At 74.4% G+C, this 53,751-nt stretch carries 48 protein-coding genes and 1 riboswitch (1 of these 49 cut by a window edge); of the genes, 12 read left to right on the plus strand and 36 right to left on the minus strand.

Translation table 11 applies throughout. The features are described from left to right. From pdxT to D459_RS0121960, 9 genes are all read right to left on the minus strand, one after another. Nucleotides 1-68 carry the start of a pyridoxal 5'-phosphate synthase glutaminase subunit PdxT gene (gene pdxT, locus D459_RS0121920; RefSeq protein WP_026120643.1) on the minus strand. It extends 544 nt beyond the left edge of the window, so the window shows 68 of its 612 coding nt (coding positions 1-68); the start codon lies at nt 66-68; its stop codon lies off the left edge, out of view. A gap of 87 nt (nt 69-155) precedes the next feature. Beyond that, entirely contained in the window at nt 156-1,082 is a 927-nt protein-coding gene (gene pdxS / locus D459_RS0121925; RefSeq protein WP_017595157.1) for a pyridoxal 5'-phosphate synthase lyase subunit PdxS, read from the minus strand. Nucleotides 1,083-1,312: 230 nt separating this feature from the next. Further along, nucleotides 1,313-1,870, minus strand: a complete 558-nt coding sequence (locus D459_RS0121930) for a LemA family protein (RefSeq protein ID WP_017595158.1) — start codon at nt 1,868-1,870, stop codon at nt 1,313-1,315. 3 nt (nt 1,871-1,873) lie between these two features. Beyond that, nucleotides 1,874-3,019 carry a glycosyltransferase gene (locus tag D459_RS0121935; protein ID WP_017595159.1) on the minus strand — a complete coding sequence of 382 codons (1,146 nt, stop codon included), beginning with the start codon at nt 3,017-3,019 and terminating at the stop codon, nt 1,874-1,876. Between the two features lie 227 nt (nt 3,020-3,246). Beyond that, nucleotides 3,247-4,254 (minus strand): phosphatidylinositol mannoside acyltransferase, encoded by a 1,008-nt coding sequence (locus tag D459_RS0121940; RefSeq protein ID WP_017595160.1) that lies wholly within the window; start codon nt 4,252-4,254, stop codon nt 3,247-3,249. Further along, nucleotides 4,254-4,880 carry a phosphatidylinositol phosphate synthase gene (pgsA, locus tag D459_RS0121945; RefSeq protein ID WP_017595161.1) on the minus strand — a complete coding sequence of 209 codons (627 nt, stop codon included), beginning with the start codon at nt 4,878-4,880 and terminating at the stop codon, nt 4,254-4,256. Before pgsA ends, D459_RS0121940 begins: the two co-directional genes overlap by 1 nt. A 51-nt stretch (nt 4,881-4,931) precedes the next feature. Continuing rightward, a complete protein-coding gene (locus tag D459_RS0121950; protein WP_017595162.1) occupies nt 4,932-5,327 on the minus strand; it encodes a thiol-disulfide oxidoreductase DCC family protein in 396 nt (131 codons plus the stop codon). A gap of 37 nt (nt 5,328-5,364) precedes the next feature. Then, nucleotides 5,365-5,922 (minus strand): HIT family protein, encoded by a 558-nt coding sequence (locus D459_RS0121955; RefSeq protein ID WP_017595163.1) that lies wholly within the window; start codon nt 5,920-5,922, stop codon nt 5,365-5,367. A gap of 127 nt (nt 5,923-6,049) precedes the next feature. Next, a complete protein-coding gene (locus tag D459_RS0121960) occupies nt 6,050-6,850 on the minus strand; it encodes a TerC family protein (protein WP_017595164.1) in 801 nt (266 codons plus the stop codon). Nucleotides 6,851-7,060: 210 nt separating this feature from the next. Between D459_RS0121960 and D459_RS32385 the strand changes: the two genes are divergently transcribed. From D459_RS32385 to D459_RS0121975, 3 genes are read left to right on the plus strand one after another with little or no spacing between them, the layout of a single operon-like run. Next, nucleotides 7,061-7,801: an IclR family transcriptional regulator gene (locus tag D459_RS32385; protein WP_017595165.1), complete on the plus strand. Its 741-nt coding sequence runs from the start codon at nt 7,061-7,063 to the stop codon at nt 7,799-7,801. A gap of 5 nt (nt 7,802-7,806) precedes the next feature. Beyond that, on the plus strand, nt 7,807-8,742 hold the full coding sequence (hutG, locus tag D459_RS0121970) for a formimidoylglutamase (protein WP_241485096.1): 936 nt from the start codon (nt 7,807-7,809) through the stop codon (nt 8,740-8,742). Continuing rightward, a complete protein-coding gene (locus tag D459_RS0121975) occupies nt 8,739-10,007 on the plus strand; it encodes a sodium/glutamate symporter (protein ID WP_040710792.1) in 1,269 nt (422 codons plus the stop codon). The genes hutG and D459_RS0121975 overlap by 4 nt, the downstream gene beginning before the upstream one ends. 208 nt (nt 10,008-10,215) lie before the next feature. Here the strand turns inward: D459_RS0121975 and D459_RS0121980 are convergent, their stop codons facing one another. Beyond that, nucleotides 10,216-11,889 carry a DUF885 domain-containing protein gene (locus D459_RS0121980; RefSeq protein ID WP_017595168.1) on the minus strand — a complete coding sequence of 558 codons (1,674 nt, stop codon included), beginning with the start codon at nt 11,887-11,889 and terminating at the stop codon, nt 10,216-10,218. A 184-nt stretch (nt 11,890-12,073) separates the two neighbouring features. Here D459_RS0121980 and D459_RS0121985 point away from each other — a divergent pair, with 184 nt between their 5' ends. Next, complete coding sequence (locus D459_RS0121985; protein WP_017595169.1) at nt 12,074-12,748, plus strand: cyclase family protein; 675 nt, start codon at nt 12,074-12,076, stop codon at nt 12,746-12,748. 37 nt (nt 12,749-12,785) lie between these two features. On the opposite strand, the gene D459_RS0121990 is transcribed toward D459_RS0121985, so the two are convergent. The 4 genes from D459_RS0121990 to D459_RS0122005 all read right to left on the minus strand — a co-directional run bounded on the left by D459_RS0121990 (nt 12,786) and on the right by D459_RS0122005 (nt 17,991). After that, nucleotides 12,786-13,376 carry a GTP-binding protein gene (locus D459_RS0121990; RefSeq protein ID WP_017595170.1) on the minus strand — a complete coding sequence of 197 codons (591 nt, stop codon included), beginning with the start codon at nt 13,374-13,376 and terminating at the stop codon, nt 12,786-12,788. 34 nt (nt 13,377-13,410) lie between these two features. Further along, a complete protein-coding gene (locus D459_RS37585; RefSeq protein ID WP_017595171.1) occupies nt 13,411-13,905 on the minus strand; it encodes a DUF742 domain-containing protein in 495 nt (164 codons plus the stop codon). Nucleotides 13,906-13,943: 38 nt separating this feature from the next. Then, on the minus strand, nt 13,944-14,345 hold the full coding sequence (locus tag D459_RS0122000) for a roadblock/LC7 domain-containing protein (protein WP_026120647.1): 402 nt from the start codon (nt 14,343-14,345) through the stop codon (nt 13,944-13,946). A 193-nt stretch (nt 14,346-14,538) separates the two neighbouring features. Beyond that, on the minus strand, nt 14,539-17,991 hold the full coding sequence (locus D459_RS0122005; RefSeq protein ID WP_026120648.1) for a sensor histidine kinase: 3,453 nt from the start codon (nt 17,989-17,991) through the stop codon (nt 14,539-14,541). Between the two features lie 460 nt (nt 17,992-18,451). Between D459_RS0122005 and D459_RS37055 the strand changes: the two genes are divergently transcribed. Next, nucleotides 18,452-19,954 carry a M15 family metallopeptidase gene (locus tag D459_RS37055; protein WP_241485098.1) on the plus strand — a complete coding sequence of 501 codons (1,503 nt, stop codon included), beginning with the start codon at nt 18,452-18,454 and terminating at the stop codon, nt 19,952-19,954. 68 nt (nt 19,955-20,022) lie between these two features. On the opposite strand, the gene D459_RS0122015 is transcribed toward D459_RS37055, so the two are convergent. From D459_RS0122015 to D459_RS0122065, 11 genes are all read right to left on the minus strand, one after another. After that, nucleotides 20,023-20,397 (minus strand): VOC family protein, encoded by a 375-nt coding sequence (locus D459_RS0122015; RefSeq protein WP_040710780.1) that lies wholly within the window; start codon nt 20,395-20,397, stop codon nt 20,023-20,025. Nucleotides 20,398-22,036: 1,639 nt separating this feature from the next. Next, nucleotides 22,037-22,711: a hypothetical protein gene (locus D459_RS0122020; protein ID WP_017595175.1), complete on the minus strand. Its 675-nt coding sequence runs from the start codon at nt 22,709-22,711 to the stop codon at nt 22,037-22,039. Between the two features lie 107 nt (nt 22,712-22,818). After that, complete coding sequence (locus D459_RS0122025) at nt 22,819-23,103, minus strand: hypothetical protein (protein ID WP_026120650.1); 285 nt, start codon at nt 23,101-23,103, stop codon at nt 22,819-22,821. Nucleotides 23,104-23,243: 140 nt separating this feature from the next. Next, nucleotides 23,244-24,263, minus strand: coding sequence for a LacI family DNA-binding transcriptional regulator (locus D459_RS0122030; RefSeq protein WP_017595177.1), 1,020 nt, complete (start codon nt 24,261-24,263; stop codon nt 23,244-23,246). Nucleotides 24,264-24,279: 16 nt separating this feature from the next. Beyond that, nucleotides 24,280-25,683 carry a GH1 family beta-glucosidase gene (locus D459_RS0122035; RefSeq protein WP_026120651.1) on the minus strand — a complete coding sequence of 468 codons (1,404 nt, stop codon included), beginning with the start codon at nt 25,681-25,683 and terminating at the stop codon, nt 24,280-24,282. Nucleotides 25,684-25,763: 80 nt separating this feature from the next. Then, nucleotides 25,764-26,672 carry a carbohydrate ABC transporter permease gene (locus D459_RS0122040; RefSeq protein ID WP_017595179.1) on the minus strand — a complete coding sequence of 303 codons (909 nt, stop codon included), beginning with the start codon at nt 26,670-26,672 and terminating at the stop codon, nt 25,764-25,766. Continuing rightward, on the minus strand, nt 26,669-27,622 hold the full coding sequence (locus tag D459_RS0122045) for a carbohydrate ABC transporter permease (RefSeq protein WP_017595180.1): 954 nt from the start codon (nt 27,620-27,622) through the stop codon (nt 26,669-26,671). The genes D459_RS0122040 and D459_RS0122045 overlap by 4 nt, the downstream gene beginning before the upstream one ends. Further along, on the minus strand, nt 27,619-28,908 hold the full coding sequence (locus tag D459_RS0122050; RefSeq protein ID WP_017595181.1) for an extracellular solute-binding protein: 1,290 nt from the start codon (nt 28,906-28,908) through the stop codon (nt 27,619-27,621). Before D459_RS0122050 ends, D459_RS0122045 begins: the two co-directional genes overlap by 4 nt. A gap of 206 nt (nt 28,909-29,114) precedes the next feature. Then, a complete protein-coding gene (locus D459_RS0122055) occupies nt 29,115-29,960 on the minus strand; it encodes a MetQ/NlpA family ABC transporter substrate-binding protein (protein WP_017595182.1) in 846 nt (281 codons plus the stop codon). 36 nt (nt 29,961-29,996) lie between these two features. Next, nucleotides 29,997-30,677 (minus strand): methionine ABC transporter permease, encoded by a 681-nt coding sequence (locus tag D459_RS0122060; protein ID WP_017595183.1) that lies wholly within the window; start codon nt 30,675-30,677, stop codon nt 29,997-29,999. Beyond that, entirely contained in the window at nt 30,674-31,630 is a 957-nt protein-coding gene (locus tag D459_RS0122065) for a methionine ABC transporter ATP-binding protein (protein ID WP_017595184.1), read from the minus strand. The genes D459_RS0122060 and D459_RS0122065 overlap by 4 nt, the downstream gene beginning before the upstream one ends. Nucleotides 31,631-32,316: 686 nt before the next feature. On the opposite strand from D459_RS0122065, the gene D459_RS0122070 reads away from it, so the two are divergent. After that, entirely contained in the window at nt 32,317-33,321 is a 1,005-nt protein-coding gene (locus D459_RS0122070; protein ID WP_026120652.1) for a coiled-coil domain-containing protein, read from the plus strand. A gap of 55 nt (nt 33,322-33,376) precedes the next feature. On the opposite strand, the gene D459_RS36195 is transcribed toward D459_RS0122070, so the two are convergent. Further along, complete coding sequence (locus D459_RS36195; protein ID WP_017595186.1) at nt 33,377-33,526, minus strand: hypothetical protein; 150 nt, start codon at nt 33,524-33,526, stop codon at nt 33,377-33,379. A 671-nt stretch (nt 33,527-34,197) separates the two neighbouring features. Here D459_RS36195 and D459_RS0122080 point away from each other — a divergent pair. Then, on the plus strand, nt 34,198-34,914 hold the full coding sequence (locus tag D459_RS0122080) for a hypothetical protein (protein ID WP_017595187.1): 717 nt from the start codon (nt 34,198-34,200) through the stop codon (nt 34,912-34,914). 144 nt (nt 34,915-35,058) lie between these two features. On the opposite strand, the gene metE is transcribed toward D459_RS0122080, so the two are convergent. After that, nucleotides 35,059-37,350 carry a 5-methyltetrahydropteroyltriglutamate--homocysteine S-methyltransferase gene (gene metE, locus D459_RS0122085; RefSeq protein WP_017595188.1) on the minus strand — a complete coding sequence of 764 codons (2,292 nt, stop codon included), beginning with the start codon at nt 37,348-37,350 and terminating at the stop codon, nt 35,059-35,061. A 188-nt stretch (nt 37,351-37,538) separates the two neighbouring features. Continuing rightward, nucleotides 37,539-37,758: riboswitch (cobalamin riboswitch) on the minus strand. 186 nt (nt 37,759-37,944) lie between these two features. On the opposite strand from metE, the gene D459_RS0122090 reads away from it, so the two are divergent. Together D459_RS0122090 and D459_RS0122095 are read left to right on the plus strand one after the other, a co-directional pair. Continuing rightward, nucleotides 37,945-39,453: a polysaccharide deacetylase family protein gene (locus D459_RS0122090; RefSeq protein WP_017595189.1), complete on the plus strand. Its 1,509-nt coding sequence runs from the start codon at nt 37,945-37,947 to the stop codon at nt 39,451-39,453. A 348-nt stretch (nt 39,454-39,801) separates the two neighbouring features. Beyond that, entirely contained in the window at nt 39,802-40,425 is a 624-nt protein-coding gene (locus D459_RS0122095; protein WP_017595190.1) for a DUF6461 domain-containing protein, read from the plus strand. Between the two features lie 150 nt (nt 40,426-40,575). Here D459_RS0122095 and D459_RS0122100 read toward each other — a convergent pair whose 3' ends face one another. The 9 genes from D459_RS0122100 to D459_RS0122140 form a co-directional block, all read right to left on the minus strand. Beyond that, nucleotides 40,576-41,706 carry a quinone-dependent dihydroorotate dehydrogenase gene (locus tag D459_RS0122100; RefSeq protein WP_017595191.1) on the minus strand — a complete coding sequence of 377 codons (1,131 nt, stop codon included), beginning with the start codon at nt 41,704-41,706 and terminating at the stop codon, nt 40,576-40,578. Between the two features lie 119 nt (nt 41,707-41,825). Beyond that, a complete protein-coding gene (locus D459_RS0122105; RefSeq protein WP_017595192.1) occupies nt 41,826-42,746 on the minus strand; it encodes a proteasome assembly chaperone family protein in 921 nt (306 codons plus the stop codon). A 120-nt stretch (nt 42,747-42,866) separates the two neighbouring features. Next, nucleotides 42,867-44,639: an ABC-ATPase domain-containing protein gene (locus tag D459_RS0122110; protein ID WP_017595193.1), complete on the minus strand. Its 1,773-nt coding sequence runs from the start codon at nt 44,637-44,639 to the stop codon at nt 42,867-42,869. A 51-nt stretch (nt 44,640-44,690) separates the two neighbouring features. Further along, nucleotides 44,691-45,164, minus strand: a complete 474-nt coding sequence (locus tag D459_RS0122115; RefSeq protein ID WP_017595194.1) for a hypothetical protein — start codon at nt 45,162-45,164, stop codon at nt 44,691-44,693. Nucleotides 45,165-45,324: 160 nt separating this feature from the next. Continuing rightward, nucleotides 45,325-46,338: an amino acid ABC transporter permease gene (locus D459_RS0122120; protein ID WP_017595195.1), complete on the minus strand. Its 1,014-nt coding sequence runs from the start codon at nt 46,336-46,338 to the stop codon at nt 45,325-45,327. Continuing rightward, nucleotides 46,335-47,009 (minus strand): amino acid ABC transporter permease, encoded by a 675-nt coding sequence (locus D459_RS0122125; protein WP_017595196.1) that lies wholly within the window; start codon nt 47,007-47,009, stop codon nt 46,335-46,337. The genes D459_RS0122120 and D459_RS0122125 overlap by 4 nt, the downstream gene beginning before the upstream one ends. A 72-nt stretch (nt 47,010-47,081) precedes the next feature. Next, complete coding sequence (locus tag D459_RS0122130; RefSeq protein ID WP_017595197.1) at nt 47,082-47,924, minus strand: glutamate ABC transporter substrate-binding protein; 843 nt, start codon at nt 47,922-47,924, stop codon at nt 47,082-47,084. Nucleotides 47,925-47,985: 61 nt separating this feature from the next. Continuing rightward, nucleotides 47,986-48,729: an amino acid ABC transporter ATP-binding protein gene (locus D459_RS0122135; protein ID WP_017595198.1), complete on the minus strand. Its 744-nt coding sequence runs from the start codon at nt 48,727-48,729 to the stop codon at nt 47,986-47,988. A 213-nt stretch (nt 48,730-48,942) separates the two neighbouring features. Beyond that, the gene (locus tag D459_RS0122140) at nt 48,943-49,404 is read right to left on the minus strand and encodes an Lrp/AsnC family transcriptional regulator (protein ID WP_017595199.1); all 462 of its coding nucleotides are present in this window, start codon (nt 49,402-49,404) and stop codon (nt 48,943-48,945) included. Nucleotides 49,405-49,537: 133 nt separating this feature from the next. Here D459_RS0122140 and pdhA point away from each other — a divergent pair, with 133 nt between their 5' ends. From pdhA to D459_RS0122155, 3 genes are read left to right on the plus strand one after another with little or no spacing between them, the layout of a single operon-like run. Next, nucleotides 49,538-50,641 (plus strand): pyruvate dehydrogenase (acetyl-transferring) E1 component subunit alpha, encoded by a 1,104-nt coding sequence (gene pdhA / locus D459_RS0122145; RefSeq protein WP_017595200.1) that lies wholly within the window; start codon nt 49,538-49,540, stop codon nt 50,639-50,641. A 2-nt stretch (nt 50,642-50,643) separates the two neighbouring features. Continuing rightward, entirely contained in the window at nt 50,644-51,660 is a 1,017-nt protein-coding gene (locus D459_RS0122150; RefSeq protein WP_017595201.1) for an alpha-ketoacid dehydrogenase subunit beta, read from the plus strand. Next, nucleotides 51,657-53,078, plus strand: a complete 1,422-nt coding sequence (locus tag D459_RS0122155) for a dihydrolipoamide acetyltransferase family protein (RefSeq protein WP_017595202.1) — start codon at nt 51,657-51,659, stop codon at nt 53,076-53,078. The genes D459_RS0122150 and D459_RS0122155 overlap by 4 nt, the downstream gene beginning before the upstream one ends. Nucleotides 53,079-53,751 lie beyond the last annotated feature (673 nt).

Consider the following 53,751-nt stretch of genomic DNA (forward strand, 5'->3'; position numbering starts at 1 on the left):
AGGGCGCGCAGGTGCTCCTCGGTGTCGCCCTGCAGGGCGAGCACTCCGATGACGGGTTGTGCGGACAAGCGGCGACCTCACTGCTATCGGCTGCTCAGGGAACGGGCCGACCGCGGCCGGCGCCGGCCGCGGTCGGCGGGGAACGGCGGGCGGGGCTACCAGCCGCGCCCGGCGTAGCGCTGGGACTCGTCCAGCTCGTCCAGGTTGATGCCGACCATCGCCTCGCCCAGGCCGCGGGAGACCTTGGCGATCACGCCCGGGTCCTGGTAGTGCAGGGTGGCCTGGACGATCGCGTCGGCGCGCTTGGCCGGGTCGCCGGACTTGAAGATGCCCGAGCCGACGAAGACGCTCTCCGCGCCGAGCTGGCGCATCAGGGCCGCGTCGGCCGGGGTGGCCACGCCGCCGGCGGAGAACAGCGGCACCGGGAGCTTGCCCAGCTCGGCGACCTCCTTGACGACCTCGTAGGGCGCGCGCATCTCCTTGGCGGCGCCGAACAGCTCGGCCTCGTCCAGGGTGCCCAGCCGCTTGATCTCGGAGCGGATCGAGCGCATGTGCCGGGTGGCCTCGACGACGTTGCCGGTGCCGGCCTCGCCCTTGGAGCGGATCATCGCCGCGCCCTCGGCGATGCGGCGCAGCGCCTCGCCGATGTTGGTGGCGCCGCAGACGAACGGGACGGTGAACGCCCACTTGTCGATGTGGTGGGCCTCGTCTGCCGGGGTGAGGACCTCCGACTCGTCGATGAAGTCGACCCCGAGCGACTGCAGGACCTGGGCCTCGACGAAGTGGCCGATCCGGGCCTTGGCCATGACGGGGATGGAGACGGCCTCGATGATGCCGTCGATCATGTCGGGGTCGGACATGCGCGCGACCCCGCCGTCCTTGCGGATGTCGGCGGGCACCCGCTCCAGGGCCATGACCGCGACGGCGCCGGCGTCCTCGGCGATCCTGGCCTGCTCCGGGGTGACCACGTCCATGATCACGCCGTTCTTGAGCTGCTCTGCCATCCCGCGCTTCACGCGGGTGGTGCCGACCGTCTTCTCGGCGGTGTTCTCAGCGGTGTTGGCCACGGTGGCGGACTCCATGTTCGAAAGCGCAGGCGGTGTCGGCGCCGTGCGCGGAGGATGCGTGTGCTGGCGGACGCTCGGCGGCGACGCGACGCGCCGTCCGCCTCGGTCCCGGTCACCATGCTAGTTCACGGCAAGAAGCGCGCTTCAGGACATATCGGCACGATCTGCGGCGCTGTTGTGCCACTCTGTCAGGCACGTCACTCCGGCCCCGGAGCGGGGGCGGCCCGGCCCGGGGCCGGGCCGGCTCAGCCCGGGGGGAGCGCCGGGGGCTCGTCGTCCATCTCGAAGAACTCGGGCAGTTCGGCCCGGCCGGCCAGGCGGAACAGCCGGACCAGGCGACCGGAGCGGGCCTGGCGGGTCTGGGCGACCGCGTCGTTGTAGAACCGGCGGGCCAGCAGCACCCGCTTGGCCGCCGCGTCCACCTCCCCGCGCACCCCCGGCTCCAGGTCGGTCCGCTCGACCACCGCGCGCAGCGCCCGGGACAGGTCGCTCTCGGCCAGCTCCCGCTCGGCCCGGATCCGCGCGGACGCACCCCCGGGGCCGGCCGCGCCGTCGGCCCAGGCCCGGTGCGCGGTGCCGGCCGCCTCGGCGAGCAGCACCGCGGAGGCCGGCTCCAGGCCTCCGACCGCGGCCAGCTCGACCACCACCGCCGAGCGCCGGTTCAGCGCGGCCTGCAGCGCGGCGTGCGCGGTCTCCACCCGGGTGTGCAGCCGGTCCAGCCGGCCCGCCCGCCAGGACACGTAGAAGGAGACCATGACCAGCACCGCCAGCAGCGTGCTGGCCGCGGAGACCCATTCCGCCATGGCCTAGTGCGCCCCCTCGCCGCCGACCGTGACCGGCCCGGCCGCCGCCCCCGGCGGCAGCACCGTCTCATAGACCCGGGCCACGTCCTCGGCGACGGTGGACCAGTCGTAGGCGCGCACCGCGCGGCCGGCCGCCGCGGACAGCCCGGACCGCCGCCCCGGGTCGTCCAGCAGGGCCGCGGCCCGCTCGGCCAGCGCATCGGCCCTGCCGACCGGGAACAGCTCGCCGGCCGCGCCCTCGGCGAGCACGCTGCGGAACGCCGGGATGTCGCTGGCCAGCACCGGCGCCCCGGCCGACATCGCCTCGGTGAGCACGATGCCGAAGCTCTCCCCGCCGAGGTTGGGCGCGCAGAACACGTCCACCGACCGGTAGGCGCGCGCCTTGTCCTGCTCGGAGACCCGGCCCAGCGAGACCACCCGGGGGCGCAGCTCCGCGGGCAGCCGGACGGCGGCCGCCTCGGCGTCGCCCGGCCCGGCGAGCAGCAGCCGCAGGCCGGGGCGGTCCGGGGCGAGCCGCGCGAACGCGTCCATCAGCACGGCCAGCCCCTTGCGGGGCTCGTCCAGGCGGCCGAGGAAGCCGATGGCGCCGCCCTCCCCCGGCCAGCCGGGCAGCGGCTCGGCGCCGGCGTAGCGGTGCACCGCCACCCCGTTGGGGATGAGCACCGCGTCGCCGCCGAGGTGCTCCACCAGGGTCCGGCGGGCCGCCTCGGAGACCGCGATCCGGCCGCTGATCTTCTCCAGCGCGGTGCGCAGCGCGGCCGCGGAGGCGGCCATCGCCCTGGACCGCGGGTTGGAGGTGTGGAAGGTCGCCACGATCGGCCCCTCCGCCACCCAGCAGGCCAGCAGGGACAGGCTGGGCGCGGCCGGCTCGTGCACGTGCAGTACGTCGAAGGCGCCGTCGCGGACCCAGCGGCGGACCCTCGCGGCGGCGCGCACCCCGAAGGAGAGCCGGGCCACCGACCCGTTGTAGGGCACCGGGACCGCGCGGCCGGCGGGCACCAGGAAGTCCGGCAGCCCCTCCGCGCCGGTGTCGCACGGCGCCAGGACGGAGACCTGGTGCCCCAGGGAGAGGAGGGCTTCGGCGAGGTCGCCGACGTGCTGCTGGACGCCTCCGGGGACGTCCCAGGTGTAGGGGCAGACAATGCCCACCCGTCGCCCGCCACCACCCTCAAACGGGGCCCTCCGGGCCACAGCCCCCTCTTCCCGTCGCCCGCCACCACCCTCAAACGGGGCCCTCCGGGCCACAGCCCCCTCTTCCCGTCGCCCGCCACCACCCTCAAACGGGGCCCTCCGGGCCACAGCCCCCTCTTCCCGTCGCCCGCCACCCTCGTCGAACGGAGCCCCCCGGGCCACAGCCCTGCGCATCCGCATGCGGATCACCGCCCCTGGCCGACACCACCGCCCGCAGCGGCGTCCACGCTATCGGCCGGCGGCGCCGCCTCCGGGGCGTACGCGCCGGGCGGCGGGGCGGCGAGGTCGGCGGTGAACACCCGCTGCAGCATGTGCCAGTCCTCCGGGTGCTCGGCGATCCGGTCCTGGAAGACGCCGGCCAGGCCCTGGGTCATCGCCCGCACCCGGTCCCGCCGGTCGGCCAGGTCGGGGACCGGGATCTCGTCGTGCACCTCGATGCGGAGCAGCGGGCCGTCGTACCAGAGCGAGACCGGCATCAGCGCGGCGCCGGTCCGCTCGGCCAGCGCGGCGGGGCCGGCCGGCATCCGCGCGGCCTCGCCGAAGAACTCCACGTCCACGCCGCCCGCGGTGAGGTCCCGGTCGGCCAGCAGGCAGACCAGGCGGCCCTCGCGCAGCCGGCGGGCGAGCCGGCCCGCGATGCCGGCCCCGGAGGCGCCCGCGGCGCCCGCCGCGTCCTCGGCCGGGGTGAGCGGCAGCACCTCCATGCCCAGCCCGGTGCGGAAGTCGACGAAGCGGTCGAACACCTCGGGCGGGCGGAGCCGCTCGGCGACGGTGGTCAGCGGGACCCCGCGCAGCGTGATCCAGGCCCCGGCGTGGTCCCAGTTGCCCATGTGCGGCAGGGCCGCGACCACGCCCCGCCCGGAGCGGACGTGCGCTTCGAGGGCCTCCACCCCGGTGGCGCGGGTGCGCGCGTCCAGGGTCGCCGCGTCGATCGCGGGCAGCCGGAACATCTCGTAGTAGTAGCGCAGGTAGGAGCGCATCCCCGCGCGGGAGAGCGCGCGCAGCTGGGGGGCGGTGACACCGGGTCCGGCGACCCGGCGCAGGTTGGCCTCCAGGCGGAGCACGCCGGGGCCCCGGCGGCGCCAGGCGGTGTCCGCCATCGACCGGAACGCGGCCCGCCCCGGCTTCTCCGGGAGCTCGCGCACCAGCCGCCACCCTGCGGCGTAGGCCGCGGCCGCGGTCCTGTCCCCCATCAGCTGTACTCCCTCGACCGGGAGCCCGGCTCGGTGAGCCGGGCACGGGTCTCCAGCATCCGCTGGACGATGGTGACCGCGCTCAGCACGGCCAGCAGCCACAGCCCGGCGGCCTGGGCGTAGGGCACGTCCAGGCCGGCCAGGCCGGTGGAGACCAGGATGACGATGAGCCGCTCGGTGCGCTCGGCCAGGCCCACGTCGCAGTTGACCCCGAGCCCTTCGGCGCGGGCCTTGATGTAGGACACGCCGAACCCGGCGACCAGGCAGAACAGCGCGAGTCCGCCGAGCAGCGGCTCATCGGCGCCGCTGTAGAACCAGATGACCAGGCCGCCCAGTACGGCGGCGTCGGCGACCCGGTCGAGGGTGGAGTCGAGGAAGGCCCCCCATTTGCTCTCGAAGCCGGCGGCGCGGGCCACCGCCCCGTCGAGCATGTCGAACAGCACGAAGACGGTGATCGCGACCGCTCCCGGGAAGAGCTCGCCGCGGGGCAGGAAGTAGAAGGACGAGGCGACCACCCCGAGGGTCCCGACCAGCGTCACCATGTTCGCGGTGACACCGATCCGGGTCAGTCCTCGGCCGATGGGCCGCGTCATCCGGGAGATCGCGGGGCGCAGGATTCTCAGCATGGCTTCTCAAGATCGTAGGGCGTAGGGAACCCGGCGGCGAGCCGCCCCGCCTCAGGGCGCGGACCCCACCGAGCAGGCCGGCGTCCCGCCCGGCATCCGGTGCCGGTTGCGCGCCACCCAGCGGTAGGCGGCGGCGCCGGCACCGCGCAGCACGGGCGCGCGGAGCAGCAGGCCCAGCGGGCGCAGCGCACGGTGCGGGCCGGTGAGCAGCAGGACCGCCACCGCGTCGGAGCCGCCCCAGACCCTGCGGCCGTCGGGGTGGAGCAGCAGGACCTCCCGCTGCGCCCGGCGCTCGGCGGCCGCGGGCAGGCCGGCCCGCTGCCAGGGCACCGCCCGCACCCCGGTGGCCAGCCGCCGCTCGGCCAGCCGGGCGCTGGAGGTGCAGAAGCCGCAGTCGCCGTCGTAGACGAGGACCGGGCCGCGCGGGGCCGGGTGGGTCTCGGTCATCGTGGTGCAGCCTCCGTAGTGCCTCGGTGTCCGGGCGTCAGGGCTCCGGCCAGTGCGCGGTGAGCGCGGCGCGGCTCTGCTCCAGCATCTCCGGGAGCACCTTGGTCTGCCCGATCACCGGCATGTAGTTGGTGTCCCCGCTCCACCGGGGGACGATGTGCTGGTGCAGGTGGGCGGCGATGCCCGCGCCGGCGGCCGAGCCCAGGTTCATGCCGACGTTGTAGCCCTGCGGCCGGTAGGCGGCGCGCATCGCCTCGATGCCCTGCCGGGTGAGCCGGGCGACCTCCGCGGTCTCGTCCTCGTCGAGGTCGGTGTAGCCGGACACGTGGCGGTAGGGGCAGATCAGCAGGTGGCCGCTGTTGTAGGGGTAGCGGTTGAGCACCGCGTAGGCGAGTTCGCCGCGGTGGACGACCAGGCCCTCCTCGTCGGGCAGGCCGGGGGCGCGGCAGAACGGGCAGCCGTCGTCGGCGGCGGGGCCGGTGGGCCTGTCCTCGCCCTTGATGTAGGCCATCCGGTGCGGGGTCCACAGCCGCTGGACCCCGTCGGGGTCGGTCCCGGCCCCGGCCGGGGCGCCCTGCTGCTCTGCACCGCTCATCGCACGCTCGTTTCCAGTCCGGTCGGGCGCCCGGACCGGGCGCCTTTCCCTGTACGGATTCCGTGCCCCAAGCATAGGAGTCCCCGTGCTCCCGCGGAGCACGGGGACCCGGCGGGGTCGGCCCCGGTCAGTCCTTGCCGGTGCCCTCCGCGGCGGCCGCGCCGGGCTCCTCCGCACCGGCCTGCTCCGTCTCGGCGTACCGGTTGGAGAGCTTGACCGGGGCGGACTTCTTCCGCTTGGCGAGGAGGTTGAGCACCTCCACCAGGAGCGAGAAGCCCATGGCGGTGTAGATGTAGCCCTTGGGCACGTGGAAGCCGAGGCCGTCGGCGACCAGGGTGGTGCCGATCAGCAGCAGGAACGCCAGGGCGAGCATCTTGACGGTGGGGTGGGTCTGCACGAACCGGGCCAGCGGACCGGAGGCGACCAGCATCACCACCACGGCGATCACCACCGCGGCGACCATCACCCAGATGCCGCCGGGCTTGTCGCCGATCATGCCGACCGCGGTGATCACCGAGTCCAGGGAGAAGACCAGGTCGAGGGCGACGATCTGGAGCAGCACGGCGCCGAAGGCGGCCCGGACCTTGGATCCGGCGTGGCCCTCCTCGCCCTCCAGGCTCTCGTGGATCTCGAAGGTGGCCTTGCCGATCAGGAAGAGGCCGCCGATGAGCAGGATCAGCGACTGGCCGGAGAAGTCGTGCCCGAAGAGGGTGAACAGCGGCGTGGTCAGCTTCATGATCCAGGTGATCGAGGCGAGCAGCGCCAGCCGGCTGATCAGCGCCAGCCCGATGCCCATCCGCCGGGCCTTGTCCCGCTGGTGGGCGGGGAGCTTGTCGGCGAGGATCGAGATGAAGACCAGGTTGTCGATCCCGAGGACGATCTCCAGCACGGTCAGGGTGAGGAAGCCGATGATGAGGTCGGTTGCCATTAGGGGGACAGCTCCGGTCATGGATTACGGGCACGGGGCGCGGAGAGGCTAGTGGCCCGCGGATAAGCAGCGGATAAATCCGACCCGCCCGACCTGCGCGGCTACCATTCCCACCAGGCGAGAATTCACCCTTTTCTTGCAGGTCGTCCGGTTCGTAGAGTGACCCGGCCCCGGGCGTCCGGGGCCGAGCGGACCGGGAGGGGAGGGGCCATGGCCGCGACCGCACGCGGCGGGAACGACGGGCGCACCACCGACCGGCTGCTCCGCGTCCTGCTGCTCTTCGCCCGCGAGGAGTCGCTGACCGCCGCGCGGATCAGCGAGGCAGCCGGGATACCGCAGAGCACCGTCTACCGGCTGCTGGACCGGCTCACCGCCTCCGGTTTCGTCCGGCGCCGACCGGACGGCTACGCCGCCGGGCCGGTCGCGGTCCAGTTCGCCGAGCGGTACCGCACCGGCGCGCTGGAGCGCACCGCCATCGGCCCGCGGCTGGCCCGGCTCTCCCGGGAGTCCGGCGAGCTCGCCGCCTTCATGGTCCCGGTCGGCACCGAGGCCCTGTGCGTGGACTCCGTCGAGGGGTCCAGGGTGCTGCGCTGCTGCTACACCCGCGGCGCCACCCAGCCCCTGCTGCGCGGCGCCACCGCCCAGGCGCTCCTGGCGCACCTGCCCGAGGCACGGCGCGAGGCGGTCTACTCCGCCTACGGGCTGCCCCCGGGCCGGGTCCGCGAGCTGGAGGCCGAGCACGCCGAGGTGCGCCGGCAGGCCGTGGCGGTCAGCGAGAGCGCCCTGGACCAGGGCGTGTGGGGCGCCAGCTCGCCGGTCCTGGACGCCGGGGGCGCCCTGGTCGGCACCGTCACGCTGATGGCCCCCGCCGCGCACACCGCGCAGCGCCGCCCGCACTACGTCCGCCTCGTCAGGGAGGCGGCCCGCGACCTCAGTGGAGGAACGATTTGATCAGGGTGGATCCCCCCCAGTGGACCGGCCGCGACGACGGCCCCGGCCCCGAGCACCTGCGCTGGCACGGCGCGGTGCGGCCGCTGGCCGGCGCCGCGGAGCCCGGCACCGCGCTCATCGGCTTCGCCAGCGACGAGGGCGTCCGGCGGAACAAGGGGCGCACCGGCGCCGCCGAGGGCCCGGGCGCGCTGCGCCGCGCCCTGGCCCCGCTGGCCCTGCACTCCCCCGCCCCGCTCTACGACGGCGGCGACGTGCGCGTCGACGACGGCGACCTGGAGGCCGGGCAGCGGGCGCTGGGCGAGGCCGTCGCCGGCGCGATGGCCGGCGGCCACTTCCCCGTCGTGCTCGGCGGCGGCCACGAGGTCGCCTACGCCAGCTACCTCGGGCTCGACTCCGGCCTGGGCCCGGACCGGGAGCGCACCCTGGGCGTGCTCAACCTGGACGCCCACTTCGACCTGCGCGAGGAGCCGGTGCCCACCTCCGGCACCGGGTTCCTGCAGATCGCCCGGGACGAGCGGGCCCGGGGCCGGGACTTCCGCTACGCGGCGGTGGGGATCTCCCGGACCGCCAACACCGGCGCGCTCTTCGACCGCGCCGCGGAGCTGGGCGCGGAGTACCTGACCGACGACGAGTGCTCCCCGCTCGCGCTGGAGAAGGTGCTGGACTTCGTCCGCGCCTTCACCGCGTCGGTGGACGACGTCTACCTCACCCTGGACCTGGACGTGCTGCCCGCCTGGGTGGCCCCGGGGGTGAGCGCCCCGGCCGCCCTCGGCGTGGCCCCCGAGGTGGTCCAGGCGGTCGTCGAGACCGTCGCCGCCTCCGGCCGGCTCGCCCTGTTCGACGTGGCCGAGCTCAACCCGTCCCTGGACGCCGACGGCCGCACCGCCCGCGTCGCGGCCCGGATGATCGACCGCGCGGTCACCGGGCGGTGCCCGGCATGAACCTCGAACTCAGCCTGGACCTGGTGCAGAGCTCGGCCCTGGCCGGGGTCCTGCTGCTGCTCGGCGAGGCCGCCCGGCGCCGGATCGGCTTCCTGGAGCGGTTCAGCATCCCCGGCCCGGTGATCGGCGGCTTCGCCTTCGCCCTGATCCTGCTGGCGCTGCGCGAGACCGGTACCGCGACGGTGGAGTTCGACACCTCGCTGCAGGCGCCCGCGATGATCGCGTTCTTCACCACGGTGGGCCTGTCCGGGAGCCTGTCGCTGCTCCGCAAGGGCGGCCGGCTGCTCGTCGTCTACCTGCTGGCCTGCTGGACGCTGGCGGTCGCGCAGAACGCGGTGGGGATCGGCATGGCCGAGCTGCTCGGGGTGGACCCGCTGCTGGGCGTCATGGCCGGCGCGGTGAGCCTGGAGGGCGGGCACGGCGCCGCCGCCGCGTTCGGGCCCACCGCCGAGGGGATGGGCGCCGCCGGCGCGACCGCGGTCGCCGTCGCCTCGGCCACCTTCGGCCTGGTCGCGGGGAGCCTGCTGGGCGGCCCGCTGGCCGGCTGGCTGGTCAAGCGGTACCGGGTGGCGGTCCCCGCCGCGGCCTCCGCCCCGGTCCCGGTCGGCGCGGACGGCGGGAGCCCCTCCGCGGGCGGCTCCGCCGGTGCGGAGGGCTCCGCCGGCGCGGAGAAGGGCCGCTCCCCCGCCGAGGCCGCCGGGTACGCCCAGCTGCTGCCCACCGCCGCGCTGATCGGCGTGATCATGGTCGCCGGGATCGCGCTGGGCAAGTGGTTCAGCGCCGCGACCGGGTTCGTGCTGCCGGACTACGTCGGCGCGATGGCCGTCGCGGTGGTGGTGCGCAACCTCAACGACCGGTTCCGCCTGGTCCGGCTGGACACCGGCGCGATCGAGGTGGTCTCCTCGCTGACCCTGGGCTTCTTCCTGACCATGGCGATGATGAGCCTGAAGATCTGGGAGCTGTACGCGCTGGCGCTGCCGCTGATCGCCATCCTCGCGGTGCAGGTCCTGGTGATCGTGGTGTTCGTGGTGTTCGTGGTCTTCCGGCTGCTGGGCCGGGGCTACGACGCCGCGACCATGGCGGCCGGCATGATCGGCCACGGCCTGGGCGGCACGCCCAACGCCATGGCCAACATGAACGCCTTCAACCAGCGGTTCGGGGTGCGCTCGGAGAAGGCCTTCCTGGTCGTCCCGCTGGCCGGCGCGGTCCTGATCGACCTGGTCGGGCTGCCGTGGATCGTATGGTGCATGAACGCGGTCGCCTAGCGGGGACCCCGCCCCCGCTCCGCCGCGGGCCGGCCCGCGGCCGCTCCCGGAGCGGCGCGGCGCCCCGGAGGCCTGCGGCACCGGAACGCCCCTGCGGCCCCCGCACTCCGCGGCGCGGAGTGCGGGGGCCCGGTTCTTCCCCGGGCCTCCGCCCCCTCCTCGGGGCGGGCCGGGCCCCGGAGCAGGCGGGCGGCGGTGCGGCCCCGGGCTACAGCCCCAGCAGGGTGCGCAGGTGGCGCGGGGCCGGGCAGCCGTGGGAGAGCAGGGCGTCGCCCAGCCGGACCCGCGGCGTGCCGGGGCGGGCGGCGGCCAGGTCGGCGGCGAGCGCGGCGACCTCGGCGTGGCCCACCTGGTAGGTGGCGAGCTGTCCGCTGGTGAGCAGCGCTCGGCGCCACTTGCCGGCCGCCTCGGCCTCCTCGCAGTGGCCGCGCTCCACCAGCAGCCGCATCGCCTCCCCCTCGGTCATGCCGTGCGCGTGCACCCGGACGTCCAGCACCGCGTTGACCGCGGCGCGCAGCCGCATCTTCAGGTTCATCAGCCGGACCTCCCGCTCCTCGCGCTCCGGCAGGCCCCAGCCCTCCTCGGCGAGCAGGGTCTCGGCGTGCAGCGCCCAGCCCTCCACGAACGGGCCGCTGCGCAGCGCCAGGCGGATCCGGGTGCCGCCGCCGGTGCGGCCGGCGGCGTGCGCCAGCTGCAGGGCGTGGCCGGGCAGCGCCTCGTGCGCCATGAACTCGCGCAGCATCGGGACGCTGTACTCCCGGTGGAAGGAGCGCCTGCGCTCCTCCGGCCAGTCGTCCGGCGGCGGCGCGACCGCGACCACGGTCGCCTCGCCGGTGCGCGGGGCCAGCGGGCCGGGCGGGTCGCAGTAGCCGGCCGCGGCGCCGCGCCGCGACTCGGGCATCGGCGCCACCCGCACCGGCAGCTCCGGGACGGTGGCGATGCCGGCCTCGGGGACCCGGGCGCGCAGGTGCTCCAGCGCCTCCTCGCAGACGGCGCGCACGTCGCGGCCGGTGCCGGGGCCGGTGGCGCGCTCCGCCGCGATCCGGTCCAGCACCTCGCGGGCCTGGCCGGGCCGCCGGGGCCGGCCCTCGTGCTCGGCGGCCAGCTCGGCGATCCGCTCCTCCAGCGCGATCAGGTCGCTCTCCGCGCGGACCAGCAGGGTGTCCGGGGTGATCTCGCAGTCCAGCTCGTACCAGAGGCGGGCGGCGTAGCCGCGCTCGCCCAGCCTCGGGTCGGCGTCGGCCGCCTCGGCCCGGTCCGACAGCCACACCGCGTGCCCGAGCAGCGCGGCGGCGGCCTCGTCGCGCGCCGCCTCGACCCGGCCGCGCAGCGCCGGCTCGCGCTCCAGCGGGGCGCCGGGCGCCTCCTCCAGCCGGGCCAGCATCCCGGCCAGCCCGCGGGCGCGGGCGGCGGCGGTCTCCGCGTGCACCCGGGGCATGCCCGGGCCGGAGCCGAGCCGGGCCCGCGCGGTCTCCAGCCGGCCGGGGAGTTCGGCGCAGCGCCCGGCCAGCGCGGTGAGCCGGTCGGCGGGCGGCGTGCCGTCCCGCTCGATGAGCAGGTCGAAGGCCTCGCCGGGGAGCGAGGCCAGCGGGTCCCAGGTGTGCGGGCGCAGCTCGGTGTCGCGCCACAGGTCGGCGCTGACCCGCAGGCGCAGCGTCTCCAGGTCGACCCGGTCGTCCGGCGGCAGCAGGGTGTCGTCGATCTCGTCGAGGGCGCCCAGTGCGTCGGCGAGCAGTCCGGCGCGGGCGGCGTCGGCCTCTTCGGAGCGGTCGGTGAGCCGGTCGGCGAAGCGGGCGTCGCCCAGCTGCGACGCCCACTCCGGGTCGTCCTCCAGCAGGGCGTCGAGGATGCGCTCGCCGACCCGGCGGAAGCGGTCGGTCATCGCGTTGGCGCCGGGCTCGGCCGGGCGCCCGGGGCCGGGTTCGGGATCAGAAGTCATCGTCTGCCATGGTGCCCCCTGCCGGGCGGCGGCGCATCCCCTCCGGTGCGCGATGATCTTGACATTGCGGGGGTATCAGAGCGCTTTGACACCCCCGCAACACCAAGATCATCGGAGGAGGGGGAGGATGCGGATGGCCGTGGGGCGAATCGTGGACCTGAGCCACCCGATCGGGCCGCAGACCCAGGTCTACCCGGGGGACGAGCCGCCGGAGATCTCGCCGGCGTGCGGTCTGGCCGCGGACGGCTACAACTCGGTGCGGGTCCGGATGGGGTCGCACACCGGGACGCACGCCGACGCCCCGTACCACTTCCTGGCGGACGGCCCGCGCCTGGACGAGCTGCCGCTGGAGCTGTTCACCGGCCCGGCGGTGGTGGTGGACGCGACCGGGCTGGGACCGCGCACCGCGATCGGCCCCGAGGCCCTGGAGCCCTGGGCCGACCTGCTGGTCCCCGGCGCCGCGGTGCTGGTGCGCACCGGCTGGGACCGGTACTACGGCACCGAGCGCTACCACGACCACCCCTACCTGGCCGCGGAGACCGCCCGCGCCCTGGTGGAGCGCGGGGTGCGCACGCTGGGCGTGGACACGCTCAGCCCGGACCAGACGCCCTACGGGGGCGTCGAGGCCGACGACTGGTCCGCGCACCACGCGGTGCTCGGCGCCGGCGGGACGATCATCGAGAACCTGTGCCGGCTGGACCGGATCGACTTCGCCGACCCGTGGTTCTGCGCCTTCCCGATCCGGCTCGCCTCCGGCGACGGCGCGCCGGTGCGCGCGGTGGCGCTGGACCGGCGGGACTGACGCGCGGCGGCCCCCGCTCCCGGGGGCGGGGCCGCCGTCAGCGCCAGGAGCCCTGGCCTCCGGTGGAGGTGGGCTGGCCCGCACCGCCGCGGTCGCCGACGGTGATGGCGTGCTCCACCAGGGTGATCAGGGTCGCCTTGGTGGAGGCCCGGTCGCGCGCGTCGACCTGGACGATCGGGATCTCCGGGCTGAGCGTCAGCGCGTCGCGCACCTCCTCGGCGGCGTGCGGGTAGTAGCCGTCGAACCCGTTGATCCCCACCACGAAGGGCAGCCGGGCCTCTTCGAAGTAGTCGATGGCGGGGAAGCAGTCGGCGAGCCGGCGGGTGTCCACCAGCACGACCGCGCCGATGGCGCCCTTGACCAGGTCGTCCCACATGAACCAGAACCGGTGCTGGCCCGGGGTGCCGAACAGGTACAGGATCAGGTCCGAGTCGAGGGAGACGCGGCCGAAGTCCATCGCGACCGTGGTGGTCTGCTTGTCCGGCGTCTTGGCGAGGTCGTCGACACCGACGCTGGCGCTGGTCATCACCGCTTCGGTGGTCAGCGGCACGATCTCCGACACCGAGCCGACGAACGTCGTCTTGCCGACGCCGAAGCCGCCGGCGACGACGATCTTGACCGACGTCATCGCGCTCGCCGCAGCACCGCCCTCCTCGGCCGGGCTAGAGCTTGCGAAGTCCACTGAGCACCCTTTCAAGCAGGTTGGCGTTGGGGCGGCTGTCGGTGTCGAGCGAGGATCGGATCTGCACCAGCCCCTGCTCGGACATGTCGGCCACGAGGACGCGGGCGACACCGAGCGGAATCCGCAGCAGTGCACTGATCTCGGCCACCGAGCGCCATTCCCGGCACAGGTCGCTGATCGCCTGACACTCCGGGGTCAGGGCCCCCATCTCGTTGCGTGCGGTCGCGGTCGCCGAGATCAGCGCCTCCAGCGGGAGCTGGGCCTTCGGCTTGGTCCGCCCCCGCGTCACGGCGTACGGCCGGACCAGCGAGCTGGGGGAGTTGCTCGCCGGGGGCCGGGTCGGTTGGTCGGCTTGTTGCTGGGCGGGGCGTGGGAGCTCCCCGCCGCTCGGGGGCGGGGGCGCCGCCGGCTGCGGGCCGGCCGGACGCTGCCCGAACCACGAGGCGCTCCCGGCATCTCTGCTGTGAGGTGCCACCACTTTCCTCCTGTCGGTGATGGATCAGGTGTGGTGGATCAGTGCATGTCCGATGTCCGCTTTGCGGGCGTGAGCGCCCTTCCTGCCCGTTCGACCAGGAGGGTCATCTCGTAGGCCACCAGACCCAGATCGCACTCGGCCGCGGCGAGCACCGCCAGGCACGACCCGTCGCTGATGGCCATGATGAGCATCAGGCCGCGCTCCATCTCGACGACGGTCTGCGCGACGGCGCCGCCCTCGAAGACCCGGGCCGCCCCCTGGGTGAGGCTGGACAGCCCCGAGGCGATCGCGGCGAGCTGGTCGGCCCGGTCCGCGGGGAAGCCCTCCGACGAAGCGAGCGGCAGGCCGTCCGAGGAGACCACGATCGCGTGCGCGACATCCGGCACTCGGTTGGCAAAGTCAGTGATCAGCCAGTTCAGCTCGTTCACCGGTTGATTCATCGCCTGCGCTCCTGTTCATCCCGGCCCGCGCCCTGGTCGGGGCGTCCGGCGGGCCGGACCTTCGTCGGTAGTGACTTTATGGTGCTGTATGTCGCTAGAAGTGCGGATGATGCTATTTCATCGCGCTTTCCTGTTGTCCGGCGCCCCTGGCGGTTCACCGGGCGCGGGCGCCGTGCCGACGCGGGCATGAACTCTACCGCTCCTCCGGGTACCGGTCCTCGCCGCCGCCCTCCCGGCTGAAGTCGCCGGTCTGGTTGCGGCCCTCCCGGACGCCCCGCTGGAAGCCGGAGAACCGGTTGCGTACCCGGTCGGCCGAGCGGCTCGGCATCTGCCGGAAGTTCTCCGGCTGCGGTGCGGTGCCCGGAACAAGGTTTGCCTTAGGGACACGTTTTGGCAACCCCGACTCGGTCAGCCCCCCGGCGATCGGCTCGGCCGCGCTGCGCGCCGCCTTCCAGCCGCGGTCGGAATCGGAGCGCCAGCCGTCCTCGCTCCGCCCGTTCCGGGCCTCCCCGTTCTGCTGCGGGGCGGCCGGGGGCTGCGAGGCGCCCTCCTGGGACCGCGGAGCCTCCGCCGGGGCGGCGGGGGCCGCCGGCGGGGCCTGCGGGGCGGCGGGGGCGGGAGCGGGCGCCGGGTCGGTCGGGATCGGCCCGGTCTCCGGGCCCGAGGTGCGCCGCTTGAACCAGTTGGACTCGATCGCGTCGAAGATCGGCAGCGCCTCCGAGCCGGACTCCGGCGACGGCGGGACCACCGTGTTCTGCCCGGGGGCCTGGCCCCGGCCGTAGCGGCGGGACAGGTAGGCCGTCGAGCCGTAGCCCTCGCGGGGCTCGGGCTCCGCAGGCCGCTGCTCGGCGGTCCCGGACGGCTCCTGCCACCACTGGCCGGTCCGGGGGGCCGCCGGCGGCTCCTCGCGCGGGGCCTCCGGCTCGGAGGCCCGCTCCTGCGGCCAGGCTCCGGCCGCGGGGGCCGGGGAGTCGTCCCGGGCGCCGCCGGCGGAGCGGTCCTCTGCACCGGTGCCGTCCGCGCCGAGGAACCCGTTGGCGAAGCCGTTCGACTCGTGGGCGGCGGGACCGTCGGCCCGGTCGGCCGGGCGGAGGGCGTCCGCGTCGCTCCATGCGGAGGAGGCGGAACCGCTCCCGGCGAAGGAACCGGAACCGCTCCCCGCGAAGGGGTCGGCCGCGGGCTCCGGAGCGCTCTCCGGGACCGCCGGGAAGGAGCCGGTCTGCCGCGGCTCGAACAGCGACCCGGCGGAGCGGCTGACCTGCTGGTCCGGGGCGGCCGGGCGGTTCGGCGCGGCCGGCGGCTCGGGGGCCGGGGAGGCCGGGGGCTCCGGGGCGGGCCGCTCGGGGAGCGGGCGGTCGCTCCAGCCCGCGGCCTGCCACAGGTCCTCCCCGCTCGGCGGGTGCTCGGAGCCCCCGCCGCCCTGGTCGGACCGGTGGCTGCCGGGCTGGCGCTTGGGCAGCTGCTCGCCGGGGTAGGCGCCGGCGTCCGCCCCGGGGGAGCCCGCGTCGGCGGCGTAGGAGCCGCGGCCCCAGCCGTCGTCCGGCTCGCTCGGCGCGGGGGAGGCGGCGAAGGCCTCCTGCGCCTGGGCGTAGGTGTCCGGCACGCCCCCCGCCTCCAGGGCGCGGGACGGCTCGACCGGGGTGATCAGCAGGTCGGCCGGGAGGTCGGCGACGGCGGTGACGCCGCCGCCGTTGCGGGCCTCGGCCAGGTGCACCCGGATGCCGTGCCGGGCGGCCAGCCGGCTGACCACGAACAGGCCCATCCGGCGGGAGACCGCGACGTCGATCACGGGCGGCTCGGCGAGGCGGCGGTTGACCGCGTCGATCTCCTCCGGCGGCATGCCGATGCCGGAGTCGGTGACCTCCACCCGGGCGCCGCCGTCGTCGCCGACCCGGGCGGTGACCGACACGTGCGAGTCGTGCGAGGAGAACGCGGTGGCGTTCTCCACCAGCTCGGCGACGAGGTGGATGACGTCGTTGACCGGGCGGCCCAGCACCGACACGTCCGAGGGGGCGCGGACGTTGACCCGCTCGTACTGCTCGACCTCGGAGACCGCGCCGCGCAGCACGTCGACCAGCGGGACCGGCTGGGCCCACTTGCGGGTGTTGTCCTGGCCGGAGAGGACCAGCAGGTTCTCCGCGTTGCGCCGCATGCGGGTGGCCAGGTGGTCGAGCTGGAACAGGTCGGAGAGGCGCTCGGAGTCCTGCTCGCTCTGCTCCAGGCCGTCGATGAGCCGCAGCTGCCGCTCGACCAGGGTCTGGCTGCGCCGGGACAGGTTGACGAACATCGCGTTGACGTTGGAGCGCAGCGCGGCCTCCTCCGAGGCCAGCCGCATCGCGACCCGGTGGACCTGGTCGAAGGAGGTCGCGACCTCGCTGATCTCGTCCCGGGTGCCCACGTCGATCGGGACGACCTCCACCTGGTCGGGCGTGGTGGTGGTGTCCTTCATCCGGCTGATGGAGTCGGGCAGGTCCCGGTCGGCGACGCGGAGCGCGCCCTCGCGCAGGCGGCGCAGCGGGCGCAGCAGCGAGCGGATCACCATGCTGGTGACCACGAAGGTCGCGATGATCACCAGGAGCACCACGACCGAGTCGAGCACCGCGGCCAGCAGGGCGTCCTTGCGCAGCTGGTCGGCCTCGTCGGCGACCATGCCCGCGACCTTGGAGTCGGCCTCGTGCGCCAGCCCCAGCGAGGCCTCGGCGACCTTGGTGTAGCCGGCGGCGGTGTCGATCCCCTTGGCGCCGGCCAGCCGGGTCTCGTTGTCGGCGCGCATCAGCACCCGCTGGCGCACCGTGGTCATCTGGCTGACCTCGAGCCCGGTGAACGTCGACTCGTAGGTCTGCCGCTGCTCGGCGGTGGCGCTCGAGGTGAAGTTCTGCACCTCGTTCTCGTAGCGCGAGCGGGTGTTCTGGATGGCCTCCTGGACACCGCCGGACATCGAGTCGCGGGTCAGCACGTGCATCATCAGCGCCGACTCGAAGGAGAGGTGCTCGCGCGCCTTGTTGAGCGAGCTGAGCGCGCGGACGCTCTCCTGCAGCTCGGCGTTGTCGGTGCCCTCGCCGATGGTCGCGCCGAACTCGTTGAGGGTGTTGACCACCTGGCGGTACTTGGTGGCGGCGGGCAGCACGGTCAGCGCGGTGCCGGTCACCTCGTCACGGATGCCGTCCAGGCCGTCCAGCGAGGAGACCATCCGCTTGCGGCGCTCCTCGGAGGTGCCGCCGCCCAGGTCGCCGAGCTCGGCGAGGCGGTTGTCGACCTCGGACTGCGCGCGCTTGGTGGCCTTGATCTGGTCTTCCAGGCCCACCAGGAGGTCGGGGTCGCGGTCCTCGGGGTTGCGGGCGTCGGCGATGTAGAGCGCCGCCGCCTGGCGCTCCTTGCCGAGCTCATAGGTGAGGTCGACGATGTCCTGGCCCAGGATCGCCATGTTCTGGATGTGGTCGTGGGTGACGGCCTCGCCGATGTTGCTGCCCACCCGCAGGCCGCCCAGCACGAGGGCGGCGACCGTGGGGATGGCGATCAGCGCGAACAGCCGGGAGCGCACCCGCCAGTTCCGCGGTGACCACCGCCGGCGCCGCCCCTGCCCGCTGTCCTCCAGGGGCTCCTTCTGCGGGGCGTCGGCCTTGCTTCTCGCCGCACGTGTCGACACGGACCCTCGCAACCTTTCGTTCACCGCCTCGTGTGAATGGACGCTGCCCTCATGTGTGACGGCCGGCGGCCGCTGGTACGGAGGCGCCGATGGGACCGCGGGCCGATCGGACACGACTGGGCGCGCATGGCGGTACGTGGGGCTGCCGCAGCGGGCCCGCCTCATGAGGGGAAGAGGCGTCGCGCGCCAAAACCTGAAATGGCGCACTTGGAGAGCACAGACTACCAATTCGGCCCCGGACGTCACCTCCCCCGCCTCCGGCACCGCCCCCGCGCGCGCAGGGGATTTCGATTCGGTCCGTCGGACACCCCCATACCGGACATGACGACTTCCCTGGCCACACGGGCGATTCCGGCACGACCGATCCTTCCGATAACTTTTCGAACACACCCGCAGATACCTGTGAACCGGTGACAGGGACGTGACAATGTGTCATCTGAGGCACGTGTTCCCTGGGGGTGTGTCAGTGGTTCCGCGCGAAGTCAGGTCGGATCGTCTCGTCCCGCGCAGGTTCGCCGCCCTACTGGGGCCGGTCCTGGCCGCCGGAGTGTGCGCCGGGGCCGCACCGCCGCACGGCGCCGCCGCGGACCCCGCCTCGGACCCCGCCGCGCTCCAGGTCCGCCTCGCCGAGCTCCGCACCGAGGTCGACGCCCTGTACGAGGAGGGCGAGCAGGCGGTCGCCGACTACTTCGCCGAGGCCGAGCGGCTGGAGGAGGCCGAGGACGCCTACCGGGCGGCGCGGCGCGCCGCCGACCGGGCCGCCGACCGGCACGGCGAGGTCCGCCGGGCCGCCGCCGGCCAGGCCGCCGCGGCCTACATGGGCGTGGACACCGGGCCGATGGTCGCCTGGACCGACGCCCGCGGCCCGCAGGAGGCGCTGGACCGCAGCTCCTTCCTGACCCTGCTCTCCGAGCATCGCCGGGGCGCCCTGGACCGCGCCGAGGCGGCCGCCTCGGCCACCGGCACCCTGAACGGGTACGCCGAGGACGCCCTCACCGAGCAGCAGGACGCGACCGCCGCCGCACGCCGGGCCAAGGAGGACGCCGCGACGGCACTGGACTCCCGGCGCGATGAGCTGTCCGCCCTGATCGCCGAGCAGTCCGAGCTGGACGCCGCAATGCACGGCTCCGGCGGAGGCGCCTCGGGCGGCACGGGTGCGGGCGGCGCGGGCGAAGCCGGAGCAAGCGGCAGCGGTGCGGAGCAGGGCGGCGGATCCGCCGACGGCCCGAAGGACGGCGGCCAGGACGACGCCCCGCACACCCACCCCGAGGGCTCCGGCCCTGAGCAGTCCGAGCCCCCCGTCCCCGGCGGCTCCGGAACCGGGGCCTCCCCCGGCGAGCACCCCCCGACCACGGACGACGGGACCGGCGGGACCAACGAGAGCGGCGAGAGCGGCGGAACCGGAACCCCGGGGGGCGCCGGCGACGGCACCCCCGGCGGGGGCTCTGACGGGGGCTCCGCCGGAGACTCCGGCGCGGACCCCGGGACCCCGTCCGAGCCCCCCGCCGCGACTCCGCCCGTGCCCTGGTCCGGGGACGGCCCCTGCTCCGCCGCCCCGCCCGCCGGGCAGCGGTCCAACGGCCGCATCCCCGCCTCGGAGCTGTGCCCGCTCGCCCAGCCCGGGGAGGCGCTGCGCGCCGACGCCGCCGCCGCGTTCGACCGCCTGGACACCGCCTACCGGGAGCGGTTCGGCCGCCCGATGTGCGTGACCGACTCCTACCGGCCGCTCGACGAGCAGGTCCGGCTCTTCACCGAGATGGAGCCCGGCATGGCCGCCGACCCCGGCACCAGCACCCACGGCCTGGGCCTCGCGGTCGACCTGTGCGGCGGCGTCGAGCGAGAGGACTCCGCCGAGCACCGCTGGATGCTGGCCGCCGCCGGGGAGCACGGCTGGCACAACCCGCCCTGGGCCCGCGACGGCTTCGAGCCCTGGCACTGGGAGTTCCGCCCCGGCAGCGGATGACCACCGCCCCGCGCCGCCCCGGAGCCGGCCTCGGGGCACCCTGGAGCGGACCTGCGCTGCGCCCCCGCTCAGGCGGAGCGCTCGACCACGCAGAAGGGGTGCCCCGCCGGATCGGTGAAGACCCGCCAGGTGTCCCCGCCCGGCTGCCGCTCCGGCTCGGCCGCCCCCAGTTCCAGCAGCAGGGCCCTCGCCTCCTCCAAGTCGTCGACGTCGAAGTCGAAGTGGGCCTGCTGCGGCACGGTCTGCTCCGGCCAGTCCGGCGCCCGGTAGCCCTCGACCCGCTGGAAGCCGATGAAGAGCCCGTCTTCGCGGACCAGGCCGGCGAAGTCCGCGTTCGACCGGGGATGCGGTTCCATCCCGGTGGCGCGCCGGTAGAACTCGGCCAGTGCCTCGGGGTCGGCGCAGTCGAGGGTGATCGCGGACAGCCTCATCCGAGCCGCCATGACGCCTCCATCACAGTCGTACGGCGGCCCCGGCACGGGCGGATCCGGGCGGATCCGCCCCTCCCCCGGGACCGATGCCGCCCTCGGAAGGCGGGCGACCGGACGAGCGTACTCGGCACCGCAGATCCCCCACCGCCCCGGCCCCGGAATCGGAGAGGGCCACTCGAAGCGAAGGCGATCCTCCGAGCGCGGCCCCTCGTGAAGCGGGTGTTCGAACCGGCGGCAACGGCGAAGGTGGAACGTGGCCGGGCGCGGCGCCCCGCAGGGCCGGGGTTCAGGCCGGCGGCGACAGCGGGGAGGGGGCCCGCCGGCCGGTCGGTCGGGCGCGGCACCCCGCAGAGCAAGGGTCAAGACGGGCGGCGACGGCGTAGGCAGGGGCGGGGTGCAGGTGGTCGCCCGGGCGTCGGGCCCCACGGGGCGGGGGTTCAAGCGGGCAGCGAAGGCGGCGGTGGGCACCGGCTGGTCGGTCGGGTGCGGCAGAGCGGGTGGGGGCGGCAGTGGTGGGGCAGGGGGCGGGTTCGCCGTGCCCGCGTCGCCCGGGCGGCGTGGCCGGCCGCCCTTGAAACCACTGCACTTCTCTGACCTGGACGAATACGCAGGGTGATGGTTGGGTGGGGCGCCCTGCGCACCGCGAGAGCACCTCGGTGATTCCCGGGCGCGCATCCCGGGCCGGATCGGCCCCCGGGAGGCCCGAATGGCCCCGGTCAGGCCGGTGATCGGGGGTTCGAGCCGCCCGCAAGGCCGCAAACTAGGGGGCCGGAACCCGGGAAGGGTGGGCGCAGGGGTGAGATGTCGTATTCGTCCCCTCGGTTGGCCACTCTGGGTAACCAGAGAGGGGGCAGTGGGGCCCTCGAGGTTCACTACTCGCTGGTAGATGTAATCGGGGTGCTGCGGAGGTGCGCAGGGCACCCCCGCCCCCACTCAATCCCCGCCGCAAACCGGGCATATAGGGATAAGGCCCCCTGGCGGGCGCGGGCCGGCCCGCGCCGCCGGGGCGCCGCCTCCCCTCGCCGGGAGCACGCGCGCCGGGCCCGGCCGGTGAACGCGGCGCCCGGCCCGCCCCCGCCCTCGCCGCCGGCCTGAACCCCGACCCCGTGGGGCCCGGTACCCGGGCGACCACCTCCGCCCCGCCCCTACCTCCGCCGTCGCCGCCCGTCTTGACCTTCGCCTCGCGGGGTGCCGCGCCGGACCGACCGGCCGGCACGCCCTCCTGCCTTCGCCGCCTGCCTGAACCTCCGCCCCGTGGGGCGCCGCACCGGACCGACCAGCCGGTCCCCACCGCCGCCTTCGCCGCCCGCTTGAACCCCGACCCCGCGAGACGCCGCACTCGGGTGACCGGCTGCGCCCTGCCCTTACCGCTGCCGTCGCCGCCCGCTTGAACCCCCGCCCCGCGAGACGCCGCGCCCGGGCGACCACCCGCACCCCGCCCCTACCCCCGCCGTCGCCGCCCGTCTTGACCTTCGCTCCGCGAGGCGCCGCACCCGGGTGAGGTGCCCGGCACCGGCCCTACCTGCACCGTCGCCGCCCGGCTGAACCGCAGCCCCGTGAGGCACCGCGCCCGACCGAGCGGCCGGTCCCGCTCCTGGCCTTGCGGCCGGTTCGGATCCCGGCCCCGTGGGGTGTCGTGCCTGAGGGCGGGTCAGGCTTCGGCGCCGACGCGGATTTCGAATTCGCCGAGGGGGCCGGCGTCCACGAAGAGTTCTTCGCCGGGTTCCAGTAGGCGGGTGGTGGCCGGGAGTGCGGCGGAGAGGGGCTCGCCGGGGTCCGCCCAGGAGCCGTCCGCGGGGAGTTCGGCGGTGGCCAGTACGGTCCCGTCCGCTTCGGCGGTGACCCGGACCGGGCCGGGTCCCTGCTCGTCCGGGGTGACCACGGCCGGGCCGGTGCTGAGCCGGACGGGGGTGCCGTCCGGGGTGCACCACAGGCAGGCCGCGGTGCGGCCGAGCAGCCGGCCGGAGGCGCCGTGCAGCTCCGCCGCGCCCACCGAGGCGGTCAGCCCCTCGGCTCCGGGCGGCAACGGCGCGCCGTCGTCGGTGCCGTGCACCAGCTCCGGCGCGATCCGCGCCGGGCCGCCGCCCAGGGAGGCGGGCACCGGCCGGTCCGGCCGGACCGGGACGCACAGCCGGGTCTCGAACTCGACGATGATCTCCAGCGGGGCGTCCAGCGCCTCGGCGTGCGCGGCCGCCAGCCCCGCGGCGTCGGCGTCGAGCAGTTCGGCCAGGCCGGTGCCGCCCGGGTGGCCGTAGACGCACCCGTCGTCGATCACCCCGGCCCGCTCGGTGCCCCCGCTCGGCGACAGGTACGTGACCCAGCGCATTCCCGCTCTCCCCCCGGTCGTCGCTCCTCGGCGGCCCGCTGCGGCGGGCCCACCGACGAACCTACAGCTCGTCCGGGCTTACAGCTCGTCCGGGCCTGTGCCCGGGCTTACAGCTCGCCCGGGGAGGACGAGGAGGGGGCCGGGGCCGGGTCCGGGGGATCGGTGAGGGGGGAGTGCTCGCGGCCGGTGCCGGCGCACATCCGGCACTGCTCATCCACTCGGGCCCACTCGATGGCCCCGTTGCCGTCGACGCCGGGGCGCTGCGGGGACCAGCGCCCCGTTCCGGAGCAGAACCGGCAGGGCAGGTCGTCCCGCTCGCACCAGCGGCAGCGGTCGACGGCGCAGTGGGGCCTGAGGCCCTCCCCCGGCGACCCCCCGGGCCCGCTCGGCATAAGCACGTCCCCCCGCAGGAAAGTCCGTCGTCTCGCCGCCCGGCGCGAGGCACGGCGGTGCGGCGCGGGCGGAAGCGTGCCCAGCGTTGCACACGCTGTGACCGGGAGTCCAGAGGTACCGGGGCCGTTTCCGGCCGCCGTCAACCCGACGCGCGGACCACCAGCCGGGTTTCCAGGACGACGCCCTCCGGGGCGGCCCGCGACAGGGCCCGGTCGGCGAGGAGCCGGGCCATCTCCCCGCCCATCCGCTCGGTCGGCTGGTGCACCGTGGTCAGCGGCGGGTCGGCGCCGGCGGCGAGGTCCGCGTCGTCGTAGCCGACCACCGCCACGTCCTCGGGGACCCGCCGCCCCGCCTCGCGCAGCACCCGCAGCGCGGCCAGCGCCATGTCGTCCGAGGCGGCGAAGACCGCGTCCAGGTCGGGGGCGGACTCCAGCAGCCCGCGCATGGCCCGCTCGCCCCCTTCGCGGCTGAAGTCGGCCCGCGCCACCAGCGCCGGGTCGGCCTCCAGGCCCGCCTCCTCCAGCGCCCGCCGGTAGCCCTCCAGCCGGTCCTGGCCGGCGGGCATGTCCGCCGGGCCGGCGACGGTGGCGATCCGCCGCCGCCCGGTCCCGGCCAGCCGGCGCACCGCCAGCTCGGCGCCGCCGACGTTGTCGATGTCGACGTAGTGCACCGCGCCCGCGCCCGGGTGCGCCGGGCGGCCGCCCAGCACGAACGGGATCCCCGCGGCGGTGAGCCGCCCGGGCAGCGGGTCGTCGGCGTGCAGCGAGACCAGCAGCACCCCGTCCACGTGCCCGCCGACCAGGTAGTCGCCGAGCCGCTCGTGGTCGGCCGCGGTGCGCGCGGTGGCCAGCAGCAGCTGCAGGCCGCGCTCGGCGAGCACCCCGGCGACCCCGCGCACGATCCCGGCGAAGAACGGCTGGGCGAACAGCCGCTCCTCCGACTCCGACACCACCAGCGCCACCATGTCGGTGCGCCGGGTGACCAGGGTGCGGGCCGCCCGGTTGGGCACGTAGCCCAGCTCCTCGATGGCGCTCTGCACCGCCTGCCGGGTCCGTTCGCTGACCCGCTCGGAGCCGTTGATCACCCGGGACACCGTGCCCCGGCCGACCCCGGCGTGCCGGGCCACCGCCTCCAGGGTCGGCCTGCGCTCCCCGTCCATGCTCTCTCCTCCGGGGTCACCCCCCGCCGGCGCCGGGCAGCGTCCCGGTGCGCGCGACCGCCGCGTACCAGCGGCCGCTGTCCTTGACCGTGCGGTGCTGCGTCGCGTAGTCGACGTGCACCAGTCCGAACCGCTGGGAGTATCCCCAAGCCCACTCGAAGTTGTCCAGCAGCGACCAGACGAAATAGCCGCGCACCGGTACTCCGGCCCGCACCGCCTGGTGCACGGCGCGCAGGTGCGCCTCCAGGTAGCGGATCCGGTCGGGGTCGCGCACCCTGCCGTCCGCGGAGACCTCGTCGGGGTAGGCGGCGCCGTTCTCCACCACGTACAGCGGCAGCCCGGGCGCCTCGGCGGCCAGCCGGGTGAGCACCCCGTACAGCCCGGACGGGTCGACCTCCCAGCCCATGCCGGTGGTCTCCAGGCCGCGCCGGACCAGCACCTCGGTCTCGCAGCCGACCAGCGCCGCGGTGTCGCCGCCGGACTCCAGCAGGTCCGGGTCGATGCCCTCGGCCGAGGCCGCCACCCGGTGCGGCTGGTAGAAGTTGACGCCGAGCAGGTCCAGCGGGGCGGAGGCGAGCGCCAGGTCGCCGTCGCGGACGAACCCGAAGTCGGTCACCGGGGCGAGGTCCTCGACCAGGTCGGCGGGGTAGCGCCCGTGCAGCAGCGGGTCGGTGAAGACCCGGTTGCGGACCGCGTCGGCCCGGCGGGCCGCGGCCAGGTCGGCCACCTCGGCCCGGTAGGGCAGCAGCTCGGTCTGGTTGTGCACGATGCCGACCCGCGGGGCACCCCGCTCGCGCAGCACCCCGGCGGCCAGCCCGTGGCCGAGCAGCAGGTGGTGGGCGGCGGCCAGGGCCGCGGCCGGCTCGGTCCGGCCGGGCGCGTGCACCCCGGCGGCGTAGCCGAGGAACGCCGCGCACCACGGCTCGTTGATCGTGGTCCAGGCGGCGACCCGGTCCCCCAGGGCGTCGCGGACCAGGCCGGCGTACTCGGCGAAACGCAGCGCGGTGTCCCGCTCCGGCCAGCCGCCGGCCTCCTCGAGCGGCCGGGGCAGGTCCCAGTGGTAGAGGGTGGGCCAGGGTTCGGCGCCGGCCTCCAGCAGGGCGTCCACCAGCCGGTCGTAGAAGTCCAGGCCGGCCCGGTCGGCCGGCCCGGAGCCGGCGGGCTGCACCCGCGGCCAGGCGATGGAGAACCGGTAGGCGCCCAGGCCGAGTTCGCGGACGAGCGCCACGTCCTCGCGCCACCGGCGGTAGTGGTCGGCGGCGGGCTCCCCGGTGTCGCCGCCGAGGATCCGGCCGGGTTCGGCGGTGAAGTCGTCCCAGATGCTGGGGCCGCGGCCGTCCGCGGCGGTCGCGCCCTCGATCTGGAAGGCGGAGGTGGCCGCCCCCCAGAGGAACCCGGGCGGGAACACCGCCGGGGCGATGGCTTCGTCGGTGCTGGTCCGGGCCTCGGCGGCGGGGTGCGCCGGGGAGGCCGGGTGCGTGGGAGGAGTCGGAGAAGAGGTCACGCCTTGACGGCACCTTCCATGATGCGGCCGACGAGCCGTCGGCCGAAGACGGCGAACAGGATGAGCAGGGGCAGGGTGGCGTAGGCCGCGCCGGTGAACATCAGCGAGAAGTCCCGGGCGTAGGCGGATTCGTTGAGCTGGTTGATGGAGAACTGGACGGTGGGGTTGTCCGGGGTCAGCACTGCGACGGCCCAGATGAACTCGTTCCAGGTCTGCATGAAGGTGAGCAGGCCGAGGACGACCATGGCCGGGCGCAGCACCGGCAGCACCACGCTCCAGAAGGTGCGCAGCGTGGAGCAGCCGTCGATCCGGGCGGCCTCCAGCAGCTCGTCCGGGACGCCCTGAGCGGCGTACTGCCGCATCATGAACACCCCGAACCCGCTGACCAGGAACGGCACGATGACGGCCTGCAGCTCGCCGCGCCAGCCCAGCCACTGCATCAGCACGAGCAGCGGGATGATGCCCACCTGGACCGGGACGGCCATGGTGACCACCACCGCGACGGTGAACCCGTTCCGCCCCGGGAACCTCAGCTTGGCCAGGGCGAACCCGGCGAGCGAGCAGAAGAGGACCACGGAGAGCGACACCGTCGCCGAGGCGACGAAGGAGTTCCACAGCCCCAGGGTGAAGTGCGCGCCGGCGTTGCCGAACAGCCGCCCGGTGTTGGCCGCGAACTCGCCGCCGGGCAGCAGCACCGGGGGGAACCGGGCGACGGCGTCGGTGGTGCGGGTGGCGATGACCAGCATCCACCACAGCGGGAAGAGCGAGAGCAGCACGGTGAGCAGCAGCCCCGCGTAGGTGAGCGGCGCCCGCTCGCGCAGCCGGCGCAGTCGGCGGCCCCGGCCCGCCGGGCGGCGCGGCCGGCCCGCGGGCGCCTGTGCCGGGCGGTCGGCGGTGACGGTCATGAGGCCCCCTTGATCCGGCCGGTCAGCAGCACGTTGATCAGTCCGAGCACCACGATGACCAGGAAGAGCACCCAGGAGACCGCGGAGCCGTAGCCGTAGTCGCCGTACCGGAAGGCCTCCTGGAAGACGAGCATCATCACGGTCTGGTACTGGCCCTGGGTGCCGCCGGCCATGGCGCCGCCGGTGTCGAAGACCGCGGGCTCGGTGAAGAGCTGCATCTGGCCGATGGTGGAGATGATGACGGTGAACAGGATGGTGGGCCGCATCATCGGGACGGTGATCCGCCAGAACCGGCGCAGCGCGGAGGCGCCGTCCAGCGCGGCCGCCTCGTAGAGGTCCTTGGGCACGGCCTGCATGGCGGCCAGGTAGATCAGCGTGTTGTAGCCGGTCCAGCGCCAGTCCACCATCACCGCGATCGCGGCCCAGGAGGAGAGGCGGCCGCCGCGCCAGTTCACCGGGTCGATCCCGAACACCCCGAGGACCTGGTTGACCATGCCGTACTCGGTGCCGAACAGGGTGCTGAACACGATGGCCATCGCCGCGATCGAGGTGACGTAGGGGATGATCAGCGCGATCTGGAACAGCCCGCGCCCCCGGACGATCCGGTTCAGCCCGTCGGCCAGCAGCAGCGCCGCCAGCAGCTGCGGGACGACCGCGATCGCGAAGATGCCCAGCGTGTTGAGGAGCGCGTTCCAGAACTTGGCGTCGCCGAGCAGGACCCGGTAGTTCTCCAGGCCGATGAAGCCCTCGTTGCCGCCGATCAGGCTCCAGTCGTGCAGCGAGACCCAGGCCGTGTAGAGCAGCGGGAACAGCCCGAAGACGCCGAAGAGCAGGAAGAACGGGGCGATGAAGGCGTACGGCGCGGCCTTGGTGTCCAGGGCGGCGCGCAGCCGCGCGGCGCGGTCGGTGCCGCGCCGCGCGTCCTGCGGCGCCCGGCTCGCCGCGGTCATCCGGCCGCCCGCTCGCTCCCGGAGACCGCGGTGTCCCAGCCCTCGTCCGCCGTGGCCTGCCCCTGCTCGACCGATTCCAGCGCGGCGCGGAACGCGTCGTCGACCGCCTGGGTGTCCGGCCCGTAGTAGACCGGCTCCAGCTCCATCGCGGTGGCGCCGAAGATCGCGCCGACCGGCGCGTCGTTGAAGTAGGGCCGGGTGAACTCGGTGACCTCGGCCGACTCCAGCGCCTCCGGCGAGGAGGGCAGCGTGTTGGCCTCCTCCCAGGCGCTGAGCTGACCCTCGGGCGAGGTGAGGAACTCGGCCAGTGCGGCCGCCTCCTCCGGGTGCTCGCTCTGCGCCGGGACGGCGAGGAAGGAGCCGCCCCAGTTGCCGCCGCCGCCCGGGACCGCGGCCACGTCCCAGCGGCCCTCGCCGGCCTCGCCGGCGGTGTTCTCGATGTGCCCGAGCATCCAGGCCGGGCAGGGCATGGTGGCGAACGCGTTGTCCTGGATCGCCGCGTTCCACTCCTCGGACCAGATGGGCAGCGCCGCGGAGAGGCCGGACATGCCGGTGACCGTGTCGTAGGCCTCGCGGGTGGACGGGGTGTCCTCGATGACCAGGTCGCCCTCGGTGTTCTGGAACGGCTCCCCGCCGGCCTGGGCGGTGACCACCCGGAACAGCGGCTGGATCGTGGACATGAACGCGGCGCCGGTGTCGGCCTCGGTGAACTCCTCCCCGGTGGCGGCGTACTCGTCCCAGGTGGGCCAGAGCTCGCCGACCTCCTCCCGGTCGGTGGGCAGCCCGGCCTCGGCGAACAGCTCGGTGTCGTAGCACATGCCGAGCCCGCCGATGTCGGTGCCCAGGCCGACGATCCGGCCGTCCGGGGCGGTGCCCTGGTCCCACTTCCAGTCCAGGAAGTTCTCCTCCAGGTCGGCGGCGCCGTGCTCGGCCAGGTCGACGAAGGCCTCCTTCTGGAGCATGAACTGGGCGATGTTGGCCTCCTCGATGGCGACCACGTCGCCGGCGCCGCTGCCGGAGGCGATGTTCTGCTGCAGCTGGGGGGTGTAGTCGGCGACGTCGGTGACGTTGCGCTCCTCCACCTGGATGCCGTGCTCCTCCTCGAACCGCTCGATGAGCGCCTCGTAGCCCATCACTCCGAAGGTGTCGATGGTGAGGGTGACCTCCCCGTCGCCGCCGCCCCCGCCGCCGCAGGCGGCGGTGAGCAGCAGCGCGCCGCCGGCGAGGGCCGCGGTGGCGGCCCGGGGCGCCGGGCGCGGTCGGGTCGTGGGTGAACGCTTCGTCATCTCGGCCTCGCTTCTCAGGGTCCGTGTCCCCCCGGCAGGCTCCCGCCACCCGCTGTGGGAGCGCTCCCATACAGCGAACGGCACCCGCTCCCCCGCCGTCAATCCCCGCAGCCGCCCCGGTTACCCGACCGTTACGCGAGCGGCCCCGCACCCGTGCTCGGGGTGCGGGGCCGCCGGACGGCTCCCGGTTCAGGCGCTCCGGGGCGTCACTCCTCCTCGCCGCCGAGCGGGATGACGACGCCCTTCCACTCCTTCTCCATGTACTCCTTGACCTCGTCGCCGTGGAGCAGCTCGTTCAGGGTGGTCACCGCCTCGTCCTCGGCGTCCTCGCCGCGGACCACCAGGCCGTTGCCGTACGGGTTGTCCTCGGTGGACTCCCAGGCCAGGGCGTTGGCCTCGGCCGCCAGGTCCGCCTCGATGGCGTAGTTGCCGTTGACCGCCGCGGCGTCCAGGTCCTGCAGCGACCGGGGCAGCTGGGCCGCCTCGGTGGGCACGATGTCCAGGTCCTTGGGGTTCTCCTCGATGTCGGACTCCGAGGCGGTGTCGCCGGCGTCGGCGGCCAGTTCGAGCAGGCCCTCCTGCTCCAGCAGCTTCAGCGCCCGGCCCATGTTGGCCGCGTCGGAGGGCACCCCGATCTTGGCGCCGTCCTCGATGTCGGCGACGTCCTCCAGGTCGTGGGAGTAGAGCCCGAACGCCTCCAGGTGGACGTCGTCCAGGTAGACCAGGTCGGCGTCCTCGTTGTTGGCCAGGAAGTCGTCCAGGAACGGCCGGGTCTGGAAGTAGTTGGCGTCCAGGGAGCCCTCGGCGAGCGCGGCGTTGGGCTGGTTGTAGTCGGTGAACTCCTGGATCTCGATGTCGAGCCCGGCGTCGGCCGCCAGGTTCTCCTGCACGTACTTCAGCACATCGGCGTGGGGCACCGGGGTGGCGCCGACGGTGATGGTGGTCAGCCCCTCCTCGCCGCCGCCGTCCTGGGCCCGCTCGCTGGGGCTGCCGCAGCCGGCCGCGGTCGCCGCCAGGGCCGCCGCGCCGATGATCGCCAGGGTGGTGCGCACCTTCGTACTCCTTGCGTGTGTGGTCGACCGGGCCCGCTAGCGGTGCGAGACCCGACGGATGATGAAGTCCCCGAGGCTCTGCGCCGCCTGGACGATGACGACCAGGAGGATCACGGTGGCCCACAGGTAGTAGTCGTCGAAGCGCTGGTAGCCCTCGCGGATCGCGATGTCGCCGAGGCCGCCGCCGCCGATCGCGCCGGCCATCGCCGAGTAGGAGACCAGCGCCACCACCGTCATGACCAGGCCCGCCACCAGGCCCGGCAGGGCCTCGGGGAGCAGCACCTTGCCGACGATGGTCAGCTTGCGGGCGCCCATCGCGTGCGCGGCCTCGACCACCTCGCGGTCGACCTCGCGCACCGCGGTCTCCACCAGCCGGGCGAAGAACGGGATGGCGCCGATGCTCAGCGGCACGATCGCCGCGGTCGGGCCCAGGGTGGTGCCGATGAGCAGCCGGGTCAGCGAGAGCACCGCGACCATCAGCACGATGAACGGCAGCGAGCGGCCGATGTTGACCACCGCGCCCAGCACCGCCTTGAGCACCGGCGCGGGGGTGAGCCCGCCCCGGTCGGTGGTGACCAGCAGCACGCCGAGCGGCAGGCCCACCAGCACGCTGAAGACCGTCGCCCACAGCACCATGTAGAGCGTGTCCAGGGTGCCGTACCAGAGCACCTCCGACATCTCCGGCCAGCGCTGCGCCAGTTCCTCGGTCCAGCTCATCGGTTCGCCTCCCGCACCAGCAGCCCCTTGTCGGCCAGGAAGCCCAGTGCGGCCTCCCGGTTGGCGCCGCGCACCTGCACGTTGAGCCGGCCCACCGAGGTGCCGGCGACGTTCTCCACCGCGCCGCCGAGCACGTTCACGTCCACGTCGAAGCGGCGGGTGAGCTCGGACATCAGCGGCTCGTCGAAGGAGCGCGGGTAGGTGAGCGCCACCGCGTCGGGCACGTCGGTGGCGGGCAGCGGGAACAGCGAGGCCGCCAGCAGCGAGTCGGGGGTGCCGATCAGGTCGAGCACCTTGCCCGCCTCGCGGAAGGAGCCGTTCTCCATGATCGCCGCGGAGTCGCAGATCCGCTTGATCACGTCCATCTCGTGCGTGATCAGCAGGATGGTCAGGCCGAGCTGGCGGTTGAGGTCGCGGAGCAGCTCCAGGATCGACTCGGTGGTGGCCGGGTCGAGCGCCGAGGTGGCCTCGTCGCTGAGCAGCACCTTGGGGTCGGAGGCCAGCGCGCGGGCGATGCCGACCCGCTGCTTCTGCCCGCCGGACAGCTGCGCCGGGTAGGCCTTGGCCTTGTCCGCCAGGCCGACCAGTTCGAGCAGCTCGCCGACGCGGGCGGCGCGGCGCGCCCGGGGCACGCCGGCGATCTCCAGCGGGAAGGCGACGTTGGCCGCGACGGTCCGCGAGGAGAGCAGCGCGAAGTGCTGGTGCACCATGCCGATGCCGCGGCGCGCCTGGCGCAGGCCGCCGGCGGACATCCCGGTCAGCTCCCGGCCGTCCACCGAGACCGTCCCCGAGGTCGGGCGCTCCAGCAGGTTGACGCAGCGCAGCAGGGTGCTCTTGCCGGCGCCGCTCTGGCCCACCACCCCGAATATCTCGCCCTGCTCGACGTGGAGGTCGACGCCGTCGAGGGCGACGACCTCTCGTTGCTTCAACGGGTAGACCTTGCGCAGGCCCACGGCTTCTATCACGGGTTTCCTCGTCGATCGGCTCGCTGGAGGCCAGCAAGGACGGACTGCGCGGGCCGCGCGGAGCGCTCCGGCCGCTCCGCCGCGGCCCTCCTGCGGCGCGGCGGGGCGCTCTTGAACGCCTCGGACGGCTGCGGACCGGGGTGCTCGCGCCCGCCGCATGCGTGTTCGCCCATGTCAGTGCATGGTGCAACGCGGGGAGAGGGAAGTGCGCGGCGACGCGCTGCCTGCGCTCGGACCGGGTCTTCGGGCCCGGGAGCACGGGATCAGCGGGTGATCAGTGGAACTCCGGCATGGGACAGTCGCCGCCGGCCGGACGGTGCCACTGCGGACACGGCCGACGACCGCGCCTCGGGGCGCGGGGGGCGAGGGTGCCGTGAGCGATGTAGTCCACGGACCCAGGTAACCACACTCCCTACACGACCACGGGACGATCCCGGACGAAACGGGCGTTAGATCCGCCACATATCACCCGTGCGTTGGCGATCCGATGAAACTGCCTTTAACCTTCCTGGCGTGCGGACCCGGGGCCCGCGCGGCCCCTCCGGCCGCTCCGCGGCCGAGACCGCCGCCCCGCACCGCCGGGGCCCCGGCGCGCGGCACCCCGTACCCGGCGGGCGGAAGCGGCTTCCGCAGCGCGCCCGCCGACCGCGGCCGATCCGAGGAGAAGACATTACGTGGAGCCCGACAGAGTGAGCGGCGACGATCCCTTCGCCGACTTCTGGGCACCCGACCCGCCCTGCCCCGCCGAGCCCCGCGCGCCGCGCCGCGCCGGGGCCGGGCGCGCCGCCGCGGCGGCGCTCATGCTGGCCTCGGTCCTGGCCCCGCTCCCCGCGGCGGCCGCGCCGGCGCCCCGGGAGAGCCTCTCCGAGCTGCAGGACCGCGCCGACGCGCTGAGCGAGGAGTACAACGGCGAGCTGCGCGACATGGAGGGCGTCTTCGACGACGCGGAGAAGGCCCAGGAGCGCGCGGACAAGACCCAGGAGGAAGTGGACGACGCCCGCGAGCAGGTGCAGCAGCTGGCGATCGCCAGCTACACCAGCGGCGGCCTGGACCCCTCGCTGACCGTCTTCGTCGAGGAGGACCCCCAGCTCCTCATCGACCAGGCCCAGCTGATCGGCCACCTGTCCGCCAACCACCAGGAGCGGATCGACGCCCTGGAGCAGGCGATCGAGCGGGACGAGAAGGCCCGCGACAACGCCCAGGCCAAGGCGGACGAGGTCCAGGAGGACCTGGACGAGCTGGAGGGGCGCCGCGAGGAGGTGCAGCGGCTCATCGCCGAGCACCCGCAGCAGGAGATGGGCCCGCCGGACAGCCTCACCCCGCGCACCCGGCAGATGCGCGATGTGATCACCGAGAAGTTCGGCGAGAACAGGAAGCACGGCGGGGTCGGCTGCTACCGCCCGGACGGCGGCTACGTGGTCGGCGAACACCCCAAGGGCCGCGCCTGCGACTTCATGGTCGACAAGAACGGCCAGATGCCGTCGGAGGAGCAGATCGCGCACGGCCAGGAGATCGCCGACTGGGCCCAGGACAACGCCGAGCGGCTGGGCATCATGTACATCATCTACCGCCAGCAGATCTGGGACATCCGCCGCTCCGACGAGGGCTGGCGGGACATGGCCGACCGCGGAAGCATCACCGAGAACCACTTCGACCACGTGCACATCTCGATGTTCTAGATGTCCCGGCGAGGGCCCTGCGGCCCCTCCCGCAACGTCTGGGGCGGGCGGCGGGTCAGCCCCCGCCGAACACCGGGGCGTACATCACGCTCAGGCAGCCGCCGGTGACGGCGAGCACCGCGCCCACCGCGAGGATGAAGGCGAACCAGGCCCAGAATCCGTGCCTGGGGGCGCCGTGCTCGGAATCGACTCTGCGCGCGGGCATTGGGCGTCCCTCCGTGCCGGTCCGGCGGCGGTCGCCCGGTGCGGCGGCCGCCGCCCCAACGCTAGCCCTGCGCGTCTCATTCCGGCAACGATCCGCGGCCGTGGCGGCCGCTCGCGGGTTTCCCGGGCCACCATTGTGCGGGCCCCGGGAGCCCTCCGGCGGCGCCTCTTCCCCCACCGGGCCGCTCCGTTCAAGTACGGAATCGCCACGAAACGGTGACGATGCGTCGACGTTCGGACAGAGGCGTCCACCGAGGGCCATTCCGGCGGACGCTAGGATTTCGAACCCGGTGCCGCTTCGGCGGGCACCGCGGTCGGCCGCCCGGTCCGCCGGTGAGAGCGCCGCGGGGCCGCCTTCCGATCGCAGGGAACCATGAACGCGCCCATGCGCGTCTCACGAACCGTTCAGATACGCAGGGCGCGAGGGGAGCAATGAGCGACAACGGACCTTACGGCCAGCCACCGCAGGGCGGCGGACATGGCCAGCCCCATTTCCAGTCCCCCTACGGAACCGGCCCCCAGCCGGGGCAGCCCGGCCAACCGGGACAGCCCGGCGGGCCGCAGCCGATGTACTCCGGAGGTCCCGGTCAGCCCCCGCCCTACGGGCCGGGCGGCCCCGGTGCCCCGATGGGCTCTCCGGGCTACCCCCCGCCGAAGAAGAGCAGCGCCGGCATGTGGATCGTCATCGGCGGCGGCGTGGTCATCCTGCTGCTGGTCGTCGCCGTCGTGGTGATGCTCATCCGCGGTGGCGAGGGCGGCGGCGAGGGCGGCGGCCCGGTGGCCGATCCCAGCAAGAAGCCCGAGGAGACCACCGAGGAGACCACCGAGGGCGGCGGCGGCGAGGGCGGCGGCCCCAAGGGCGAGCCCCCCTACGCGCTGCCCGAGGACCCGTGCTCGGCCTTCTCCGAGGCCACCGCCGGGGAGTACGGCCTCACCGACGGCAGCAAGTCGCTGACCGACACCTCCTCCTCGTGCATGTACACCGCGGAGTCCCTGGGCGGCGACGGCTACGCCAACGTCAGCGTCCAGTACCAGGTCCCCTACGGCGGGTCCGACTCCATCGAGGGCGCCAAGACGCAGTTCCAGGACAACGTCGAGTACGCCACCGATGAGAGCAGCGACATCATCCCGACCAAGGTGCACGAGAACGAGGAGCTGAACCTGGGCGAGGAGGCCGCGATCATCTTCACCACCCAGGAGATCGCCGGCACCAAGAGCTCGGTGGCCACCGTTCTCATCCGCGAGGGCAACATCAACGTCGAGGTGGAGTTCACCGAGAGCAACGCCTACGACGCTCCGAAGAGCGCCCCGGCGCCGCTCAAGTTCGACGACGTCGAGAGCATGATGAACGCGCTGGGCGACGAGTCGCTGGGGCTGATCGGCTCCTGACGTCCCCCGGTGCCGCCCGGCGGCACCGGCGCCCACCGGGAAGGGGCGCGGGCTTCGGCCCGCGCCCCTTCTGCGTGTCCGCGTGTCCGCGTCTCCGGGCGGCGGCCGCGGGGCCGGGTGCCCCGCGGCCGCCGCCCGCCCGGCTCAGCCCTGCGCGGGCAGGTCGGCGCGGACCCGGCGGGCCGCCTCGACCATGTTCCGCAGCGCCGGCTCGACCTCGGTGTAGCCCCGGGTCTTCAGGCCGCAGTCGGGGTTGACCCACAGCCGGTCGGCCGGGACCGCGCGCAGCGCGCTGCGCAGCGCCGCCTCGATCTCCTCGACCGAGGGCACCCGGGGCGAGTGGATGTCGTAGACGCCCGGGCCGATGCCCCTGCGGTAGCCGGCCCGCTCCAGGTCGTCCACCAGCTCCATGTGCGAGCGGGCCGCCTCGACGCTGGTCACGTCGGCGTCCAGCGCCTCGATCGCGCCGACGATGCGGCCGAACTCCGAGTAGCACATGTGGGTGTGCACCGTGGTGCCGACGCCCACCCCGGAGGTGGCCAGCCGGAACGCGCCGATCGCCCAGTCCAGGTAGGCCTGGCGGTCCTGCCGCCGCAGCGGCAGCAGCTCGCGCAGCGCCGCCTCGTCGACCTGGATGTGCCGGATACCGGCCCGCTCCAGGTCCGAGACCTCGTCCCGCAGGGCCAGCGCCACCTGCCGGGCGGTGTCGGCCAGCGGCTGGTCGTCCCGGACGAAGGACCAGGCCAGGATGGTCACCGGGCCGGTCAGCATGCCCTTGACCGGCTTGTCGGTGCGGGATTGGGCGTAGACCGCCCAGTCCACCGTCATCGGCTCGGAGCGGCGCACGTCCCCGTAGAGGATCGGCGGGCGCACGCAGCGCGACCCGTAGGACTGCACCCAGCCCTTCTTCGTGGTGACGAAGCCGCCCAGCCGCTCGGCGAAGTACTGCACCATGTCGTTGCGCTCCGGCTCGCCGTGCACCAGCACGTCGAGGCCGATGTCCTCCTGGAGCGCGATGACCGAGTCGATCTCGGCCCGCATCCGGGCGGTGTACTCCTCCTCGCTGAGCCGCCCGGCCCGGTGCTCGGACCGGGTCTTGCGGATCTCCGCGGTCTGCGGGAAGGAGCCGATGGTGGTGGTGGGCAGCGCCTGCCGCGCACCGCCGCCGCCCCAGCGCCCGTCCCGGTTGCGGGCCGGGAGCTCGCCCAGGGCGTCCAGCCGGGCCCGCACCTGCGGGTCGCGGAAGCCCTCCGGCTCGGGGAGCCCGGCGCGCGCGGAGGCGACCTCCGCGGCGGTGGCCTCGTCGTCGGCGGTCAGGGCTCGGCCGAGCAGGACCACCTCGTCCAGCTTCTGCCGGGCGAAGGCGAGCCGGGCCCGGATCGCCGGGTCCAGGCCGGTCTCGGCGTCCAGGTCGACCGGGACGTGCAGCAGCGAGCAGGAGGTGCTCACCACGACCTCGCGGGCCAGGCCGAGCAGCGGGCCGAGCCGGGCCAGCGCGGCGGACACGTCGGTGCGCCACACGTTGCGCCCGTCGACCACCCCGGCGACCAGGGTCTTGTCGCCCAGGCCGGAGACGGCGGCCAGCTCGTCGGCGGCCTCCGGGCCGGCCACCAGGTCCAGCCCGATCCGCTCCACCGGGGTGCGCTTGAGCGCCTCCAGCGCCGCGGTGCCGATCGAGCCGAAGTAGGTGGAGACGGTGATCTCCGGGCGCCGGGAGCGGCCGCCCAGGGCGGAGTAGACCCGCTCCAGCTCCGCGGTGCGCTCCCGGCCCTCGTCGGTGGCGAGGACCGGCTCGTCCAGCTGGACCTGGCGGGCGCCGGCCGCGGCGAGTTCACCGAGGAGCGTGCCGTACGCCTCGACCAGGCCGTCCAGGAGCTCCAGCGGGCTCCAGCCCTCCGGGGCGCCGGCCGCGGGCTTGGCCAGCATGAGGAAGGTGAGGGGGCCGACCAGCACCGGCCGGGTCTCGAAGCCCAGCCCCTTGGCCTGGTTGTACTCGGAGAGGGGCTTGGTCCCCGCGAGGCGGAACCGGGTCTGCGGGGACAGCTCCGGGACCAGGTAGTGGTAGTTGGTGTCGAACCACTTGGTCATCTCCAGCGGCGGCGTGTCGTCCGAGCCGCGGGCCAGGGTGAAGTAGCGCTCCAGCTCGGCGGCGCGGTCCGCGCCGGCGCCCCCGTCCCCGGGGGCGGGGCCGAACCGCTCCGGGACCGCGTCGAACAGCAGCGCGGTGTCGAGGACGTGGTCGTAGTAGGAGAACGTGTTCGATGGGATCTCGTCGATCCCGGCCGCGCGGAAGTCCTGCCAGACGTCGCGGCGCAGCCGGGCGGCGACGGCGTCCAGGTCGGCGGCGCTGCTCCGGCCGGCCCAGTAGGACTCGCAGGCCTGCTTGAGCTCGCGGTCGGGGCCGATGCGCGGGTAGCCGTGGGCGGTGGCGGTCATCCGGCCTCACCGCCGGGGGTGCGCTCGGTTCGCATGTGGCTTCTTCTCTCCCTCGTCGAACAGCCGTGGCAGGCCGACGACGCCGTCCGGAGGAGCGGACGGCCGGAAGAGGGCGCGGCGGAGCGCGCCCGGACCGGGCACCGTCCGCGTGTCCTCCCTCGGGACGCGCCGACCACCGCGGGCACGGTCGCGCCCGCGGGCGGTCGGCAGGTATTCGGACTCATGGGCGCTTCGCGCCCTCGGGCGCGCTCTCCTACCGGCCGCCGCTTCCCAGGTGCTCGCACCCAGTGCTGTTGACGGCTTTCGTTCCCATTCACCGCTGCGGGGCAGTCCCGGATTCGCACCGGGTTCCCTCTCTCGACGCCCACAGTGATCCACCGTGCGCGTACCGACCGCAGCTGTCAGTATAGGGACGCCGTTGCCCGATACCGGGGGGTGGGCCCCGGGCGCCCGCACCCCGCCCCCTCCGCCCCTGGAAGACGGCACGCCGGTTTTTCCCCTCTCATTACCGAAGCGCCGAACCGAACTGAATCCCGGATGCGATCATCCCATGTATAGTCCGGTTGGCCCGATATATGCGAAAGACGATTTCAGGTGCTACGCAACCGCTCCGTCCCTGAATCCACCCGCGGCCGCGCCCTCGTCGGCGCTGCGGCCGCGGCGGTGCTCGCCCTCACCGCGTGCAGCCCCTCCGACGGCGAGCACACCTCCGGGGGTGAGGAGACCCCCGCCGAGAAGCCCTCCGGAGAACCGGACCGGCTCACCGAGGTCGACCCGGAGACCGTCGCCGACCTCGAGGAGAAGCGCACCGAGGAGGAGCAGGGCGACGTCTCCGTCGAGATCTCCTACCCCGCGGTGGGCGGCGCCGGCCCGTTCAGCGAGGAGCTCGGCCGGATCACCGGCCGCGCCGCCGAGGAGTTCGCCGACGCCGTCCCCGGCGCCGAGTCGGTCGCCGTCACCGGGACGCTGACCGCCGCCGGCGGCGACGTGCTCGGGGTCCGCCTGGAGCAGAAGGAGAAGGAGTCCGGCGAGGAGCGCACCGGCTACGCCACCTACTGGTACGACGCCGCCACCGGGGCCACCGCCTACTCCACCCAGCTGCTCGCCGGCGACGAGGAGCTGGGCGAGCTGCACGAGCGGGTCTCCGAGATCCTCGGCGAGCAGGACGTGGACACCGCCGACCTCTACCCGATCGCCGGGATGTACGACTCGATCGGCTTCAACCCCGACGGCGACCTGGTGGTCGAGTTCGACGAGGGCCAGGTCGCCCCGGCCGGCGACGGGCGGGTGCACGCGGTGGTGCCGCGCGAGGAGGCCGAGCCGCTCCTGTCCGACCTCGGTGAGCGGGCCCAGGCCGCGGCCACCGCGGTGACCCGCGGCTTCGAGCTCGAGGCGGAGGCCGCCGCGCCCAAGGACGGCGCCGCCGGCGAGGTCCCCGGCCGGCCCGCGCCCGCCTCCTCCGACGTCGACTGCTCCGACCCGAAGGCCAAGTGCATCGCGCTCACCTTCGACGACGGCCCCGGCGGGCGCACCCCCGAGCTCCTCGACGAGCTCGACGAGTACGGCGCCAAGGCCACCTTCTTCCTCACCGGCGAGCCGATCCGGGAGCACCCGGAGACGGTGCGGCGGGAGTACGCCGAGGGGCACGAGGTCGCCAACCACACCGAGAACCACCCGGACCTGACCACCATCGGCGAGGGCGAGGTCCGCGAGGAGCTGGCCTCGGTCAGCGGGCTGATCGACCGGGAGACCGGCTACCGCCCCGAGCTGATGCGCCCGCCCTACGGCGCGACCGACGACACCGTCGCCGGGGTCTCCGAGGACCTCGGGATGGCCGAGATCATCTGGAGCGTCGACACCAACGACTGGAAGGACCGGAACTCCTCGGTCGTCGCCGACCGCGCGGTGGAGGGCGCGAAGCCCGGCGCGATCATCCTGATGCACGACATCCACGACACCACGATCGACGCCGTGCCGGACATCCTGAAGCGGCTGGACGAGAAGGGCTTCACCATGGTGACCGTCTCCCAGCTGCTGGGCGAGACCGAGCCCGGGGAGAAGTACTTCGACGGTGAGGAAGCCGTCACCGGAAAGGACGACTAGCGCTCCTCCCGGGACGGTGGCCGGCGGCGGGATCGGGGAAGGATAAGGGGTCGGAAGGCAACGGAGCCTTCCCCGATCACGCTCCGGCCACGATGTGGTCCAGATGACGGCGCGAGCGGGCCGTCACGTGTGAAGAGAGTCCCCGAGGCGGCGTATGGTGGTTCGCCGTGGGCATGAACACGCACTTCGCGCGGACGCCGCTCGCGCCGCATCCCGTCCGAGAGGCGGTGGCCTGAGGTGGCCCTTCTACCGCTGCTGCGCCGGGGAACCGGCAAGGACTCCGCAACCGTTCCGCCAACGGGGAGCGCCCTTCAGGACGGCGCCGCCCCACGGGGAAGGGAGAGGTCGATGGCCGCTGCCCTCGCGGCAGACTACGCCTGGTTCGAAGAGTCCCAGCCGGACCTGGCCGAGGCGTTCTGCCTCACCTATGTCCGGGGACTGGGCAAGACCGAGTGCCTGGAGCGGCTCGGCGCCGCGCCGAAGCGGCTGCGGATGCTGCCCATCGCCGACGCCCTGGAGGCGGGGCTGTGCAGCGAGAGCCGCCCGCCGCAGACCGCGCACGCGCTCTGCGTGAACGGCTGGACCGTGATCGTCGAGCCCACCGGCTGCCGGGCGGTCCGCCCGGACTGCTACCGCGCGCTGTCGGCCGAGACCGAGCTGGTCTCGGTCCGGGTCCGGATGGACGCCCGCTACGAGTTCCGCTGGGTCTCCGGAGGGGTGCTGCGCACCTTCTTCGACGCCCGCACCCCGACCCAGCGCCGCGGCACCCGCCCGGACGCGCTGACCGCCGAGATGGCCTCGGTGGGCCTGCTGGACGACGGGGACGAGGGCCCCGACGACCCGGCCGCGGCCGTCCTGGCCCTGGCCGAGCGGGTCACCGGCGTCCGCATCCGCCCCTCGCACCTGTCCGGCCCGCTCCTCGGCGCCGAACTGGAGACCGAGCTCCCGGCCCCGGCGGCCTCCGCCCGCTGACCCGGGTTCCGCTCCCCGAAGGCCCCGCCCCGGCGGGGCCTTCGCCGTGCCAGGCCGCCCCGGGCGGCGGTCTCGGCGGTCCGGCCCCTTCCCCGGCGCTCTGCCGGGGCCGGCACGCCGGGACCGCCGGGGAAGGGGCCGGGAGGCGGGTCAGGCCTGTCGGGCGGGCTGGGCGTCGGTGCCGACGGCGTCGGCGATCGAGGGGAGGCCGGCCCGGCGGGTGAGGCGGGCCAGGCCCTTGTGGATGCGGCGCGGCCACAGCGGGCCGCCGTAGATGAGGCCGGTGTAGCCCTGCACCAGGGTCGCCCCCGCGCGGATGCGCTCCCAGGCGTCCTCGGGCGTCTCGATGCCGCCGGCCGCGATGAGCACCAGCGCGTCGCCGGTGCGGGCGCGCAGCCGGCGCAGCACCTCCAGCGAGCGGCGCTTCAGCGGGGCGCCGGAGAGCCCGCCGGCGCCGGCCGCCTCGACCGCCTCCGGGTCGGTGGCCAGCCCGTCCCGGGAGATCGTGGTGTTGGTCGCGATGATCCCGTCCAGGCCCAGCTCCAGGGCCAGGTCGGCGACCGCGTCGACGTCCTCGTCGGCCAGGTCCGGGGCGATCTTGACCAGCAGCGGGACGTCGGAGGCGCCCTCGCCGTCCAGCGCCTCGCGGACCGTGCGCAGCAGCGGCCGCAGGTGCTCCACCGCCTGCAGGTTCCGCAGCCCGGGGGTGTTCGGCGAGCTCACGTTGACCACCAGGTAGTCGGCGAGGCCGGCGAAGGCGCGGGCGCTCTCCGCGTAGTCGGCCGCGGCCTCCTCCTCCGGGACCACCTTGGTCTTGCCGATGTTGGCGCCGACCAGCGGGCCGGGGCGGCCGGCCGCGGCCGCGCGCTCGCGCAGCCCCCGCAGCCGGTCGGCGGCGGCCCGGGCGCCCTCGTTGTTGAAGCCCATCCGGTTCACGATCGCCCGGTCCGGCACCAGCCGGAACAGCCGCGGCGCCGGGTTGCCCGGCTGGGGCCGCGCGGTGACGGTGCCGATCTCGACGAACCCGAAGCCGAGCGCGGTGAGCCCCTCGATGCCCTCGCCGTTCTTGTCGAACCCGGCGGCCATGCCGAGCGGCCCGGGGAAGGTCCGGCCCAGCGCGGTCACCTCCAGCTCGGGCTCGCGCGGGCCGAGCACCCGGCGCATCGCCCTGGCCGCCCCGGGCACCGCGGCCACTGCGCGCAGCCCGCCGAAGCTCAGGCGGTGGATGGACTCGGCGTCGGTGTGCCGCAGGACGGCATGGAACAGCAGCTGGTAGAGCACGGTGGTCCTTCGTGTACGTTTCGGTCGCCCCGGGGGCGGCCGGGCGCCGCCGCCCCGTCCCGCGTTCTCGCAGGCGGGCCCGTCCGGTTCAGCTTCTCACACGGGCGGGCGGAGGGTCCTCACAGGTCGCCGCGCTCCCGGTCGGCGAGGAACCGCTCCAGCTCGTCGCCGAGCTCATCGGCGGTGGGCAGCGAGGACTCGTCGCCGCTCCACAGCGGCTCGGCGTCCTCCCCGGCGCCGCGCTCGGACACGAAGTCGTCGTACTGGCGCTCCAGGTCCTCGACCACCCGCTGGACCTCTTCGGAGTCGGCGACCTGGTCGGCGATCTCCGCCTCGGTCTCGCCGGCCGCCTCGGCCAGCCGCCCGGCCGGCAGGTCCAGCCCGGTCGCCCCGGCGGCGTAGTCCAGCGCGGCCATCGCGGCCCGGGGGTACTCCGACTGGGCGAGGTAGCTGGGCACGTGCACGGCGAACCCGGTGGCGTCGTGGCCGGCCTCGCCGAGGCGGAACTCCAGCAGCGACGCCACCCCGGCGGGCACCTGGACCCGGCCGACCCACGGGGTGTGCGCGGCGACCAGGTCGGGCCGGGTGGCGTGCGCGGTCGCGGTCACCGGCCGGGTGTGCGGGACGGCCATCGGGATGCCGTTGACGCTCACCGTCAGCGACACCCGGAGCCGCTCCACCAGCCCGACCACCGCGGACACGAACAGCTCCCACTCCCGGTCCGGCTCCAGGCCGTGCAGGAGCAGGAACGGGGTGCCCTCGCCGTCGTGCATCCGGTAGAGCACCAGCCGGGGCGGGTTGTAGTCGGTGAAGGTGTTCTCCACGAACGTCATCACCGGCCGGCGGGAGCGGTAGTCCAGCAGCCGGTCCACGTCGAAGACGGCGACCTCCTCGGCGTTGAACTCGGCGAACAGCGCCTCGGCCGCCTGCCTTCCGGCCGCTCCGGCGTCGACGTAGCCGTCCAGCAGGACCAGCATCGCCGAACCGCCGCCCTCCTCGGCGCCGGGGCGGAGCTCGTAGAGGTCTGCGGGATCAGGCACCGGAAGGGGTCTCCGTTCTCAGGCGGTGGTCGTGCTGCCGGCTCGGGGTACGCGCTCCAGGATAGACGACGCGCGGCGGCGCCCCTGCGTCCGCTTCCGCGGCCGGGAGGCGCCGCCGGCTCACCGTTCGTCCAGGACCGCCAGGGTGCGCAGCCGGTTCAGCGCCCCGGCGACCTCGTGCCGGCGCGGCACGGCGAAGTCCCCGCTGTGGCCGCGGCCCAGCACCGCCGCGCCCCCGGTGCCGCCGTCGCCGTCGTCGGCGAGCAGCCGGTCCAGGCCGTCCAGCGCCTCGGCGAGGGTGCTCCGGCCGTCCAGCAGGCCCCGCTCGGCCATCAGCCGCATCGCCAGGCCCACCCCGATGAGCTGGCCGGGGTCGACCAGCTGGGTGAGGCCGCGGACGTCGATCTCGCTCTCGCCGAAGGTGAGCACGTCCATGTCCCGGCGCTTGATCCGGGTGCGGCCGCGGGCGGTGGCGTCCACCGAGCGCGGGTCGACCACCCGGTGCGCGGGCGGGGTGAAGCGGGCGTCGGTGCGCGGCGCGGCCAGCGCCGCCGCCCGCTCGGTGACGTCGTAGGGGCGGTAGCCGTCCAGCATGACGACCCGGTCGGCGACGTCGAAGTAGTCGCCGCTGCCGCCCATCACCAGCACGGTGGAGACGCCGTGCTCGCGGTGGAGCGGGCGGACCAGGTCGACGAAGGGGGTGAGCGGCTCCCGGTCGCCGTGCACCAGCTTCTGCATCCGGGCGTCGCGGATCATCAGGTTGGTGGCGGTGGTGTCCTCGTCCACCAGCAGGGCGGTCGAGCCGGCCTCCAGCGCCTCGGCGATGTTGGCCGCCTGGGAGGTGGAGCCGGAGGCGTTGCCGGTGCGGAACCGGGAGGTGTCGGCGCCGGTGGGCAGGTTGCGCACGAACGCGCTGACGTCGGTGCGCTCGACCCGGCGGCCCTCCTCGGCGCGGATCTTCACCGCGTCGGCCCGGGTGGCCACCAGCTCCCGGCCGTCCCCGGGGACGTGGTCGTAGACGCCGCGCTCCAGTGCGTGCAGCAGGGTGGACTTGCCGTGGAAGCCGCCGCCGACGATCAGGGTGACGCCCTCCGGCACGCCCATCCCGGTGACCTCTCCGGCGTGCGGCAGCCGCACGGCGGTGCGCAGCTCCTCCGGGGAAGAGAAGGGCACCGCCTCGCCGTCCATCGGGCGGTCGCTGACCCCGCTGGCGCGGGGCAGCACGGCCCCGTCCGCGACGAAGGCGACCAGGCCCAGCCCGGGCAGGGCGGCGCGGAGCGCGGTGGAGTCCTCCACGGTGTCGGCGAACCGCTCGGCCTCGGCGGTGTCCAGCGCCTCCCAGCGCAGCGCGTCGACCATCTCGGGCAGCCGCTCGCAGAACTCGCGGCGCGCCGCGCGGCCGTCGATCCGCCGGCCGTGCCCGGGCAGCTCGATGCCGAGCCGGAGCAGCAGGTCGCCGCCGGCGATCCGGCCGGAGGCCCGCTCCAGGACCTGCTGGCCTCCGGCGTCGATGCGCAGCCGCGCCCCCTTGAGCCGCCGGTGGGCCGTCCGGACCAGGTAGTCGGCGGTGGCCCGGCGGCGGGCCGGGGCGCGCCAGGCGTGCTCGGGCAGCCCGACCAGGTCGGCGGGGACGTGCACCGCGATGCGGGAGGGCGGCGCGAACGGGTCGGCCTGGACCCGCTCCACGGTCAGCGTGAAGTCGCCGAAGTCCCAGTCGCCGGAGAGCGACTTGTAGCGGCCGTAGGACGCCCCGTCCATCCGCTCCAGTTCCTCGGCGAGCCGGTCGGCGTCCCGGCGGCCGCGGATCTCCGGGCGCTGCGCACCGGATCCTCCGCCCCACCGGCCGCCCCGTCCGCCGTGCCGGCGCTCTGCCCCGCCGCTTCTTCCCGGCATGGATGCGTTCCCCCTGCTTCCGCTCGGTTCGGTCGGTCCCGCCTGCGGATGCTATCCCTCGGAGCGGCCCTGCGGGGACGCGCCGGGAGAGTGTCGAAGGAAGCCGGTGAAGCGCGGCACGATCGGCAGGCCCTGCTCGGCGAGGGCCTCGCGGAGTCCGGGGTCGGGGTCGCCGTAGACGGTGAAGTCGTGGATCTCGCAGTGCTCCATGACGCCGCGGATGTAGGGGTCGGACATCCGCCAGTGCGCGCGGACCGCGTCAGAGTCGGCGTAGAGCTGGAAGCTGTGCGCGAGCATCCGCGGCTCGTCGATGAAGACCTCCACCATCAGCTGCGGCCCTCGGCCCTGCACGAAGGCGACGGCGCGCTCGATGGCGGCGCGGAACTCCGCCAGGTGCCCGTCGAGGACGCGCATGGTGTTGTGGAAGAGGAGCACGTCGCCGAGGACCGCTCCGGCGGCCTCGGCCGCCGCGCCCGCCGTGTTCGCTGCCTTCTCTGTGTTCTCTGTGTTCTCCGTGTTCGCCATGGCAGAGATTCTGGAACTTCGAGTTAACTGGAGGTCAACCGGTTCCGCAGGCCGCCCCTGTGTCCCCGCTCTCATTCCCCGGCCCCGCACGGGAGAAGGCGGGCAAGAGAAGAGGGGCGCGGAGCGTGCGCTCCGCGCCCCTCTCGGGTGCCGGTCCGGGTCAGGGCCTGCCGGGGCCGTCCGGGGCCGGCCCGGCCGGGGCCGGGTCCTCCGGTCCGGTCGGCGGCTCCTGCACGCCCGGGGCCGCGGCGGCGTGCGCGGAGGCCTTGCCCCTGCGCGCGTTCCGCCGCTCCAGCCAGATCGCCAGCCTGCTCAGCGAGATGTTGATGACGATGTAGATGGCCGCGGCGATGATCGCGGCCGGGATGACGTTGCCGTACCGGGTGCCGATCAGCGAGAAGCCGCGCAGCAGCTCCGGGAAGGCGATGATGTAGCCCAGCGCGGAGTCCTTCAGCAGCACCACCAGCTGGGCGACGATCGCCGGCATCATGCTGGTGATCGCCTGCGGGATCTGGATCAGCCAGAGCACCTGGGTGCGCCGCATGCCCAGCGACTCGGCCGCCTCGGCCTGCCCCTTGGGCACCGCGTTGATGCCGGCCCGGAACACCTCCGCCAGCACCGACCCGTTGTACAGGGTCAGGCCCACGACCACCGCGGCCAGCGCGTCGACCTGGAAGGTGCGCGGGGGCAGCGGGTCCGAGCCGATCGCGGTGAGGAACTGGTTCACCGCCAGCGGCAGCGCCATGGTGAAGAAGATCAGCATCAGCAGCGGGATGCCTCGGAAGAACTCCACCACCGCGCCGCTGATCCACCGGATCGGGGCGTGCTGCGAGAGCCGGCCGATCCCGAAGACCAGGCCGAACAGGATGGCCAGCACCGCCGCGTACAGCGCCGCGGTCAGCGTGTTCTGCAGGCCGGGGATGATGTAGCCGGTCCAGGTCTCCGCGACCAGGAACGGCGCCCACCGCTCGGCCGCCCACTGCCCCTCCGGGTTGACCTGCCAGGCCTCGGGGCTGCTCAGCGGCGGCGAGCCCTCCCCGAAGGACCGGTTCAGGCCCAGGTAGATCAGGGCGAGCAGGACCAGGCCGGCCAGCACGGTGACGACCGAGAAGACCCGGCTGCGGGCCCGGGCGCGCGGCCCGGGGGCGTCGAAGAGGACGTTCTGTACGGTCATCGTGCCACCGCCACCCGCTTGCTGAGCCAGCCGAAGAAGAAGCCGGTGGGCAGCGTCAGGATCAGGAACCCGAGCGCGAACCCGATGAACGTCGGGATGACCGGTGCGATGCCCTGGTCGAACATGAGCTTCATCTGCCGGGACGCCTCTTGTACGCCCAGCCCCGCGACGGAGGCGATCGTGGTGTTCTTGGTCAGTGCGATGAGCACGCTGCCCAGCGGGCCGACGACGCTGCGCAGCGCCTGCGGCAGCACGATCAGCCGCAGGTTCTGGGTGAAGGTCAGGCCCAGCGATCGGGCCGCCTCGACCTGGCCGAGCGGCACGGTGTTCACGCCGGCGCGCAGCGACTCGGAGACGAAGCAGGCGGTGTAGGCGGACAGTCCGATGACCGCCCACCAGAAGACGTCCCACTTCACCGAGTCGGCGAGCGCGACGCCCAGTGCGCTGTTGATGCCCAGGCCGCAGAAGAGCAGCACCAGGGTGAGCGGGGTGTTCCTGATCCCCTCCACGTAGACGGTGGCCAGGCCGCGCATCATCGGGACGGGGGACACCCGCATGGCGGTCAGGACGACGCCCAGGATGAACGAGAACAGGGCGCTGCACAGGGTGAGTCGGACGGTCCAGGAGAATCCGTCGATCACCTTGTCGAGATTGCCGAGAAAGGCTTCCATGGTTCCCAGCCGGTCACGGCCCCGGCCGGAGCCCTGGGGGCGGCTCCGGCCGGGGCGACGGGTCTAACGGTGTCAGGCGCAGCCCTCGGGCTCCGGCTGCTCCTCGGAGAAGGCGAAGTCGGTCTCGCCGAAGGCGGTGTCCAGGTATTCGACGGCCTGGCCCTCGTCCCACATCTTGGTGATGGCCTCGTTGACGGCCTCGCAGCGCTCGGTGTCGCCCTTGGGCAGGCCGACGCCGTACTTCTCCTCACCGAACGGCGCGTTCACCATCTTGAACTCGTCCGGGCTCTGCGCGGCGAACCCGGCGAGGATGGTGTTGTCGGTGCTGACCGCGTCCACGGTGCCGTTGGACAGCAGCTCGATGCACTCGGAGTAGTTGCCGGCCTCGCGCAGCTCGGCGCCGATCCCCATGTCCTCGGTGATGTTGTTGGCCGAGCGGGAGCCGGAGGCCGAGCAGAGGACCTTGCCGTCCAGGTCCTCGGGGCCCTTGATGTCGTCGTTGTCCGCGGCGACCAGGATGTCCTGCTGGGCGACGTAGTACGGGCCGCCGAAGTCGACGAGCTCCTTGCGCTCGTCGGTGATGGAGTAGGTGGCGATGACCATGTCCACCGTGCCCTGCTGGAGGAAGGTCTCGCGGTTGGCCGAGGCGGCCTCGGTCCACTCGATCTGGTCGGGCTCGAAGCCCAGCTCGCCGGCGATGTAGGTGGCGACGTCGACGTCGAAGCCGACCGGGTTCCCGCCCTCGTCCAGGCCGAGGCCGGGCTGGTCGTACTTGACGCCGATGGTGATGGTCTCGCCGCCACCGCCGCCGTCGCCGCCGCCCATCTCGGCGCCGCCGCACGCTCCGGCGGCGAGCAGCAGGGCGGCGCCCGCCGCGACGGTGGTGCCGATTCTGCTGATTCGACGGACTCTCATGTCCGGGTACCTCTATTCCTTGTTCGCTCGGCCGGGACGAGGACTCGAAGGCCCCGGGCCGTCAGTGGCTCAGGATCTTGGACAGGAAGTCCTTGGCCCGCTGGGAGCTCGGGTTGGCGAAGAAGTCGTCCGGGGCGGCCTGCTCGACGATCTCGCCGTCGGCCATGAACACCACCCGGTTGGCGGCGCGCCGGGCGAACCCCATCTCGTGGGTGACGACGATCATCGTCATGCCCTCCGCGGCCAGCGAGGTCATCACGTCCAGCACCTCCTGGACCATCTCCGGGTCCAGGGCCGAGGTCGGCTCGTCGAACATGAGGACCTTGGGCTCCATCGCCAGGGCGCGGGCGATGGCGACCCGCTGCTGCTGCCCGCCGGAGAGCTGTGCCGGGTACTTGTTCGCCTGGTTCGCGATGCCGACCCGGTCCAGCAGCTCCAGCGCCCGCTTCTCGGCGGCCGCCTTGCTCTTCTTCCGGACCTTGATCGGGCCGATGGTCACGTTCTGCAGCACCGTCTTGTGCGCGAACAGGTTGAACGACTGGAACACCATTCCGACGTCGCTGCGCAGCCGGGCCAGCCCGCGGCCCTCTTCCGGGAGCGGGACGCCGTCGATGGTGATGGCGCCGCCGTCGATGGTCTCCAGCCGGTTGATGGTCCGGCACAGGGTCGACTTGCCGGAGCCGGAGGGGCCGATCACGACGACTACCTCGCCGCGTTCCACGGAGAGGTCGATGCCACGCAGCACGTGGAGTTCGCCGAAGTGCTTGTCGACGTTCTCCAGGGTGACGAGCGGAGTTGCGGTCATAGCGGGGAACCTAGTGGTCGAGGAGTCGGTTGTCAGTACGGTGCGGAGCCGTTCCCGCTGGTAGTAGCCGATTCGTTACCGACATTCCGGTCTTTCCCTCCGTTGGTCACCCACCGCTTCCGCCCCCGGACCGTGCGCCGCCGCAGACGGATCCAACGGGGGCGAGTGCCCGTCTTCTACCCCTTCGGCCGTGCCCGCTCACGGCCGCGCCCATCACGGTTCGGCCGCATCCGGCCGCCCCATGTCCGGCTCGTCGAGGATGAACATGGTGTGCGTTCCGACCACTTCGGGAATGCGCTGCAGCCGCTCCAGCACGAAGGTGCGCAGCGCCGCCGCGTCGGCCACCCGCACCAGCAGGATCAGGTCGACGTCGCCGGAGACCAGCGCGGCGTGCTCCACCTCGCCGATCTCGCGCAGCCGGTCCCGGAACGGCTCCCAGGAGTCCTGCCGGATCCGCACCGACACGTAGGCGGCCAGCCCGTAGCCGCACTTGTCCGGGTCGACGACCGCGGTGAAGCCGCGGATGACGCCCTCCCGGCGCAGCCGGTCCAGCCGGGAGTAGGCGTTGGCGCGCGAGACGTGCGCGCGCTCGGCGAGCGCCCGCACCGACATCCGCCCGTCCGCGCGGAGCAGCTCGATGATGGTCCGGTCGACCGCGTCCAGCTCGACGGCCATGTGTCTCCCCTCACACCGTCCGCATCGTGGACGGCCCGGACGATCGGCCGGAATCGGGCCCGCTCAGAGCCATCCGTCCAGACTCCGGAGCGGGATATGGACACTATTGCGTGACGAAGCCCATATTCAAGACATGAAGCCCAGCCGCACCGCCCACGCCACGGCGCAGGCTCCGCCGCTTCCGTCCGCGGAGCCGATCGCCCTCGTCGACCGGACCGGCCGGCGCACCGGCCAGAGCGCCCTGGCAGGCCCCGACCAGGACGTACTGACCGAGCTGCTGCGCGGGATGGTGGTCGGCCGGCGCTTCGACCGCCAGGCCGGCGCGCTCGCCCGCCAGGGCCGGCTCGCCGTCTACCCCTCCTCGCGCGGCCAGGAGGCCTGCCAGGTCGGCGCCGCACTGGCACTGGGCGGGCGGGACTGGCTCTTCCCCACCTACAGGGACAGCGTCGCCCTGGTCACCCGGGGCGTCGACCCGGTCGAGGTGCTCACCCTGCTGCGCGGGAACTGGCACAGCGGCTACGACCCGCACCGCCACCGGTGCGCGCCGCAGTGCACGCCGCTGGCCACCAGCGCCCCGCACGCGGTCGGGCTGGCCTGGGCCGCCCGCCGGGCCGGGGAGGAGGCCGCCGCCCTGGTGCTGATGGGCGACGGCGCGACCAGCGAGGGCGACGCGCACGAGGCGTTCAACTTCGCCGCGGTGTGGCGGGCCCCGGTGGTGTTCCTGGTGCAGAACAACCAGTGGGCGATCAGCGTGCCGGTGCACAAGCAGAGCGCCGCGCCGACGCTGGCCCACAAGGCCGTCGGGTACGGGATGCCCGGCCTGCACGTGGACGGCAACGACGCCGCCGCGGTGTACGCCGCGGTGGGCGGGGCGCTGCAGGCCGCCCGGGCCGGCGCCGGTCCGGCGCTGATCGAGGCCCGCACCTACCGGATGGACCCGCACACCAACTCCGACGACCCCGGCCGCTACCGGGATCCCGCGGACGACCGGTACTGGGCCGAGCGCGACCCGGTCGACCGGCTGGAGGCGCTGCTGCGCGCCGAGGGCGCGGTGGACGACGCCGCGATGGAGCGGTTCGCCGCCGAGGGCGAGCGGCTGGCCGCCCGGGTCCGGGAGCGGATGGCGGCCGAGGACGACCTCTCCCCCGGCGACCTGTTCGAGCACGTCTACGCCTCGGTTCCGGAGCACCTGCGCCGGCAGCGCGAGGACCTGTCGGCCGCGTTCGGGGAGGACTGACCATGGCGGAGAGCACCACTCTGGGCAAGGCGCTCAACCGGGCGCTGCACGACGCGCTCGCCGAGGACCCCTCGGTCGTGGTCTACGGCGAGGACGTGGGTCCGCTCGGCGGGGTCTTCCGGGTCACCGACGGGCTGACCGCCGAGTTCGGCGAGGACCGCTGCTTCGACTCGCCGCTGGCCGAGTCGGGCATCGTGGGCACCGCGGTGGGCATGGCGATGTACGGGCTGCGCCCGGTGGTGGAGATGCAGTTCGACGCGTTCGGGCTGCCCGCCTTCGAGCAGGTCGTCTCGCACGTGGCGAAGATGCGCAACCGCACCCGGGGCCGGCTGGAGCTGCCGATGGTGATCCGGGTGCCCTACGGCGGCGGCATCGGCGGGGTGGAGCACCACTCCGACTCCTCCGAGGCCTACTACACGCACACCCCGGGGCTGCGGGTGGTCACCCCGGCCACCCCCTCCGACGGCTACTCGCTGCTCCGCGAGGCCATCGGCAGCCCCGACCCGGTGGTCTTCCTGGAGCCCAAGCGGCGCTACTGGGCCGCCGAGGAGACCGCGCTCCCGGTGCGCACCGAGCCGATGGACCGGGCGGTGGTCCGCCGGGCCGGCCGCGACGCCACCCTGATCGCCTACGGGCCGATGACCGCGACCGCGCTGGAGGCCGCGGACGCCGCCGCCGGGGAGGGCCTCTCGGTGGAGGTGGTCGACCTGCGCACGCTGAGCCCCTTCGACGACGCGACGGTGGCCGCCTCGGTGCGGCGCACCGGGCGCGCGGTGGTGGTGCACGAGGCCTCCGCCTTCGGCGGGTACGGCGCCGAGGTCGCGGCCCGCCTGACCGAGCAGTGCTTCCACCACCTGGAGGCACCGGTGCTGCGGGTCTGCGGCCTGGACGTGCCCTATCCCCCGCCGAAGCTGGAGGAGTACCACCTGCCCGGGGTCGACCGCATCCTGGACGCCTTCGACCGGCTGCAGTGGGAGCGGGAGTGGACCTCCACCGGCCCGGCGGAGGTGCGCGGATGAGCGGCGAACCGCGCGTGTTCGACCTGCCCGACCTGGGCGAAGGGCTGACCGACGCCGAAGTGGTGGGCTGGCTGGTCCGGGTCGGCGACCGGATCGCCGTGGACCAGCCGGTGGCCGAGGTGGAGACCGCCAAGGCCGCCGTGGAGGTGCCCTGCCCCTACGCCGGCACCGTCGCGGCGCTGCACGCCGAGGCCGGCCAGGTCGTCGCGGTGGGCGCCCCGCTGATCAGCATCGACGCGGAGGAGCCGGCCCCCGGCCCCTCCGCCCCGGACCACCCGACCGGCCCGGCCTTCACCGAGCCCGGGGTCGTGGTCCCCGAGGCCCGCACACCGGACCCCGGTCCGGGCGGCAACGGCGCCGCCCGGACCGCGGAGGGGTCCGGCGCGGTCCTGGTGGGCTACGGCACCGGTACGGCCGCGCCGCGCCGCCCCGGCGGCCGCCGCAGGCGCCCGGCGCCCGGCGCCGCCCCCTTCCGGGGCGCACCGGGGGGCGGGGCGGGGACGACGGAGTCCCCGGCCCCCGCCCCCTCCTCCGGCGGCCCGGTCCCGGTGGTCTCCCCCCTGGTCCGCAGGCTGGCCCGGGAGAACGGGGTGGACCTGCGCGCGCTCGCCGGCAGCGGCGGCGGCGGGCTGGTGCTCCGGCGCGACGTGGAGGCCGCCATCGCCGCGGCACACCCCCCGGCCCCGGCCCCGGCCTCCGGGCCTGCGGCGCCCGCCGGGGCGCCGGGCGAGGAGCGGATCCCGCTGCGCGGCGCGCGGGCCGCCATGGCCGAGCGGCTCTCCCGGTCCCGCCGGGAGATCCCCGAGGCGACGGTGTGGGTGGACGCGGACGCAACCGGGCTGGTGGAGCTGCGCCGCCGGCTCAACGCCGCCGCGCCGGACCGCCCGGTGAGCCTGCTGGGCCTGCTCGCCCGGTTCTGCGTGCTGGGGCTGTCCCGGTTCCCCGAGCTGAACTCCTCGGTCGACACCGAGCGCGCGGAGCTGGTCCGGTTCTCCCACGTCAACCTGGGCTTCGCCGCGCAGACCCCGCGCGGGCTGGTGGTCCCGGTGGTCCGGGACGCGCACCGGATGAGCGCCCGGGAGCTGTCCGCCGCGATCACCCGGACCACCGAGGAGGCCCGGAGCGGGCCGCTGCCGCCGGAGCGGCTCCGCGGCGGGACGTTCACCGTGAACAACTACGGGGTGTTCGGCGTGGACGGCTCGGCCGCCGTCATCAACCACCCGGAGGCCGCCATCCTGGGCATGGGCCGGATCGTGCAGCGCCCGTGGGCGGTCGACGGCGCACTCGCCGCGCGCCCGGTCACCGAGCTCACCCTCGCCTTCGACCACCGGGTCTGCGACGGCGCCGCCGCCGGCGGCTTCCTCCGCTTCGTCGCCGACTGCGTCGAGGACCCCTCCCTGCTCCTCGGCGACCTGTAGCCCCGGCGGGGAGGGGTGCGGTTCCCCCCTCCCCGCCGGGCCCCACAGGACCGGAGTCCAGGCAGCCGGCGACGGCACGGACAGGGACGAGACAGGACGGGACAGGACGGAACAGGGCAGGGGTGGTCGCCCGGGTGCGGTGCCCCACGGGGCGAGGGTTAAAGCCGGCAGCGACGGCGAGGAGGGGACCGGCCGGTCGGTCCGGTGCAGCGCCTCGCAGAGCGAAGGTTCAGACGGGCGGCAACGGCAGAGGAAGGGGCAGGGCCGGGCGCCCTGGCCGGGCGCGGCGCCTCGCGGAGCGGAGGTTCAAGCAGGCGGCGAGGGCAGCAGCGGGGACCGGCCGGTCGGTTCGGCGCGGCGCCCCGCGGAGCGAAGGTCCAAGCGGGCGGCGACGGCGAAGGCAGGGGCGGGGCGGAGGCGGTCGCCCGGGCGCGGCGTCTCGCGAGGCGGGGTTCAAGCAGGCGGCGAAGTCGGGAAGGGGAACCGGCTGGTCGGTCGGGCGCGGCAGAGCAGGGAGGGGCGGCCGGGGCGGGCCGGGGGCGGGTTCGCCGTTCCCGCGTCGCCCGGGCGTCGGAGCCGGCCGCCTCTGAAACCACTGCACCTCCCCGACCTGGGCGAATACGCAGGGTGATGGTGGGGTGGGGTGCCCTGCGCACCGCGAGAGCACCCCGGT

The sequence above is a fragment of the Nocardiopsis potens DSM 45234 genome (genome assembly GCF_000341105.1).
In the GTDB taxonomy this organism is placed as follows: domain Bacteria; phylum Actinomycetota; class Actinomycetes; order Streptosporangiales; family Streptosporangiaceae; genus Nocardiopsis_A; species Nocardiopsis_A potens.

Excerpts from the sequence above, each read along its gene's own strand:
- D459_RS0122060 (WP_017595183.1), bottom strand. The coding sequence starts at position 30,677 with ATGAGCTGGACCGAGGAACTGGCGCAGCGCTGGCCGGAGATGTCGGAG.
- D459_RS0122095 (WP_017595190.1), top strand. The coding sequence starts at position 39,802 with ATGGCCGCTGCCCTCGCGGCAGACTACGCCTGGTTCGAAGAGTCCCAG.
- D459_RS0122130 (WP_017595197.1), bottom strand. The coding sequence starts at position 47,924 with ATGAGAGTCCGTCGAATCAGCAGAATCGGCACCACCGTCGCGGCGGGC.
- D459_RS0122000 (WP_026120647.1), bottom strand. The coding sequence starts at position 14,345 with ATGAATCAACCGGTGAACGAGCTGAACTGGCTGATCACTGACTTTGCC.
- D459_RS0122040 (WP_017595179.1), bottom strand. The coding sequence starts at position 26,672 with ATGACCGTCACCGCCGACCGCCCGGCACAGGCGCCCGCGGGCCGGCCG.
- D459_RS0121985 (WP_017595169.1), top strand. The coding sequence starts at position 12,074 with ATGCGGATGGCCGTGGGGCGAATCGTGGACCTGAGCCACCCGATCGGG.
- D459_RS0122030 (WP_017595177.1), bottom strand. The coding sequence starts at position 24,263 with ATGGACGGGGAGCGCAGGCCGACCCTGGAGGCGGTGGCCCGGCACGCC.
- D459_RS36195 (WP_017595186.1), bottom strand. The coding sequence starts at position 33,526 with ATGCCCGCGCGCAGAGTCGATTCCGAGCACGGCGCCCCCAGGCACGGA.
- D459_RS0122025 (WP_026120650.1), bottom strand. The coding sequence starts at position 23,103 with ATGCCGAGCGGGCCCGGGGGGTCGCCGGGGGAGGGCCTCAGGCCCCAC.
- D459_RS0121960 (WP_017595164.1), bottom strand. The coding sequence starts at position 6,850 with ATGGCAACCGACCTCATCATCGGCTTCCTCACCCTGACCGTGCTGGAG.
- pdxS (WP_017595157.1), bottom strand. The coding sequence starts at position 1,082 with ATGGAGTCCGCCACCGTGGCCAACACCGCTGAGAACACCGCCGAGAAG.
- metE (WP_017595188.1), bottom strand. The coding sequence starts at position 37,350 with ATGACCGCCACCGCCCACGGCTACCCGCGCATCGGCCCCGACCGCGAG.
- D459_RS0122155 (WP_017595202.1), top strand. The coding sequence starts at position 51,657 with ATGAGCGGCGAACCGCGCGTGTTCGACCTGCCCGACCTGGGCGAAGGG.
- D459_RS0121930 (WP_017595158.1), bottom strand. The coding sequence starts at position 1,870 with ATGGCGGAATGGGTCTCCGCGGCCAGCACGCTGCTGGCGGTGCTGGTC.
- D459_RS0121950 (WP_017595162.1), bottom strand. The coding sequence starts at position 5,327 with ATGACCGAGACCCACCCGGCCCCGCGCGGCCCGGTCCTCGTCTACGAC.
- D459_RS0121940 (WP_017595160.1), bottom strand. The coding sequence starts at position 4,254 with ATGGGGGACAGGACCGCGGCCGCGGCCTACGCCGCAGGGTGGCGGCTG.
- D459_RS0122120 (WP_017595195.1), bottom strand. The coding sequence starts at position 46,338 with ATGACCGTACAGAACGTCCTCTTCGACGCCCCCGGGCCGCGCGCCCGG.
- D459_RS0122110 (WP_017595193.1), bottom strand. The coding sequence starts at position 44,639 with ATGCCGGGAAGAAGCGGCGGGGCAGAGCGCCGGCACGGCGGACGGGGC.
- D459_RS0122115 (WP_017595194.1), bottom strand. The coding sequence starts at position 45,164 with ATGGCGAACACGGAGAACACAGAGAACACAGAGAAGGCAGCGAACACG.
- D459_RS0122020 (WP_017595175.1), bottom strand. The coding sequence starts at position 22,711 with ATGCGCTGGGTCACGTACCTGTCGCCGAGCGGGGGCACCGAGCGGGCC.
- D459_RS0122150 (WP_017595201.1), top strand. The coding sequence starts at position 50,644 with ATGGCGGAGAGCACCACTCTGGGCAAGGCGCTCAACCGGGCGCTGCAC.
- D459_RS0121955 (WP_017595163.1), bottom strand. The coding sequence starts at position 5,922 with ATGAGCGGTGCAGAGCAGCAGGGCGCCCCGGCCGGGGCCGGGACCGAC.
- D459_RS0122015 (WP_040710780.1), bottom strand. The coding sequence starts at position 20,397 with ATGGCGGCTCGGATGAGGCTGTCCGCGATCACCCTCGACTGCGCCGAC.
- D459_RS0122080 (WP_017595187.1), top strand. The coding sequence starts at position 34,198 with ATGTGGATCGTCATCGGCGGCGGCGTGGTCATCCTGCTGCTGGTCGTC.
- D459_RS0121980 (WP_017595168.1), bottom strand. The coding sequence starts at position 11,889 with ATGACCGACCGCTTCCGCCGGGTCGGCGAGCGCATCCTCGACGCCCTG.
- pgsA (WP_017595161.1), bottom strand. The coding sequence starts at position 4,880 with ATGCTGAGAATCCTGCGCCCCGCGATCTCCCGGATGACGCGGCCCATC.
- D459_RS0121990 (WP_017595170.1), bottom strand. The coding sequence starts at position 13,376 with ATGACGTCGGTCAAGATCGTCGTCGCCGGCGGCTTCGGCGTCGGCAAG.
- pdhA (WP_017595200.1), top strand. The coding sequence starts at position 49,538 with ATGAAGCCCAGCCGCACCGCCCACGCCACGGCGCAGGCTCCGCCGCTT.
- D459_RS0122135 (WP_017595198.1), bottom strand. The coding sequence starts at position 48,729 with ATGACCGCAACTCCGCTCGTCACCCTGGAGAACGTCGACAAGCACTTC.
- D459_RS32385 (WP_017595165.1), top strand. The coding sequence starts at position 7,061 with ATGGCCGCGACCGCACGCGGCGGGAACGACGGGCGCACCACCGACCGG.
- D459_RS0122140 (WP_017595199.1), bottom strand. The coding sequence starts at position 49,404 with ATGGCCGTCGAGCTGGACGCGGTCGACCGGACCATCATCGAGCTGCTC.
- D459_RS0121975 (WP_040710792.1), top strand. The coding sequence starts at position 8,739 with ATGAACCTCGAACTCAGCCTGGACCTGGTGCAGAGCTCGGCCCTGGCC.
- D459_RS0122050 (WP_017595181.1), bottom strand. The coding sequence starts at position 28,908 with ATGACGAAGCGTTCACCCACGACCCGACCGCGCCCGGCGCCCCGGGCC.
- D459_RS0122125 (WP_017595196.1), bottom strand. The coding sequence starts at position 47,009 with ATGGAAGCCTTTCTCGGCAATCTCGACAAGGTGATCGACGGATTCTCC.
- D459_RS0122045 (WP_017595180.1), bottom strand. The coding sequence starts at position 27,622 with ATGACCGCGGCGAGCCGGGCGCCGCAGGACGCGCGGCGCGGCACCGAC.